Source organism: Pseudomonas sp. LBUM1666, from assembly GCF_059695775.1.
In genome coordinates, this window is sequence record NZ_CP166789.1 from 1,392,192 (window position 1) to 1,448,333 (window position 56,142).

The following is a 56,142-nucleotide window of genomic DNA, read 5'->3' on the forward strand; positions in this document are numbered from 1 at the left end:
CATCGATGACGACCAGAGTGCGTTCATCCTGCATGTGGACGATGAGGGGCCAGGGGTGCCGGAACAGCGGATGGAACAGGTGTTCGAACCGCACTTCCGCCTGGCCGGGCAGCAGCAGGGTTATGGGTTGGGGTTGGGGATTGCGCGAAATATTGCGCATAGCCATGGGGGGGAGGTCAGCCTGCAAAACCTGCGTGAAGGCGGGTTGCGGGTGACGTTGCAGCTTCCTCGTTCGGTGGATTGAGATTCTGCCTTTAGATCCACCCCTCACCCTAACCCTCTCCCCAGAGGGGCGAGGGGACTGACCGAGTTGGTTTTTAGTTATTCTGCGACCGAGGAAATAGAGTCGAACTCAGGCTTAGAAGCCGATGGAGATCGGCTCCCTTTCCCCCTCTCCCCTGTGGGGAGAGGGCTGGGGTGAGGGGTGGCTTTTGAGCCCGACACAGACCCTAAATCATTTGTCACAACCCAGTGACAAAACCTGCCCCCTTCGTTACAAGCCCGCCACCGCCCGTTGTTTAGACTGCCCCCAGTCATAACAACAAAAAAGGCACCCCATGGACACCTTCCAACCCGCGTTCAGCAGTTGGCTGAACGCACCCGCCCATCAGCACTGGCTCGCCGCCGAAGGCCTGCGCCTGCTGGCGTTTGCCAAGGCATCAAAGCTTCCTGAAGGTTTCGGCAATCTTGATGAAAAGGGCTGCCTCCCGGCCAACGCTCAAGCCGAAACCATGAACACCGCGCGCATGACCCACAGCTTCGCCATGGCCCACATTCAGGGCTTGCCGGGTTTCGCCGAGCTGGTGGATCACGGTGTCAAAGCCCTCAGCGGCCCTTTGCGTGACGCCGAACACGGCGGCTGGTTCGCTGCCCCCGAGCATCGTGACGGCAACACCGGCAAGGCGGCTTACCTGCACGCCTTCGTCGCTCTGGCCGCCAGTTCTGCGGTTGTCGCTCAGCGTCCCGGCGCGCAGGCCTTGCTCGACGATGCCATCGACATCATCGACACGCACTTCTGGAGCGAGGAGGAGGGCGCGATGCGCGAGTCCTTCAACCGCGACTGGAGCGAAGAGGAAGCCTATCGCGGCGCAAACAGCAACATGCACGCCACCGAAGCTTTCCTCGCGTTGGCCGATGTCACCGACGACAACCGCTGGCTGGTCCGCGCGCAACGGATCGTCGAGCGAGTGATCCACGGTCACGCCGCCGCCAACGATTACCTGGTGGTCGAGCATTTCGACCGCGACTGGCAGCCCTTGCGCGACTACAACCACGACAACCCGGCCGACGGTTTCCGTCCCTACGGCACCACGCCGGGCCACGGCTTTGAATGGGCGCGGTTGATGCTGCACCTCGAAGCGGCGCGGGTGCAGGCCGGGATGCTCACGCCCGGCTGGCTGGCCACCGACGCGCAAAAACTCTTCGATCACAATTGCCGTCACGGCTGGGATGTCGACGGGGCGCAGGGGATTGTTTACACCCTCGATTGGGACAACCGCGCGGTCGTTCGCCATCGCTTGCACTGGACCCATTGCGAAGCCAGCGCTGCCGCCAGTGTCTTGTTAAAACGCACAGGCGATGAGCAATACGAAACCTGGTACCGGCTGTTCTGGGAATTTTGTGACAGTCATTTCATCGACCGCTGTGATGGCAGTTGGCACCATGAACTCGACCCGCAAAACCGCCCGAGCGCCGATATCTGGGCCGGCAAACCGGACCTGTATCACGCCTGGCAAGCCGTTCTGATTCCGCGACTACCGCTGGCACCGAGCATGGCGACTGCCTTGGGGCAGTTGTCCCAGAGCGCTCCTGTGTAACCATGTGGTGACATTCAAGCGTCCCTTCGTTACCTGCGAAGGGACAACTCCTGTTTAAAATCCTATGCAGCGCAAGCACCAGACTTGCATGCATAACAACAAGAAAGGTAATTCTAGATGAATGCGATTTCTCGCCTCGCTACTGTCATTTCTCTTGCCTCATTGCTTCCTATCTCTGCATTCCCCCTCAGTGCGCTTGCCGCCGATTCCAAAGGTTCGGTAGAAGTCGTTCACTGGTGGACGTCCGGTGGCGAAAAAGCGGCTGTTGATGTGCTCAAGGCCCAAGTCGAAAAAGACGGCTTTACCTGGAAGGACGGCGCAGTCGCCGGTGGTGGCGGTGCTACGGCCATGACCGTACTCAAAAGCCGCGCCGTTGCCGGTAACCCGCCGGGCGTAGCGCAGATCAAAGGCCCGGACATCCAGGAATGGGCGTCCACCGGTCTGCTCGACACCGACGTCTTGAAAGACGCTGCCAAAACAGAGAAGTGGGACAGCCTGCTCGACAAGAAAGTCTCCGATACCGTGAAGTACGAGGGTGACTACGTGGCCGTGCCGGTGAACATTCACCGCGTTAACTGGCTGTGGATCAACCCGGAAGTCTTCAAGAAAGCCGGCATCGAAAAAGCCCCAACCACCCTTCAGGAATTCTATGCGGCCGGCGACAAGCTCAAGGCTGCGGGCTTCATTGCACTTGCCCACGGCGGCCAGCCTTGGCAGGACAGCACCGTGTTCGAAGCGGTGGTCCTTTCGGTCATGGGCGTCGACGGCTACAAGAAAGCCCTGGTCGACCTGGACAACGGTGCACTGACCGGCCCTGAAATGGTCAAGGCGCTGACCGAGCTGAAGAAGGTCGCGACCTACATGGACGCCGACGGCAAAGGCCAGGACTGGAACCTTGAAGCGGCCAAGGTCATCAACGGCAAGGCCGGCATGCAGATCATGGGTGACTGGGCCAAGAGCGAGTGGACAGCGGCCAAGAAAGTCGCCGGCAAGGACTACGAGTGCGTAGCCTTCCCGGGCACCGACAAGGCCTTCACCTACAACATCGACTCCCTTGCCGTGTTCAAGCAGAAAGACAAAGGCACTGCTGCTGCTCAGCAGGACATTGCCAAGATCGTGCTGGGTGAGAACTTCCAGAAAGTCTTCAGCATCAACAAGGGCTCGATCCCGGTTCGAATCGACATGCTGAGCGACATGGGCAAGTACGGTTTCGACTCTTGCGCCCAGACCGCTGCCAAGGACTTCCTGGCAGACGCCAAGTCCGGCGGCCTGCAACCGAGCATGGCGCACAACATGGCGACCACGTTGGCGGTACAGGGTGCATTCTTTGATGTCGTGACCAACTTCATCAACGACCCGAAAGCCGATCCGGCCACAGCCGCCAAGCAACTCGGCACCGCCGTCAAAGCTGCCAAGTAATGCTTGGCCCCTGTAGGAGTGAGCCTGCTCGCGATAGCGGTGTATCAGTTGATACATCCAGTGTCTGACACTCAGCTATCGCGAGCAGGCTCACTCCTACAAGGGGTGCATTTCCAAAGTAATTTTTCCTCACGTACGGGATCTTCCCATGAGTTCTGTTGCTGTGTTCAGCAAGGCCTCACCGTTCGATGCACTGCAGCGCTGGCTCCCGAAACTGGTGCTGGCGCCCAGCATGTTCATCGTCCTGGTGGGCTTCTATGGCTATATCCTGTGGACCTTAGTCCTGTCGTTCACCACGTCGACTTTCCTGCCGACTTACAAATGGGCGGGCCTGGCGCAGTACCAGCGGCTGTTCGACAACGACCGTTGGTGGGTAGCGAGCAAGAACCTGGCGGTTTTCGGCGGCATGTTCATCGGCATCACCCTGGTGATCGGTGTGCTGCTGGCGGTGTTTCTTGATCAGCGCATTCGTCGCGAGGGTTTCATTCGCACCATTTACCTGTACCCGATGGCGCTCTCGATGATCGTCACCGGTACTGCCTGGAAGTGGCTGCTCAACCCGGGCATGGGCCTGGACAAATTGCTGCGTGACTGGGGCTGGGAAGGCTTTCGCCTGGACTGGCTGATCGACCCGGACCGCGTGGTGTATTGCCTGGTGATCGCTGCGGTATGGCAAGCCTCGGGCTTTATCATGGCGATGTTCCTCGCCGGCCTGCGTGGCGTTGATCAATCGATCATCCGTGCCGCCCAGATCGATGGCGCGAGCATGCCGCGCATTTACCTGAAAGTGGTGTTGCCGAGCCTGCGCCCGGTGTTCTTCAGCGCCGTGATGATCCTCGCTCACATCGCGATCAAGAGTTTTGACCTGGTAGCGGCAATGACTGCCGGTGGCCCGGGTTACTCCTCCGACCTGCCTGCGATGTTCATGTATTCCTTCACCTTCAGTCGCGGCCAGATGGGCATGGGCTCGGCCAGTGCGATTCTGATGCTCGGTGCGATTCTCGCAATCATCGTGCCTTACCTGTACTCCGAGCTGAGGACCAAGCGTCATGACTAGTTTCGCTGCCAAACCTTCCATCAGCCTGAGTCGCATCGCGATCTACGGCGTGCTGATCCTGGCCGTATTCCTTTACCTGATACCGCTGGTGGTCATGCTGTTGACCAGTTTCAAGACACCGGAAGACATCAACACCGGCAACCTGCTGAGCTGGCCAACCGTGGTCAGCGGCATTGGCTGGGTCAAGGCCTGGGCCACGGTCGACGGGTATTTCTGGAACTCGATCAAGATCACCGTCCCGGCGGTAATGATCTCCACCGCCATCGGTGCGCTGAACGGCTATGTGCTGTCGATGTGGCGCTTTCGGGGGTCGCAGTTGTTCTTCGGTCTGCTGCTGTTCGGGTGCTTCCTGCCGTTCCAGACCGTTCTGCTGCCAGCCTCGTTCACCCTCGGCAAGATGGGCCTGGCCAGTACCACCACGGGCCTGGTGTTCGTGCACGTGGTCTACGGCCTGGCGTTCACCACGCTGTTTTTCCGCAACTACTACGTCAGCGTTCCCGATGCGCTGGTGAAGGCGGCGCGGCTCGATGGCGCGGGTTTCTTCACCATCTTCCGCTTGATCATCCTGCCGATGTCCACCCCGATCATCATGGTCTGCCTGATCTGGCAGTTCACCCAGATCTGGAACGACTTCCTGTTCGGCGTGGTGTTCTCCAGCGGTGATTCGCAACCCATTACGGTGGCGTTGAACAACTTGGTCAACACCAGTACCGGGGCCAAGGAATACAACGTTGATATGGCGGCGGCGATGATCGCCGGGCTGCCGACCCTGCTGGTCTATGTGGTCGCAGGCAAGTATTTCGTGCGCGGGCTGACGGCCGGCGCAGTCAAGGGGTAATCATGGCTACGCTCGAACTTCGCAATGTAAACAAGACCTATGGCCCCGGCCTGCCGGACACCCTCAAGGACATCGATCTGTCGATCAAGGACGGTGAGTTCCTGATTCTTGTCGGACCTTCGGGCTGCGGCAAGTCGACCCTGATGAATTGCATCGCTGGCCTTGAGACCATCACCGGCGGCGCGATCATGATCGATGACCAGGACGTCAGCGGCATGAGCCCCAAAGACCGCGACATCGCGATGGTGTTCCAGTCCTACGCGCTGTACCCGACCATGAGCGTGCGCGAGAACATCGCCTTTGGCTTGAAGATCCGCAAAATGCCCGCCGCCGACATCGAAGCGGAAGTGGCGCGGGTGTCCAAGCTGCTGCAGATCGAACACTTGCTCAACCGCAAACCCGGCCAGCTCTCCGGTGGTCAGCAACAGCGCGTGGCGATGGGCCGTGCTCTGGCGCGGCGGCCGAAGATTTACCTGTTCGACGAACCGCTGTCCAACCTCGACGCCAAGCTGCGCGTCGAGATGCGCACCGAAATGAAACTGATGCACCAGCGCCTGAAAACCACCACGGTCTACGTGACCCACGACCAGATCGAAGCGATGACCCTGGGCGACAAAGTGGCGGTGATGAAGGACGGAATCATCCAGCAGTTCGGTACGCCGAAAGACATCTACAACAACCCGGCCAACCTGTTCGTGGCGAGCTTCATCGGTTCGCCACCGATGAACTTCATCCCGCTGCGTTTGCAGCGCAAGGAAGGCCGTTTGGTTGCACTGCTCGACAGTGGCCAGGCGCGCTGTGAATTGCCGCTGGGCATGCAGGACGCCGGTCTTGAAGACCGCGAAGTGATCCTCGGCTTGCGTCCGGAGCAGATCGTTTTGGCGGGCAGCGAGCCGAATGGTTTGCCGATCATTCGCGCCGAAGTCCAGGTCACCGAGCCCACCGGTCCCGACACCCTGGTGTTCGTCAATCTCAACGAAACCAAAGTCTGCTGCCGTCTGGCGCCGGACGTTGCACCGGCCGTGGGCGAGACCCTGACCCTGCAATTCGATCCATCGAAAGTGCTGTTGTTCGATGCCAAGACCGGGGAGCGCCTGGGGGTGGCCGGTCAGTCTAAAACCGAGACTCACAGTGCCAACGTCGCCCAATTCAAGGGCCGCTGAAGAACAAAATGTGGGAGCGAGCTTGCTCGCGATAGCGGTGTGACAGTCAGCAGTGATTTTGGATGTGCTGGCCTCATCGTCGGAACGCCGCCCGGAGCAAGCTCGCTCCCACAGGGGGTCTAGATGTCACCGCGTTAAATAAAAACAGTTAATAACAATAAAACGAGGATGTAGGGATGAAGAAGAAGAACAACGCTCAGCTTATCTGCCAGTTGTCAGCCATTGCGGCAATGATGCTGGCCGGTAGCGTGCACGCGGCTGACGCGTTCAGCGCCGATTCCGAGTGGATGACCGGTGATTGGGGTGGCGAGCGGACCAGGCTGATCGAGCAGGGTATCGACATCAAGATGGACTACGTCGGTGAAGTGGGCGGCAACCTCCACGGCGGCTACAACAACGACAAGACTGCGCGTTACGCCGACCAGTTTGGTCTCGGCGTGGCGCTGGACCTGCAAAAACTGTGGGGCTGGGATAATACCCAGGCCAAGATCCAGTTCACCAACCGTAACGGTGAGAACATCTCCAATGACCGTGTCGGCGACCCGCGTGCCGGCACCTTGAGTTCGTCACAGGAAGTCTACGGCCGTGGCCATATGGTCCGTCTGACCCAATTGTGGATCAAGCACCAGTTCCTCGACGGTAAACTGGACGTCAAAGCCGGTTACTTCGGTGAAGGCGAGGACTTCAACACCTTCCCTTGCGAGTTCCAGAACCTGGCGTTCTGCGGTTCCCAAGCGGGTAACTGGGCCACCAACATCTGGTACAACTGGCCGGTCATGCAGGCTGCGGTTCGCGTGAAGTACAACATCTCGCCTGAGTTCTATGCGCAGATCGGCGCGTACAACCAGAACCCGTCGCAACTGGAGCACGGTAACGGCTTCAAGCTCAGCGGCAGTGGTACCGAGGGCACCGTCTTGCCGGTCGAACTGGTCTGGTTGCCGAACCCTGGCAACCTGCCGGGCGAATACCGTGTTGGTTACTACAAAAGCACGGCCAACGCCGATGACGTCCGCAAGGATGCCGACGGCAATGATGCAGCAACCAGCGGTAATGCCTATCGCAGCCACGATAGCAAACACGGCTACTGGTTCGTTGCACAGCAACAACTCACCAGCCACGACGGTGACGCGTCCCGCGGTCTGAACATCGCAGCCAACGCCACTTTTCACGACAAGGACACCAACTTCGTCGACAACTACCAGTCGCTGATGTTTGTGTACAAGGGCCCGTTCGATGCGCGTCCAAAAGATGACATGGGTATCGGTTTTGCCCGTATCCATGTCAACGATGACGTGAAGAAAAACGCCGAGCTGGTCAACGCCTCCAATGGTGTTACCGAGTACGAGGATCCACTGTTCTCGCCGCTGCGTAGCACCGAGTACAACTACGAGATCAACTACGGCTTCCACGTTACCAACTGGCTGACCGTGCGTCCTAACCTGCAATACATCACTCACCCGGGTGGTGTTGATGAAGTCGACAACGCGCTGGTCGCCGGTCTGAAAATTCAGTCGGTGTTCTAACGTTGTTGCGATAAGCTCCTCTCTATGTGCGCATTTTTGCGGACAGCCCAGGCTGTCCGCTTTTTTTTGTGTGGCGAGGGGGCTTGCCCCCGTTGGGTCGCGAAGCGGCCCCAGAATGTGCAACCGCGGCTTATCAGGTAAACCGCATACCATGGTTTTACGACTGCTTCGCAGCCGAACGGGGGCAAGCCCCCTCGCCACAGTGGTTCACTGGGCACAAAAGAATGAGTACACCCATGATTTTCAGGACCGTGGCACATGCATGAGCATCCGCTACAACGCTTCTTCAAATCCTTGCGCGAACGTCCGGTGTTTGCGTGGGAGCGCTATCAGAAGCGCGACGTGCTGGTGATCGACCATCCGCTGTGTCAGGCGGTGTTCAGTCGGCAGGGTGCGCAGTTGCTGCACTTCCAGCCAAAGGGCCAGAAACCCTGGCTCTGGTGCGCGGCGAAGTGGCCGCAGGTCGGCGCGATTCGTGGTGGCGTTCCGGTGTGCTGGCCGTGGTATGGCCGTCATCCGAGCGAAAACGCCTGGCCTTCACATGGCTGGGCACGGTTGATCGACTGGAAGCTGCTGGACAGCAGCACTGATGACGATGGCGTGCGCTTGCACTGGCAACTTCAGTTGTGCGACTGGCAAGTGGACCTGCACGCGCACTTGGGCGAACGCATGGATTTACGCCTGAGTACCGAGCATCAGGACAGCCTGCCGTGCCAATTGAGTCAGGCGTTGCATGCGTATTGGCGTATTGGCGACGTCGGCGAGATAGCGCTGTCTGGGCTCGACGGGGCGCAGGGTTACGACCAGTTGAACCGTCAGATTTGTCATCAGGAAGGCGAATTGCGGGTAGAGGGTGGCTGTCAGCGGGTGTTCCAGCATGACGGCGAATTACAGCTCAAGGACCGCGCCTGGCAGCGCGAGTTGTGCATCGATACCGGTGACCATGCGGACACGGTGGTCTGGCATCCGGGCTCACGACCGTTGCTGGGAGTGAGCTGGAATGAGATTTCGGAGTTTGTCTGTGTGGAAGCCGCGAGTGGTGGGACCGATAGCCTGAGCCTGGCGCCGGGGGATAGGGCGCATTTGAGTTTGCAGGCAAGGGTTGGGGTTTGACTCAAGAGCTGTGGTGTTGCGGCTGGCGCTATCGCGAGCAAGCTCGCTCCCACAGTGGATCTCCTTTGAACAGGAATGCTGTGTCCACTGAAAATCAAATGTGGGAGCGAGCTTGCTCGCGAAGAGGCCGGAACAGGCAATGCAGCTATTGGCTCAGTTAAACTCATCCCCAATCGGATACCGACTGGCATTCAGGCTTTCCTTGATCTTGCGCAAATGCGGCTGGAAGTCCACGCCTCGGCGCAAGGTCATGCCGGTGGCGAGCACATCCAGCACGGTCAGCTGAATGATCCGCGACGTCATCGGCATATAGATGTCGGTGTCTTCCGGCAGCGGAATGTTCAGGCTCAACGTGCTGGCCTTGGCCAGTGGCGAACCCTCGGCCGTCAGGCCCAGTACCGAAGCACCGTTTTCCCGGGCAATACGCGCCACTTCCACCAGTTCGCGGGTACGGCCGGTGTAGGAAATGATCACGAACAACTCGCCGGTGTGCGCCACCGACGCAATCATGCGCTGCATCAGCACGTCCGCGTGGGCGGTGACCGCCAGGTTGAAGCGGAAGAACTTGTGCTGTGCATCCAGAGCCACCGGGGCCGAGGCGCCGAGGCCGAAGAAGTGGATCTGCCGGGCCTGGATCAACAGGTCGACGGCGCGGCTGATCAGGTTCGGGTCAAGCGCCTGCAAGGCACTGTCCAGCGAGGCGATGGCGCTGCCGAAAATCTTCTTGGTGTACGCCTCGGGATTGTCGTCGGCCTCGACCGCACGGCTGACATACGCCGCGCCACTGGCCAGGCTCTGGGCCAATTGAAGCTTGAGTTCCGGGTAGCCGCTGACGCCGAACGAACGGCAGAAACGGTTGACCGTCGGCTCGCTGACCTTCGAGGCCTGGGCGAGGGCGGCGATGCTGAACCGGGTGGCCTGCTCTGGGTTGAGCAGGATCACTTCGGCGACTTTGCGTTCTGCCTTGTTCAGGTCTTCAAGGCGATTCTGGATCTGTTCCAGTAAATTTCGCACGCGGTCCATATATGTTCCTTAGCTCCGCAAACAAGAGAGCAATGCAAATAAGGGCCCCGGCTATGCAAATTGGGACTTTGATCGGGCCCATAACGGTGGCCTATCCTACTGATGGCTCCGACCGTCCACCACTCGGAATCTGTATTTTGCGAAAATGTTGTGGTTATTACTACATTTTCCCTTGAGTGATGCCTTGAAAAAAGGTATTTGTAGCTTAACTTGATAAAAGAACCAACATCATGCCTTCGATTACGGTTGAACCGTGCACCTTTGCCTTGTTCGGCGCCCTCGGCGATCTGGCCCTGCGCAAGCTGTTTCCTGCCCTTTATCAGCTCGATGGTGCAGGCCTCTTGCACGAGGACACGCGAATTATCGCGCTGGCCCGTGAGCCTGGCAGCGAGCAGCAGCATTTGGCGTTCATCGCCTCCGAGCTGAGCCGCTACGTCGTCGCCAAAGAGCTGGACGAAGCCGTGGTCGAACGCTTCCTGGCCCGCCTGAGTTACCTGCACGTCGACTTCCTCAAGGCTGACGATTACGTCGCCCTGGCCGAAATGGCGGGCAGCGCCCAGCGGGTGATTGCCTACTTCGCGACACCGGCCGCCGTTTACGGCGCGATCTGCGAGAACCTGTCGAAGGTCGGTTTGACCGAAAACACCCGTGTGGTGCTGGAAAAACCTATCGGTTCGGACCTGGAATCCTCGCGCAAGGTTAACGACGCCGTGGCGCAGTTCTTCCCGGAGAACCGCACCTACCGCATCGACCACTACCTGGGCAAAGAAACCGTCCAGAACCTGATCGCCCTGCGTTTCGCCAACAGCCTGTTCGAAACCCAGTGGAACCAGAATTACATCTCCCACGTGGAAATCACCGTGGCCGAGAAGGTCGGGATCGAAGGTCGCTGGGGTTACTTCGACAAGGCCGGCCAGCTGCGGGACATGATCCAGAATCACCTGCTGCAACTGCTCTGCCTGATCGCCATGGACCCGCCGGCCGACCTGTCCGCTGACAGCATCCGTGACGAGAAAGTCAAAGTGCTCAAGGCCCTGGCGCCGATCAGCCCGGAAGGCCTGACCACTCAGGTCGTGCGCGGTCAGTACATCGCCGGTTACAGCGAAGGCAAATCGGTTCCCGGTTACCTGGAAGAGCCGAATTCCAACACCCAGAGCGACACCGAAACCTTCGTTGCGCTGCGTGCCGATATCCGCAACTGGCGTTGGGCCGGTGTGCCGTTTTACCTGCGTACCGGCAAGCGCATGCCGCAGAAGCTGTCGCAGATCGTCATCCACTTCAAGGAACCGTCCCACTACATCTTCGCTCCCGAGCAGCGCCTGCAGATCAGCAACAAACTGATTATCCGCCTGCAACCGGACGAAGGCATTTCCTTGCGCGTGATGACCAAAGAACAAGGCCTGGACAAGGGCATGCAGCTGCGCAGCGGTCCGTTGCAGCTGAATTTTTCCGACACTTATCGCAGCGCACGGATTCCCGATGCCTACGAGCGGTTGTTGCTGGAAGTGATGCGCGGCAATCAGAACCTGTTTGTCCGTAAAGATGAAATCGAAGCCGCGTGGAAGTGGTGTGACCAGTTGATCGCCGGGTGGAAAAAATCCGGTGATGCGCCCAAGCCGTACGCGGCCGGGTCCTGGGGGCCGATGAGCTCCATTGCATTGATCACGCGGGATGGGAGGTCGTGGTATGGCGATATCTGAATTGAAACTGCCTCAGGGCGTCAGCGCCCATGAGTTCAAAAGCCCGGTGTTGCTGGCCGATGGTTTGGCGCTGAATGTGGCCAAGCAACTGAGTGACGCCATCGACGCTCGCGGCACCGCGACGCTGGTAGTGTCCGGTGGCCGCAGCCCGGTGGCGTTTTTCCAGAACCTGGCCAAGCAGAAACTGGACTGGTCCAAGGTTGTCGTCACCCTGGCCGACGAGCGCTGGGTGCCGGTAGAGCATGTCGACAGCAATGCCGGTCTGCTCAAGCGCTACCTGTTGCAAGGACCGGCGGCCAAGGCTCAGTTCCTGAGTCTGTACAGCGCCACTGCCAACCTTGAACTGGCGGCCGAGCAGGCGGATCGCTTGCTCGCGGAATTGCCGCCGATCGACGTGCTGATCCTCGGCATGGGCGACGACGGTCACACCGCCTCGCTGTTCCCCAACAGCCCGAACCTGAGCGATGCCTTGAAAGCCGACGGCACACGTCGCTGCTGGCCGATGCTGGCGCCGACCGTGCCGCATCAGCGCCTGACCATGAGCCGCGCGCTTCTGGCCTCGGCCAAGACCACCGTTCTATCGATTTCCGGTCAGTCCAAGCTGACCACCTTGAGTGCCGCATTGGCCGGTGACGATGTCGCCGCCATGCCGATTCGCGCGTTTCTGCAACCTACGTTAGAGATTTACTGGTGCCCATGAACCAAGGATCAGCCGCTATGAAAAACACATCCCCGACCGTTTCCATGGCGGACAAAGTTGCCCTGATCGACAGCCTCTGCGCCAAGGCGCGGATCCTGCCGGTGATTACCATCGCTCGCGAGCAGGACATCCTGCCGCTGGCCGACGCCCTCGCGGCCGGTGGCCTGACAGCCTTGGAAGTGACCCTGCGTTCGCAGTTCGGCCTCAAGGCTATCCAGATTCTGCGCGAGCAACGCCCGGAGTTGGTGACCGGTGCCGGCACTGTGCTGGATCGCAACATGCTGGCGGCTGCCGAAGCGGCCGGTTCACAGTTCATCGTCACGCCGGGCATCACCCGTGACCTGCTGGAAGCCAGCGTCAACAGCCCGATTCCGCTGTTGCCAGGCATCAGCAACGCCTCCGGCATCATGGAAGGCTATGGCCTGGGATATCGCCGCTTCAAGCTGTTTCCGGCGGAAGTCAGCGGCGGCGTCGCGGCTATCAAAGCCCTCGGCGGCCCGTTCGGCGAAGTGAAATTCTGCCCGACTGGCGGCGTCAGCCCGGCCAACATCAAGAGCTACATGGCGTTGAAAAACGTGATGTGCGTGGGCGGTAGCTGGATGCTTGATCCCGAGTGGATCAAGAACGGCGACTGGGCCCGCATTCAGGAATGCACCGCCGAGGCACTGGCGCTGCTGGACTGATCGGCTTTACCAAACACTTCGTTGTGTGTTCTACGGCTTTACGGTGCGCTTGGTCGGTGCACCGTTTTTTTTTGCCCGGTGAAAACCGTGCGGTGCGATAAATAATTACCGCACATCAGGTTTCGTCCCGCCCTAACCTGCGTTCATCTTATGGAAGAGAGAACGTCATGGACGACAACACTCCAGTTTCACCTGCACCAGCGGTTTACCTGCTTTCCCCCGAACAGATCGCCGGTCCTTATTTCCGAAATCCGAAATTGATCAGAAGAAACATCAGCGAAGGCATGGACGGTATTCCCTTGGTGCTGAGGCTGACGATCGTCGATGCCATGACCGGTCAACCGGTGACTGACGCGTTAGTGGATATCTGGCACTGCAACGCGCGCGGGGCGTATTCGGGCTGGAGCAAAGTCAATCCGGACAAGGAAGTCGACGTCGACGACATAGGCTCGATCCCGCGCACCGACGACGACACTTACTTGCGTGGCGGGCAATTCACGGACAAGAACGGCATCGTGCGCTTTACCACGATCTATCCGGGGTTCTACGCCGGCCGTGCCCTACACATTCACGTCGTGGTACGCATTATGGAAGGCAACAACTACCTGGAAGAACGGCATGTCGCCTGGGTCGGTCAGCTCTACTTTCCCGAGGTGGCGTCGCGCTCGGTACTCAACGCCAGGGAGTACCGCGGCCGAGCCGTTTCGCCGCTGAACAACGAGCAAGACTTTTTCTATGGAAACATGGGTGGCGAAAGTTCGACCTTGAACGTTCACACCCTGAGTCGAGACTCGAATAAAGACGGCTACTTCGGGCACACGACCATCGGCATCGACACATTCGCGGTATCGACGCAGATCAAGCCTGAGGACTTCGACAAACACACCGTTTGACGTCAGCGCAGTTCGGTCAACGCCCGGGCCAGTAGATCCATGTCTGCACCCGTGGTGGTAAGCCCCGGGGTTATGCGAATGCACGGACCACTCGCGGCACCACTGCGCGCCACGGTAAACAGGTTGTAGTCCTTGAGCAGCCGCTCGACCATCGCCTGTTGATCGGCATGCCGGGTAAAGCGCATCGAAGTGATGCCGCAATACAGTCGCGGGTCGTCCGGGGTCATGACTTCGATCCCCGGCAACTCGCGTACCGCGCTTACCCAGCGGTTGCGCAGGTAATTGAGTCGAGCGCCCTTGGCGGCGGAACCGCCCATGGCCCGATGTTCCTCGAACACCAGCGGCAGGGTCAGCAGCGCCGGAATGTTGGGCGTGCTGTACGGCGTGCGGGCGCGTATGTCGGTGACCGGGAAATGCATCTCGCCCATGTCCGGGTCGATGTCGGCCAGGCGCTCGGGGGCGATGTAAATGAAGCCCAGCGTCAGCGGTGCACCGATCCATTTGTGCAGGTTGTAGCCAGCGAAGGCGATGCCCAGTTCATCGAGGTTGAACTCGATCTGGCCGAGTGCATGGGCACCGTCGAGGATCACGTCGACGCCGTGCTCTTTGGCGGCCGCAGCGATCGCCCGTACTGGCATGACCAACCCGGTGCGATGGGTGACGTGAGTCAGGGCCATCAATTTGAGTCGCGGATAACGCACGAAAGCTTCGCGGTAAGTGGCCAGCAAACTGTCGAAACTGGCGGGGTGCGAGTGTTCGATCTCGATCACTTCGACACCGCGATTACGTGCCAGCCAGCGCATGGCACCTTTGACCGTGTCGTACTCCAGATCACATATCAGCACCTGATCGCCCGGCATCAGACGGTTATAGTTGCGAATCAGCGATTGCAGACCGTCGGAAGCGTTGCGGGTGAGGGCGACGGTGTCGGCGGTTACGCCCATCAGCTCGGCGAGCTGTTTGTGAATCTCCAGGCTTTCGCCCTGTTCGAAGCGTTGCCGCACGTGCACCGAGTTGCTGCGGTTGATCAGTTCGATGTTGCGCTGATACTCCTCGACCACCGTGCGCGACATGCGCCCGAAGTAACCGTTTTCGAGGTTGACCGGTCCGGGTTCAACCGCGTATCGGTCGGCAAAGGTTCGCCAGAAGGCTTCATCACGGGCACGGCGGGTGTTATCGGGCATGGGCTACTCGGTCAGGATCAATGGCGGGGGGCAGGTTTGCCATGTTTGGCGCGTAGCGGTTCGAGCAGCTCCGACAGGCCGTTGTGATCGATTTCCTGCATCAAGGCCAACAAGCCACCGAGTTCGCCGTGGGGGAAACCTTCCCGGGCGAACCAGTTCAGGTATTGGCCGGGGAGGTCGGCAATGATCCGGCCCTTGTATTTACCGAAGGGCATTTCACGGGTAATCAACAGTTCGAGCTTTTCAGGGTTCATCAATCAGTCGTCTTGATTCAAACAGTCTGGAAAATACAGGCATTCTGCATGCAGGCCAAATGACAGATCATGCAAATAAAGCGGATACAGTTTTCGCATTAATCGATAAGCAATTGAAATATAAGAAATAACTGATCAATTCAAAGCTGGCATGCAGGATGCAACACCTATTGCATCTTTCATCAACCCGTGAGGAATTGAAAATGACCGATATTAATAAAGAAGCCATCTCCGTACTCAACGACCTGATTGAAACCAGCAAAGACGGTCAGGAAGGGTTCAAGACTTGCGCTGAAGACATCAAACATCCAGAACTGAAATCGCTGTTCATGCAGCGTTCCGCCGACTGCGCCACCGCGGCTGCTGAACTTCAGAGCGCCGTACGTTCGATGGGAGGCGATCCGGAAACGTCCACCAGTGTCAGCGGTGACCTGCACCGCCGTTGGGTCGACGTGAAAGCGATGTTCACCGGCAAGGATGAAGAAGCCGTGCTGAACGAAGCCGAACGTGGTGAAGACCATGCACTGAAGGCTTACAAAGAAGCCATCGAAAAAATCAACAAACACAACCTGGTGGGCATTCGTGACCTGGTTGAGCGTCAGTACCACGGCGTGCAACGCAATCACGATCAGGTAAAAGCCCTGCGTAATCAGGCACGCGCACGCTCGTAAGCATTCGTTGTCTGTCAAAAACGCCAGCCAGTCTGGCGTTTTTTTGTGTCCGGGAATTAGCACTGGACGGATGTTAGTTAGCTAGCTAATAATTTGTTTATCAAGTGACTGAACCGAACCCGACTATCGTTAAATCGCCTTTCCAAGAGTCCTTTACGTGCCTATCACCTTGCAGGCTTTGTTTGCGCCTGACCGCCGCGCCTTACAGTTCGCGATCAAAACCTTGATCGGCGGCGGCCTGGCGCTGTGGCTGGCATTACGCTGGGGTCTGGAACAACCGGCATGGGCATTGATGACGGCGTTCATCGTCGCCCAGCCCTTGTCGGGGATGGTGGTGCAGAAGGGCCTGGCGCGGTTGCTGGGGACTCTGGTCGGGACGATCATGTCAGTGGTGTTCATGGGGTTGTTTGCCCAGACGCCTTGGCTGTTCTTGTTGGCCTTGGCGTTATGGCTGGGTCTGTGTACGGCGAGTTCGACCTTGCTGCGCAGCGCCTGGTCCTATTCGTTCGTGCTGGCCGGTTATACGGTGGCGATCATCGCGCTGCCGGCCATTACCCATCCGCTGACGGTGTTCGATCAAGCCGTGGCTCGCTGCACGGAAATCTGCCTGGGCATTCTTTGCGCCACCGCCGCCAGTGCGCTGCTCTGGCCGATGCGGGTCGAACGGCAACTGGCGGATCAGGCGCGAGCAGCGTGGCAAAGCGGTATGAACGCCGCACGTGCAACCCTGGCCGGAGATGGTCAGGCGCGTAAAGGCTTGCTGGAAATCCTCGGGAAAATCGTCGCCGTCGATGCCCAGCGCGAGCATGCCTGGTTTGAAGGAAGCCTGGGGCGCCAACGAGCACGCGCCATCAGCGGCTTGAGCCAGAAGCTGTTGATGCTGCTGCGCATCGCCCGTTCGGCGCGTCGTCAGTGGAAGCAATTGGAGCCCCTGGAAGCCGAGCAACTGTTGCCCTGGATGACGGAGGTTCAAGAGGCGCTCAACAGCCCGGATACCGCGACCCGGCAAGCGCTGCGTCCAAGGTTGCTCGACGCTTCCCACGACCCGTACATCAGCTCCGCACAGAGTTACTGCCTGGCCCGTTTCACCTTGTTGCTCGATACCGCCATGGCGGCCAGCGCCGCGTTGAACGCCGTTGAGGAGGGCAAGGAAACGGTCGACCCGCCACGAACCCTGACACCGCACCGCGACCTGTCATTGGCGCTGATTTTCGGTACCCGCAGTGCCCTGGCGTTTCTGGTGGTCTCGTGCTTCTGGTTGGCGACCGCCTGGCCCGCTGCCTCCGGCGCGCTGCTGTTGACGTGCGTGGTGTGTAGTCTGTTCGCCAGCCGCGAGAACGGCGCTCAGATCGGCATGAGTTTTCTGCGCGGGATCTTCCTGGCAATTCCGGCCGCGTTTATCGTCGGGCAGATTCTGCTGCCGCAATGGAGTGGTTTTGCCTTGCTGTGCATGGGCATGGGCGTGCCATTGTTTCTCGGTGCGCTGGGCATGGCCAAACCGCAGATAGGCGCCACCGCCACCTCATTTTGTCTGCACTTCATCGTGCTGGTCTCGCCGCTCAATGCGATGAAATTCGATGTCGCGACGTTCCTCAACAGCGCTCAATCCATTGTGATTGGTGTAGGCGCCGCCGTGCTGGCGTTCCATCTGTTGATCCTGCGCAACCCGACGTGGCATGGCCGACGTTTGCTGGCGGCGACCCTCGACGATCTGGTGCGTCTGACCCGGCGCAATCTGCGCGGTGCCGAAAGCTGGTTTGGCGGGCGCATGGCCGACCGCTTGCTGCAATTGGCGCGACACTATCCCGAGTTGCCGGAACCGGCGCGCAGTCGCTGGGACGATGGCTTGCTCGGCCTGGACATCGGCGACGAATTGCTGCATTTGCGTTTGAGTCTGGCGGTGGCGCAGGTGCCGGTCAGTGCGCCTCAGCGGCGTTATCTCGAACAGCTGGAAAAAATCCTCGAGCAAGGCCCGGCCGGCAGTCGCGCCGAGGCGTTGGCGCAGCCGAGTGAAGAATTCTTGAAGACCTTGTACGCATTGCCCCCCAGCGATGCGGTGAAACTGGCCCAAGGCGCGGTGCTGCAATTGCAAAGCAGCTGGCGCGCTTGGTGCCGTCAACAGGAGCAAAGCCATGGGCTTGCGTGAGTGGTCGGTGGGTGGCGTGCTGCTCAGTCCGTTTCTGATTTATGTGCTGCTGGCGCTGCTCGTCACTGGAGCCTTGCGCATGCTCTTGCGCCTGACACCGGTGGGCCGCTGGATTTGGCACGAAGCGTTGTTTGATTGCGCCTTGTACGTCTGTGTATTGACCTTGATCACCGTCGTCCTCGGACCTTTATAAGGAGTTGAAAATGCGTACACCGATACGTGTCGCGGTGACCTTATGCCTGGTGGCGGCGGCGATTTTTGCCGGCTTCCATTTGTGGCAGTACTACATGCTCACGCCTTGGACTCGGGATGCGCGGATCCGCGCCGACGTGGTGGTGATCGCGCCGGACGTCTCGGGTTGGGTGCGTGAACTCAAGGCTTTTGATAACCAGCAGGTCAAGGCCGGCGATTTATTGCTGAGCATCGACCGCGACCGTTTCGAAGCGGCGCTGGAGAAAGCCCAGGCGGTGGTGCAGACCCGCCAGCAGCAACTCAATCTGCGTGAACGCGAAGCCAGCCGCCGCGCTGCCCTCGGGCCGCAGGCAATCAGTGCCGAGCTGCGTGAAAACGCACAGATCAACGCCGGCATCGCCCGTGGCGAACTGCGTGAAGCCCAGGCCGAAGCCAAGGTGGCGGAACTCAATCTCGCCCGCAGTCAGGTCCATGCGCCCCGCAGCGGTCACATCACCAACCTGCGTCTGGCCGAAGGCAACTACGTAAATGCCGGGCAATCGGTAATGGCGTTGATCGACGATTCGACTTTTTATGTGCAGGCGTATTTCGAAGAAACCAAGCTGCCACGGATTCGTGTTGGTGATCCGGTGAAGGTCTGGTTGATGAGCCAGGGGGAGGCATTGCAGGGGCATGTGGAAAGCATCAGTCGAGGGATTACTGATCGCAATACCACGCCGGATGGGCAGTTGCTGGCAGAGGTCGAGCCGACGTTTAACTGGGTGAGGTTGGCGCAGCGGATTCCGGTACGGATCAAGATTGATAAGTTACCGGAAGGGATGAATTTGAGTTCGGGGATGACGGCGAGTGTGCAGGTTGGGGAGGGTGAGCGGTCGCGGTGAGTTTCAGATCTTTATCTGACTTTAGAACCACCCCTCACCCCAGCCCTCTCCCCAGGGGGGAGAGGGGGAGAGGGGGAAAGGGAGCTGATCTCGGTTGTTTTCAGAGCCTGAGTTCGACTCGGAATTGCAGGTCGCAGTAGCTCGTCCAAACACCTCGGTCAGTCCCCTCGCCCCTTTGGGGCGGTCCGACGTTTCGGGAGGGTTAGGGTGAGGGGTGGATTCAGCTGACACCCCTCCCCGAATCAGCCGATGCTGATTGCGGGCAGCTTAGGCAACGTCACCGTCTGTTGCTTACGCGGCGCCAGAATCTCCGCCTCGCCATCCACTACCAACTCATCACGCTGGTTAAACACGCGAGTGGCAATCCGCACACGAAACTTCGGCAGCTTCTCGAGAATCTCCAGACGCACGGTCAGCGTGTCGCCAATTTTCACCGGCTTCTGAAAGCTCATTTGCTGACCGATATAAATAGTCCCCGGCCCAGGCAACTCGCAGGCAACGGCAGCGCTGATCAGCGCACCGCTGAACATACCGTGAGCGATGCGCTCCTTGAACATGGTGCCGGCGGCGAATTCAGCGTCCAGGTGCACCGGGTTGTGATCGCCGGACATCGCGGCGAACAACTGAATGTCGCGCTCTTCGACCGTCTTGCTGTAGCTAGCGGTCTGGCCGACTTCAAGGGCTTCGTAAGGGGTGTTGGTAACCTGGGTCATCTGTTTCAATTCCTGTCACGAATAAATAAATTCAAAAAAAACTATTCCGATCTGGGTGGCCGGCGGTGGCTCAGCGCCTGGGCGATCCAGTTCAACACGTCATTGATCACTTCATCGCGGTTGCTCTCGTTGAACAGTTCATGCCGTGCCTGCGGGTAAATAGTCAGTTGCAGGCTCTGGCTGCCGGCAGCGCGCAGCGCATGGGCCAGATCTTTCAGACGCTTGCCTTCGCTCACCGGATCACATTCACCGCCAATCACCAGCAACGGCAGGCCCGGATCAATCTGAGCGAGATTGGACGCTTTGCTGATTTGCTGCAACCCACCGAGCAAATCGATCCACAGCTGATTGGTGCAGCGAAAGCCGCAGAGCGGGTCGTTGGCGTACAGGTCGACTTCCGCCGGGTCACGGCTGAGCCAGTCGAATTGGGTGCGTACCGGTTTGAATTTCTTGTTGAACGAACCGAACGACAGCCATTCGATCAGCGCGCTGCGCCCCTTCGGTCCCTGGCGCAAACGTTCTAACCGCGCAATCTGCCGCGCCGCGCGATAGAGCGCCACCGGTTGGAAGTTAGACCCGCTGAGAACGGCCCCGTGCAGGCTGGCGCTGTGGTGCAGCAGATAAGCCTGGGCGATGTAGCTGCCCATGCTGTGACCGAGCAGCACGATCGGCGCGCCGGGATGTTGTTGGCCGATGTGCTGGTTGAGGCTCGCCAGGTCGCCGACCACCTTGCACCAACCATCATCGTCGGCGAAATGGCCGAGTGTCCCGTTTTCGGCAGTTTTGCCATGTCCACGCAGGTCCGGCGCATACACACCGTAGCCCTGATCACAGAGTTTTTCCGCCAGACGCGCGTAGCGGTCACTGTGTTCCGCCATGCCGTGGGCCAGCAGGATCACTGCTTTTAAAGGCGCGGCGGGCAGCCACTGGTTGACGAAGAGGCGGCTGCGGTCACTCGCGGTCAGCCAGAAAGTGTCGTGGATCATGGCGGTTCCTTTGCATAGGGCTGCATGTGGCATGGGCGTCGTTGCATTGTATAGCGCATCCATAGCGTGCCGTCTGATCAGGCCATGCCACGGCAGCAAGATTCACACGATCAATGTCGACCGTGCGCATATTTGCCTGATTCGCCATAGCTGCTAGTGTCCGTGAAGCTCCGCTTTTCGCTTTTGCTTTACAGGAAGGACAGAAAAGCGGCCCCGGATAGGTTCAGGTAAAGAGGACAAGAACAATGCAACCTGATTTCTGGAATGACAAACGCCCGGCCGGCGTGCCCCTGGACATCGATCAAGGGGCCTACAAGTCGGTGATCGAGGTGTTCGAGCGTTCCTGCAAGAAATTTGCTGACCGCCCGGCATTCAGCAACATGGGCGTAACCCTGACCTACGCCGAACTGGAACGCTACAGCGCAGCGTTCGCCGGTTACCTGCAAGCCCACACCGACCTGGTGCCCGGGGATCGCATTGCGGTGCAGATGCCCAACGTCCTGCATTACCCGATTGCCGTGTTCGGAGCCCTGCGAGCCGGGCTGATCGTGGTCAACACCAACCCGCTGTACACCGCGCGGGAGATGCGTCATCAGTTCAAGGACTCCGGTGCCCGGGCGCTGGTCTACCTGAACATGTTCGGGCAAAAAGTCCAGGAAGTGCTGCCAGACACCGACATCCAGTACCTGATCGAAGCGAAGATGGGCGACCTGATGCCCGCCGCCAAGGGCTGGCTGGTCAATACGATGGTGAGCAAGGTCAAGAAGATGGTGCCGGCGTACTCCTTGCCGCAGGCCACTTCCTTCAAGAGCGCGCTGCGTCTGGGCCGGGGCCTGGGCATCAAGCCGCTGAAGATCGGGCTCGACGACATCGCCGTGCTGCAATACACCGGCGGTACCACCGGCCTGGCCAAGGGCGCGATGCTGACCCACGGCAACCTGGTGGCCAACATGCAGCAAGTGCGGGCGTGCCTGGAGCAGTTCGGCAATGACGGTCAGCCGCTGTTGCGCGAAGGGCAAGAGGTCATGGTCGCGCCGCTGCCGCTGTACCACATCTATGCGTTCACCGCGAATTGCATGTGCATGATGGTGTCGGGCAACCACAACGTGCTGATCACCAATCCGCGGGACATCAAGGGCTTCATCAAGGAGCTGAAGAACTGGCGATTCTCGGCCCTTTTGGGACTCAACACGCTGTTCGTCGCGCTGATGGATCACCCGGATTTCAAGACCCTGGATTTCTCCAGCCTCAAACTCACCAACTCCGGCGGCACCGCACTGGTCAAGGCCACCGCCGAGCGCTGGGAACAGCTCACCGGTTGCCGCATCACCGAAGGTTACGGCCTTACCGAAACCTCGCCGGTGGCCTGCACCAACCCGTACGGCGACAAGTCGCGCCTCGGCACGGTCGGCCTGCCGGTGCCGGGCACGACGCTGAAAGTCATCAACGATGAAGGCGTCGAGCAGGCGCTGGGCGAGCGCGGGGAACTGTGCATCAAGGGTCCGCAGATCATGAAGGGCTACTGGCAGAAACCCGAAGCCACCGCCGAAGTGCTGGATGCCGAAGGCTGGTTCAAGTCCGGTGACATCGCGGTGATCGACCCGGACGGTTTTGTGCGCATCGTCGATCGCAAGAAAGACATGATCATCGTCTCGGGTTTCAACGTGTACCCGAACGAGATCGAAGACGTGGTGATGGCTCACCCGAAAGTCGCCAACTGTGCGGTGATCGGTGTGCCGGACGAGCGTTCGGGGGAGGCGGTGAAGCTGTTTGTGGTGGCCCGTGAAACGGGTGTCAGCCTTGAAGAGCTGAAGGCCTACTGCAAGGAAAACTTCACGGCGTACAAAGTGCCCAAGCACATCGTCTTGCGTGAGTCGTTGCCGATGACGCCGGTGGGCAAGATATTGCGGCGGGAGTTGCGGGATATTGCCTGATCATTGAATGGCCGCGCTTCGCGCGTTCGCGAGCAGGCTCGCTCCCACAAGGTTATCGTTGATCCTGTGGGAGCGAGCCTGCTCGCGATTTTTTTTGATAAGCCCCCGGATTCAGGGGCTTTCAAGGTTATATAGAATTTTTGCTCTAAAATGACTGCTAGCTATTCTTGAGTCATTAAAGTGACCGTAGAGGCCGCTTTTGGCTCTGGTCGACCCTTGGCAAAGCTGCTACTCTCGGCGCGCTTTGTGACTTCTCGGCCTATATAAAAAGCCAGACTCACCCACAAAGACACCAATAAAAAACACACACCAATAATAATCGCATCAAATGCGGTGATGAATTCGCGTTGCTGAGGAGTGGGCTTCCATGATCGAAGACTTTTGGAAGGATAAGTACCCTGCCGGGATTGCTGCCGACATCAATCCAGACGAGTATCCGAATATTCAGGCGGTGTTGAAGCAATCCTGCCAACGCTTTGCCGACAAACCGGCATTCAGCAACCTGGGCAAGACAATCACCTACGGTGAACTGTACGAATTGTCCGGTGCCTTTGCCGCTTACCTGCAACAGCATACCGACTTGCAGCCGGGCGATCGAATCGCCGTGCAGCTGCCCAACGTGTTGCAGTACCCGGTCGCCGTCTTCGGTGCCATCCGCGCCGGGCTGATCGTGGTCAACACCAACCCGCTGTACACCGCGCGGGAAATGGAACACCAATTCAACGACTCCGGTGCCAAAGCCCTGGTCTGCCTGGCCAACATGGCGCACCTGGCCCAGCTCGTCGTGCCGAAAACCGGCGTCAAGCACGTGATCGTCACCGAAGTGGCCGACCTGCTGCCGCCGCTCAAGCGTCTGCTGGTCAACAGCGTCATCAAGTACGTGAAGAAGATGGTCCCGGCGTATCACTTGCCCAAGGCCATCAAGTTCAACGACGTATTGAGCAAGGGCCACGGCCAGCCAGTCGCTGAAGCCAACCCGGCCAGCAGCGACGTTGCCGTGCTGCAATACACCGGTGGCACCACCGGCGTGGCCAAGGGCGCGATGCTGACTCACCGCAACCTGGTGGCGAACATGCTGCAGTGCAAGGCGCTGATGGGTTCCAACCTCAATGAAGGTTGCGAGGTCCTGATCACGCCGCTGCCGCTGTACCACATCTATGCCTTCACCTTTCATTGCATGGCGATGATGCTGATCGGCAACCACAACATCCTGATCAGCAACCCGCGCGATTTGACGGCGATGGTCAAGGAACTGTCGAAGTGGAAGTTCAGCGGTTTCGTCGGGCTCAATACGCTGTTTGTCGCCCTGTGCAACAACGAAGGTTTCCGCAAGCTGGATTTCTCGGCACTGAAAGTCACCCTGTCCGGTGGCATGGCCCTGCAACTGGCCGCGGCCGAGCGCTGGAAAGCGGTCACCGGTTGCGCCATCTGCGAAGGTTACGGCATGACCGAAACCAGCCCGGTGGCCACCGTCAACCCGATTCAGCACATCCAGATCGGCACCATCGGTATTCCGGTTCCGTCGACCCTGTGCAAAATCATCGACGATGCCGGCGTTGAACAGCCAATGGGAGCAATCGGCGAGCTGTGTGTGAAAGGCCCGCAAGTGATGAAGGGCTACTGGCAGCGTCAGGACGCCACCGATGAAATCCTCGACAGCGAAGGCTGGTTGAAGACCGGTGACATCGCGCTGATCCAGCCTGACGGTTATATGCGCATCGTCGATCGCAAGAAAGACATGATCCTGGTCTCCGGTTTCAACGTGTACCCGAATGAACTGGAAGACGTGCTCGCGACCCTGCCGGGCGTGCTGCAATGCGCAGCCATCGGCGTGCCGGACGAGAAGTCGGGCGAGGCGATCAAGATCTTCATCGTCGCCAAACCGGGAGTGACGCTGACCAAGGAAACGGTGATGGAACACATGCGCGCCAACGTCACCGGCTACAAGGTTCCGCGCTCCGTGGAGTTCCGCGATGCGCTGCCGACCACCAACGTCGGCAAGATCCTGCGCCGCGAGTTGCGCGACGAAGAGCTGAAGAAGCTCGGCGTCAAGAAGGTAAGCGCGTAACAAACAAAAGCCCCGCAGATGCGGGGCTTTTTGTTGGCACTGATATGAGTGGGCTTCTGTGGTGAGGGGATTTATCTGTGGCGAGGGGATTTATCCCCGTCGGGTCGCGCAGCGGCCCCAAAAACCTGTAACCGCATTTCAGCAGGAACACCGCGTTCGCCGGGTTTACGACTGCTGCGCAGCCGAACGGGGATAAATCCCCTCGCCACAGGGTCTCTATATTGCTTGAGGGCGTGTTACAGACGGAACTGCGCGAAATTGACGTTGGTACCCGCCGGGCGCATGTCCTGGAGGTACGAATCCTTGTCGGCGCTCAGTTCCAGGCTCAAGGCCGCTTTGCGTTTACCTTCGTTGCGCACCACCAGACCTTCGAGCTTCTCGCGCAGGAACACCGTCGGCACTTTCAGGTGCAGCAGTTCGTCGGTATCGGGGGTGTGCATCAGCAGGTGAACCCATTCGTACTGACCAATGGCCAGACGCGCGACCGGAATATCAAACCACCAGATGTTGCGGTTGCGGTTCAATTCGGTGAAATGGCAGTTGTTGACGCCAAGCACAGCACCGCCAAGTTCCTGGTTTCTGCGGGCAATGGCCTGCTTTTTATCGAGTTTCATAACATTCCTACGGGATTGGATCTTCAGCGCCATGGCCTGAATACGTTGCGCATTCTCGGGGGTTGGTCGGCAAACATAAAGCCCAACCTGCACTGAACGATGAAATGTGCTGCTGAAAATAAATGAAACTCCGCGCAAACGCCCCCGGTCAACCTTGTGTAACGACTTTTCTCGTTCAATTGTTCACAGGAGAAACACCATGAGCAGCACTGGCGATAAAGCAAAAGGCTTGGCCAACGAAGCAGTCGGCAACGTCAAACAAGGCGTCGGCAAGGCAACCGGCAACGACAAAATGCGCACCGAAGGCGTGGTGCAGGAAAGGAAAGGCGAAGCCCAGCAAGCGGTTGGCAAAGCCAAAGACGCGATCAAGAAAGGCATCGACAAGGCGTGATCCGGCCTTTGATGAGCAACAGAAACGGCCATCCGCGGATGGCCGTTTTTGTGTCAGCCTGAACTTGCACAAGGAAATTGTTTCAAACTCGCCAAGTAGGCTACTTTGATGTAGAAAACGGCCCCTGAGTCGCCACGACTTCAACCTTTTTTGCGGCGAAAGGAGACGCTAATGTTTTTCCCTCACATGAAAGGTCAGCGCCTGCACCGTGTCATGGTGCGCACGATCACCGAGTTCGTCGACGACGAAATGTCGACCTATGCCTCGGCGTTGGCCTATCAGATGCTGTTTTCGCTGTTCCCCTTCATTCTGTTCCTGATCGCCCTGATCGGTTTCCTGCACCTCCCGGACTTCTTCTCCTGGCTGCGCCTGCAATCGGAACTGGTGCTGCCGCCCCAGGCGCTGGAACAGGTGAACCCGGTCATCGACCAGCTCCAGCAATCCAAGGGTGGCTTGCTGTCGGTCGGTATCGTGATTGCCCTGTGGACCGCGTCCGCCGGTGTGCGGCTGATGATGAGCGCGATGAACGCCGCCTACGACGTGGTCGAAGGCCGGCCGGCGTGGAAGCGTTTCCCTCTGTCGATTTTCTACACCATCGGCATCGCCGGCATGCTGCTGGTGGCCGCCGCGTTGATGGTGCTCGGGCCGCAGGTGATGGGCTGGATCGCCTCGCAAGTCGGCCTCGAAGACTTCATCGTGACCCTCTGGACCATCGTGCGCTGGCCGGTGGTCGTGATTCTGTTGATGATGGCGGTGGCGCTGATTTATTACGTCATGCCCGACGTCAAACAAGAGTTTCGCTTCATCACCCCTGGCTCGGTGCTGGCCGTGGTGGTGTGGATCCTTGCATCGCTGGGCTTCGGTCTGTACGTCAAAACATTCGCCGACTACAACGCCATGTATGGCAGTATCGGCGCGATCATCGTGCTGCTGCTGTACTTCTACATTTCCGCCGCAGTGCTGTTGCTCGGCGCGGAGATGAATGCCGTGATCGAACATATGTCGACCGAGGGCAAGGATGATGGCGAAAAATTCCCCGGCGAGCACGACCACGAACACAAACAACACGTGTCGGGACTGGGTCGGGATCACTCGATCAAGCCGACCACTGACGAAGTCATCAAATGATCCGTGAAATCCTGAAAATGGGCGACGAACGCCTGCTGCGCATTGCCCCACCGGTGCCCGCCGAAATGTTCGACAGCCCGGAGCTGTGGCAACTGATCGACGACATGTTCCAGACCATGGAAAGCGTCGGTGGCGTTGGCTTGGCCGCACCGCAAATCGGCGTCGACCTGCAACTGGTGATCTTCGGTTTCGAGCACAGCGAACGCTATCCGGACGCCGAAGCCGTGCCGCAGACGATTCTGATCAACCCGCTGATCACACCGTTGAGCCCGACGCTGGAAGAGGGTTTCGAAGGCTGCCTGTCGGTGCCCGGCCTGCGTGGCGCGGTGGATCGCTATCAGCACATTCGGTACGAAGGTTTCGATCCCAAGGGCAATCCGATCGTGCGCGTTGCCGAGGGCTTTCATGCGCGGGTTGTGCAGCATGAGTGCGATCACCTGATCGGCCGGCTGTACCCCTCGCGCATCAGTGACTTCAGCAAATTCGGGTTTACCGAAGTGATGTTCCCCGAACTCGATCCCAACGCCGACGACTGATTCGAAAACACCAAAAACCCCTGTGGGAGCGAGCTTGCTCGCGATGAGGCCCTCACAGTCAAATATTTGGTGACTGACACGCCGCCATCGTCGGAACGCCGCCCGGAGCAAGCTCGCTCCCACATTTGATCTTCATAAGGCTTTAGAACTCTATCTGGCCGGTTCCAAACCCATGGCAATCATCGGTTTGCTCCGCGCATAACGGCTCAAGCGTTCGGCCATGGAGTAGGGCAGCGGCGGGTCGAAGGTAAAACCGCGACGTTCATAAAACCCGCGCAAGTCCGGATGACAAAACAGCCACACCGGACCTTCTAGATCCTTGAGCGCCTCGGCGATCAACGCCGCAGCGATTCCCTGTTCACGGCAGGCCGGATCGACAAACAAACCCGTCAGCCAATGCCCGTCCGCCACCGGTCGCAAACACAGAGCACCAATGATCTCCTCGCGCCTGGCCACCCACAGTTGAGCGTCGCGGACCGCTTTCATCGACGATTGGTGAGCGCGATAAAACTTGTTCATCAAGGGCCACAAAGGCTCGGCGAGCAAGGTGTATTGGGTGTTGGGCATGGTCTTCGACTGTCAGTGCGCAAAGCGGGCGATTATAAAAGAACGCGCGCGCAGCGATAGGTGTATACCTGATCTCACATCCCGTATGAGTGGAGTACGTATCATGGCCAAAGGCATGGATTCAAAAAAAGCGGCAAAGAAGAAACCGGCGAAAACTGCCGATGAAAAGCGCGCGGACAAGAAGGCCAAGAAGGTGGATGTGTTCGGTCATTGATCCCGCGTACTGGTGAAATGAGTAGATCATTCCGGATGAGTCCGGAATGATCGGGTCAACGGTTTTATGACTTTGCGGTTATGGAACGTATCTCAGACGAATCTCGTCTATTTTTGAACTGCCATTCGAATGCCCCTGTGCATAACCCAATTGGAAATACAGTGCCATAGGCGAGGCGGGGGAAGTGTTTTTTGAAGGGAAGGTTATGGAATGAGTTCTCCATGTGCTTGACGCTGGGATAGTTGCGTTGTGAATGACAACGCCATCTCGGGTGACGTACAGCGAAGTGGCAACAGGGTATTGGTATTTGAAGCTCAACTCGTAAACTTCACCAATTTCGATGTCGTCGTAGCTTTTAGTGAATATCAAATAGTTATAACCATTGGTCGATTGAACAAAGTACTCACCCTGCTCCAGTACGATTTGAGACGGATAGGAAGCGTTTGGAACCCAGCCATCCCAATTGAATCTGTCGAAAGTTGTTAGTTTGTCCAACCCCGTCCTGACTGTATAAACCCTGGCCTGACACTCCACCGCATCACTCACCGTAGCCTCTTTAAACAACCCCACCTTCAAAACAATCGACAGCTTCGAATCCGCCTTGCATTCACGCAGCCACTGCACCTCGGTCGTATAACTCAGTCCCGACGTCTGGTCATGTGCCGCCCCCACCAGTTGAACACGGGGGCGAGAAGTATTGTCTGCCCTGGCTTCCACATAACTCAGCCACACCGGCAAACCAAACCGCTGGAACGGCCACTTGTCACACAACACTTTTGTAGCGTCCTGAAGTCTGCCTATGTCGAGGAAGCCCTCACTGAAACCCTCGAACAATGGCGTCGGCATGCTCTGTTGCTGCAGCGTGCCAATGTTCAACGCCAATGTTTTTGATGGAGACTCCTGACCCAGGCGAATGACTTTGTAACTCAGGTTCACCACTTGACCCAGGTTGGCACCGGTAATAAGGGCGGCAACTTTGAAATCAACAAACTTCTGTGTACCCACAAATTGCCGGTCGGGAATCGATGAACCTTCCCCCGGCCGGCCGTCGACTGTTAGTTCAATCGCATCGCCTGCCTGAAGTTCCGGTGTCTGCACACGGACGGTAAACCCATCCTGATAACGATTCGGATCAAGTACAGCATTCGGTGCCTCAAGTACGCTCGGCTCCAAAAGCGTTGGCAGTGGGCTGCCAATGCGAACCTCACGCTCCTGTGAGTACACGAGTTTCCCGTTACGCATCAGGTTGTAGAGCATCCGCACGGTATGCCCCTGGTTCAAATCAATGAACCTGCGCTCCAGCGGAATACGGATTGGGCGTGCAGCCGAGCCGGTACTCAGCGTGAATTTGCCCTCGGTACTGCCCGCCTTGCTGAACCCGAAAAAGTGCCAAGTGCCTTCATCCCTGTTGGTGGTCAGAATCAGCGGGATTTGATAAATCGCTTCACGCTCCGGCGGGTCCGGATCGAACACATCCTCCTCGGTAGCACCCTCCAGAATGGGGGCCGGCAACTCTTTTTTCGGTTCTCCAACAGTCAACAGCAAGTGCTCGGACTCTTGAACCGAGTCGGTATGCACTTCATACAACACGGTGATCTGCAATCCATCGAAACGCGCGAGGGTATCCGTCAGAAGATCCCGAGTAATGGGCTGGCCTTCGGGAACATTGCCCACCAGCCGGGCATCTTCATACAATTCGGTCCCACCCCCTGGACGAACACCAATGATGTAAAGGATGAGCAAGTCGTTGGGGGAACGCCCCGGATAATCAGGGATGCTGGCGGTCGCTTTAGGCAAGTTGGGCGGCAGATAGGTGCCGTTGGCTTTGTCGATGCTCGGTGCCAGCAGCGGATTAAGTTCGCCAAATACTCGTACATAGGCATTCTTCGAGAACAGAAGCTTGCCGTCGGTAGTGACCTGATATGAAACAACCGCTTGGCCTCGGGCAATGGCTTTGACGTTGGCATGCAACACCGAGAACGAATAGGTGCGACCCGGTTCATCGACGGTAAAGTTGAAGGGCTGCTCGATTGGACGATTATCGACAGTCTTTCCCGCCCATTTCAGGGCGACCTTACTTCCTCGTTTGTAATTCGTCCGGTTGGTTTGCACCTCGACGGTCACAGGTTTTCCATTCAGTTTTTTGAGATCGATTTCGCCAGTCTCGAAATCGGCCTCAACGACATAGGGCTCAACCAGTTTGGAGTCGTCCAGATCGACGTCGACAAACGAGGGCGTGGACCAGCGGCCATTGTCGTCGGGGAAGTTGCCCGCTTCATCTACCGGCTGGAACATGACCGGCAATTGAATGTAGCTGCCCGCCGTTTCAATTACAGTCCGGCTGATGAAGATTTTGATGGGATTGCTATCAGGGGCTTCTGCCTCCGCTTTCGAGACCTTATGCAGAACAATTTCACCGCCCCATTTAAGCGTAATGGCATCGTTCACCCGCATATACGGATAGGCCGGAATAGTCACCCAAGTGCCTGATTTGGCACGCTCGGCATCAATTCCTCGTTCCAGCACATCCGCCTCGAGGATCTGATGGAGCTCTGAATGGCCGATGGTCCCAGGGTCTTTGTCTGTGCCACCGGGCTGGGTAAGCAGTACCAGAATGCGCAGTTTCGGCGAGTCATCAGTACCGCCGCTGACTCGGGTAATACGGTAGTAAACGTTGTCATACCAGCGTGTGACGAGCTGCGATCGAGGAATGGTGAAGTAAAGCCTTTTGTCCTTGTCGGCCGGCTTGATCAGTCTGTACGCATCGGCACGGTCTGCGGAAGTGAAAAAAACTTCGATGAAATCCCCTTCTTCCATTTGCAGATAAGGATCGACTGCACAGAGCACATCGTTTTCAACTTGCCTGCGGCCCAACGCACCATTGCCGTCGACGATGGGCGTTTTCCAATCAGGAAGTACCAACGGTGACAGCGCTAAAGTGCTTATTTCAAGTGGGGTAGCGATGTAATGGGTCATGGTAACGCTCCATGTCGAAGTACGGCGATTTAGAAAGGGGAGTGTTGAAGCTCCGAACTTAAATAAAGCGCTCAGACAGGTTGTGTTAGCTACTGTCAGAAATTACAGTGACGACGAACGGTCGCCGCGATGGCTTAAGCTGATAACTCAATAATCTGCAAGATTTCCCTGCGCCATTGCACAGAAGGGGATTGGTTCCCGATCTGAGCAACGCCATGCCCCATTACTTCGATACCGCCCACCGAGAAGAAATCGAAACCCTGCGCCAGCGCCTGACCGCTCGCACCGAGTGGCCGACCTGGTTGTTGCTGGTCGGCGTGTACGCGGGTTGGTTCAGTATTGTTTTGGGGAGCCATCGGCTGGGGCTCTGGTGGAGCACGGTGTTGCTGATTCCGCTGGTGGTGCTCTGGTTGTCGGTGCAGCACGAATTGCTTCACGGTCATCCCACCCGCTGGACATTCCTGAACAAGATCCTCGGCTACGCGCCGTTCGCCGTCTGGTATCCCTACACCCTCTATCGCGACAGCCATTTGCTGCATCACCGCGACGAAGACCTGACCCTCCCGGGTCGCGATCCGGAAAGCCGTTACCTGAGCGCCGAGCAGTGGCAGGGCAGTTCACTGTTCGAACAGAGTCTGCACTGGCTGAACAAAACTGTGCTCGGACGCTTCGCCCTCGGTGCACCGCTGGCCTTGCTGGCGCTGGCCCGGGAAGAACTGCAGCGTCTAAAAGCAGGTGAGCGGCAGGCCTGGTTGATGTGGTTGACCCACGGCACGTTGACCCTGCTGATGTTGCTGTTTATCGCCCGCTATAGCGTGTTGCCGGTGTGGCATTACCTGTTGCTGATCAGCGTTCCGGCGCTATCGATTGCCATGATTCGCTCCTACTATGAACACCGTCCCCACGCCGAGCCCGAGCAAAGGACAGTCATCAATGAAGCCGCCTGGCCGTGGCGCTGGCTGTTCCTCAACCTCAATCTGCATTTGGTACATCACGACTTGCCCGGGCTGCCCTGGTACGACTTGCCCCGCGCCTACCACGCGCGTCGCGAGCAATGGCTGACGCGTAGCGGCGGGTTTCTGGTGCAGGGTTATGGCCAGTTGTGGCGGGAGAATGGAGTGAAAGCCATCGACAGCCCTCGGCATCCGTTTCACTGATTTTTTATGATCGACACCTAACCCCTGTGGGAGCGAGCTTGCTCGCGATAGCGGTGTGTCAGGCAACTTCAATGTTGAAGGTAATGGCCCCATCGCGAGCAAGCTCGCTCCTACAGGGGAACTTCGTTGTATTGGAAGATTTCGATGACACAACACCTCACTGAATTACTGATGTACGTCGCCCCCGAACCCATCCGCCAGGCCAACGAGCGCTGGCTGGCGCAGATTCTTGAGCGACTGGGCACCACTCGACTCAACGCCGAAGGCCTGTCGTTGCCCGAACTCTGGCTCTCGCCGGATCTGCTGCTGACCCAAACCTGCGGCTACCCGCTGATGACCGCGTTGCGCGGTCGGGTCCGGGTCATCGGTCGTCCTCGTTATGAACTGCCGGACGCCAACGGTGGCAACCATTGCAGCCTGTTGCTGAGTCGCGCCGATGATCCACGGCGCAGCCTGCCGGCCTTTCGCGACAGTCGCGGGGTGATCAATGGCGAAGATTCCAACAGCGGCATGAACCTGTTGCGTCACCGACTGGCGCCGTTGCATCGAGACGGGCAGTTCTTCGCCAGTGTCGGTATCAGCGGCAGCCACCGCGAAAGCCTGCGCGGGTTGCGTGAAGGGACAGCGGACCTGGCGGCCATCGACAGCGTCACCTTCGCCTATCTGGCGCGGCACGCCGAAGAAGAAGTGGCCGGCCTGCGGGTCATTGCGCGAAGTGCGTTCAGTCCGACCTTGCCGTATATCACCGCCGCGACTGTTACCGATGAGCAGGCCGAGGAGTTGCGGCAGGTGATGAACAAGACGTTGCAGGCGTTGCCCGACGTCGCTGAAGTCCTCGGCCTGCACGAGGTTCTGCCGGCCAGCGAAAGCGACTATCAAATCGTTCTCGACTATCAGCAAGAGGCCGAAGCTTTAGGGTTCGGACGATTACGCTGAAATTCCTTAATGGAATATAAAAATGCTTTTTAAGTATTATTAATGAATAAGGCTCCTTGCTAGGATCGCGTCACCGGATCACCGGACATTCAGCGACCCCTAACCCTTGGAGCCTCTATGTCCGGCACCGACCTTTCCCATCGCAACGACGTGGGCGGCTTGTTCCGCGCGCATTACCCCTGGCTGTGCACACGGTTGCGTCGGCATCTGGGTTCCAGTTCCAGCGTCGAAGACATCGCTGCCGAAACCTTTTTACAGGTACTCGAATCGCCGGGGCTGACCCCGATCCGCGAGCCTCGCGCCTTGCTCACCACCATTGCCCAGCGGTTGATCTATCAGCTCTGGCGCCGCCGTGACCTGGAACGCCAACACCTCGATCAGTTGCAACGCCTCGATCAGCAGCAAGCGATCTCGCCCGAAGAACGGGTGCAATTGACCCAGGTGTTGCATGGCCTGGCTCGCACGCTCGAACGCTTGCCGGGCAAGGTTCGGGCAACCTTTTTGTTGTCACGAATCGACGGTCTGACCTACCCGCAAATCGCCGCCGAGCTGGGCATTTCCCAACGTTCGGTCAGCGTTTACATGACCCGCACCCAAGCCCTGTGCGCCCGGCACAGCGCCAACCAACCCTTGAATTCCCTGACCCAGAGGTCCGCATGAGATCGATCAAAACCCTGCTCGGCAGTTCGCTGCTGGCTCTGAGCCTTGTGGCAACCCACGTTCCCGCGACAGAAAAAAACGCGCCGATTCACTTCGGTGACATCACCTGGGAAAGTGGCAGCCTCATCACCGAAATCCTGCGCTTGATTGTCGAGAAAGGTTACGGCTACCCGACTGATACCCTCCCGGGCAGCACCGTCAGCCTCGAAGCGGCGTTGGCCAAAAACGATATTCAAGTGATCGGCGAAGAGTGGGCCGGGCGCAGTCCAGCGTGGGTCAAAGCCGCCTCGGAAGGCAAAGTGTTTGGGCTGGGTGACACGGTCAAAGGCGCCACCGAAGGCTGGTGGGTGCCGGAATACGTGATCAAGGGCGACCCCGAACGGGGCATCAAACCCCTGGCCCCGGAGCTGAAATCCGTCGCCGACCTGGCACGCTACAAGGACGTGTTCCGCGACCCGGAAGACCCGAGCCGTGGACGCTTCCTCAACAGCCCGACCGGCTGGACCTCGGAGATCGTCAACAGTCAAAAACTCAAGGCCTATGACCTGACCGACAGCTTCGTCAACTTCCGCACGGGGTCTGGCGCCGCGCTGGATGCCGAGGTGGCTTCGTCGATCCGTCGTGGCAAACCGGTGTTGTTCTACTACTGGTCGCCGACGCCGCTGTTGGGGCGTTTCAAACTGGTGAAACTCGACGAGCCGGCCTTCGATGCCGAAGCCTGGAAGACCCTGGCCGACGCCAACAACCCGAATCCAAAAGGCACGCGTTCGATGCCGGCAAACCTGGCGATCGGCGTGTCCGCGCCGTTCAAGGCGCAGTACCCGGACCTGGTGGCGTTCTTCGAAAAGGTCGACCTGCCGATCGATCTGCTGAACCAGACGCTCGGCCAGATGAGCGAAAAGCGCCTGCAACCGCGTCAGGTGGCCGAAGCGTTTTTGCGTGATCAGCCGCAGATCTGGAAGGGCTGGGTGCCCGGTGAAGTGGCCACTAAGGTGAGTGCGAGTTTGTAAATTTGTAGTGCCTGTCTTGAGACTTACACCAACTCCGCGGCCAACGCAGTTTTCACCGCCGGCCGCTGACCAACCCGCGAGAAATGACTCATACCGAAGCTGAACCGATTTTGTCCTCAATACTGGCCGACTAGTGGCCTTGCTTACTTCCCTCGCCTGTCTATGCTGACTCCTGACTAACTATGTCGACCGCCATGTGAAGGCCGTCATACACGTTAAAAGTGTGCGCAACCCAAGGCACCGACTCTGAACAACACGGAGCTGTCCGGTCAATGGAATGTCTTATCAGATCGTTAGGGCTGGCCCGATTCCGGGCTATCAAGAGAAGGATGTCTTGATAAGAGCGTTGCTGCATGGACTCTCCGATTAAACATCATTGATCACCTGACCAAGTCCTTCCTGTGGAGGGATGCGTGTGCCTGTTCCTTGGAACGTAGTGGTGGAGCTGTTGAAAGACCAAAGAACTTTCATCAAACAAAAGACCGCGCTGAAGGTGATACGACCATGTTTAACCGACGTCACAAGACTGACCTGCTGGAAATCGAACGATTCAGTTGCGCGCTGACCGAGGCTAACGCGAAGTTGGCCGCAGTCAGCCGCTCGATGGCAATGATTGAGTTCACCCCTGAGGGGATCGTGCTTGATGCCAACGACAACTTTTGCAGTGCCATGGGATACAGCGCCGAAGAAGTGCGCGGTAAGCATCACCGGATCTTTTGCGAAGAAGCGTTTTATCGAAGCGAAGCCTACGCCAAGTTGTGGCGTGACCTGGCCCGTGGCGAACCGGTGAGCGGGACCTTTTTACGCTTGAACAGGAGCGGCAAGGAGATCTGGCTCGAAGCCAGCTATATGCCGGTGTTCGGCGCTGATCGTCAGGTCCGGAGTGTGATCAAAGTCGCCACTGACATCTCAGCCAGGACCTACAAGGAGCACGAAAACGAAAGCATGCTCGCGGCGATCGGTCGTTCCATGGCTGTGATCGAATTCACCCCGGATGGCAAGGTCATCACGGCCAACGACAACTTCTTGAAGACGATGCATTACTCGCTCAACGAAGTGGTTGGCCAGCACCACAGCCTGTTTTGTCATCGTGCCGAAGCCGAATCGCAGGCCTACAAAGCGTTCTGGGCCTCGCTCAATCGCGGCGAATATCACTCGCACCGTTTCGAGCGCAAAGATAAGCACGGTCATACGGTTTTCCTGGAGGCCTCCTACAACCCGCTGTTCGACACCAAGGGTCGATTGTACAAAGTGGTCAAGTTCGCCAGCGATATCACCGATCAGGTGACCACCCTGCAAACCGCTGCGGAGTCGGCCCACAGCACCTCGGTTCAAAACGACGTCTGTGCGCAGAAAGGCTCTCAGGTGGTGCAGCAAACGGTGCAGACCATCCAGGACATTTCCAAAGACTTGAACGAAGCGGCGCTGAGCATTGATGCCGTCAGCAAACAGTCCGACATCATCGGCACCATCGTTCAGACCATTCGCGGCATTGCCGATCAGACCAACCTGTTGGCGCTCAACGCCGCGATCGAAGCGGCCCGGGCCGGGGAGCACGGGCGCGGGTTCGCGGTAGTCGCCGATGAAGTTCGCAGCCTTGCGGCACGAACGAGCCAGGCAACGGTGGAGATCGTTGAAGTGGTGCGCAAGAACCACGATTTGTCATTGAGTGCGGTGTCGAGCATGCAGTCCAGTTTGAGTCGAACCGGGCTTGGGGTGGAACTGGCGAATGAGGCGGGAGCGGTGATTCTGGAGATTCAACAAGGGTCGCGGCATGTGATGGATGCGATCAGTCAGTTCAACTCGACCTTGCAGATAAGTTGATAGCGGCACATTGAAAAGGGTCCCCCGAAGGGTCATGCCGATCAGTTAAGGATTTGAGCACCGCTATCCTTGTGGGAGCGAGCTTGCTCGCGATGGCGGTCTGACATTCAACACATACGTTGTCTGCCAGTCCGCTATCGCGAGCAAGCTCGCTCCCACAGGTTCTGCGCCTTAACTGACTGGCATTACCCTCGAAGGGACCCTTTTTTATTGATTCCCGCGCCGTTAAAGCGAAGCGAGAAACGTGTCGACCACCTGGCTGCTGCCTGTTTCGCTGCTGCTGTTTTCTTTCTCGGCTTGCGCCAGTTTGATTTTGTCTTGCATGCGCTCGGCAATCTCTTTACCGATCGCCAGTTGTTTTTCCGGCGGCATGGCTTTTACTTCTTCTTCCGTCATCCCCATCTCTTCCAGGATGCTGTCGCGCAACCGCTGTTCCGGCGTTTTGCTCATGTACTCCTTGAAGGCGTCCGTGGCGGTTTCAACATCGGCCGGTAGTTGGGCGGATGAGGCTTGCAGTCCCACGCGGGTTTTGGCGAACGCCTCATCGACGTTATCGCTGATCCGGGTCGCTTCGCTGACCTGTTGCGTGGCGATTTGGGTGGCGGAGTCCTGGACCTGCTTTGTGACCTGCGCGGTCTGCGCCTGCACATTGTTTTGCAGGGCTTGGGTCATGGCGGCTTGCAGGCCGCCCTGAAGTCCGGCGGCGGCGTCCGTGATCGGTTCGTCGCCGGGCCGCTTGGGGAGGGGGGCCACCAGGTTTTGTTTTGCACTGACCAACATGATGAATAGACCTTGTAGGTATTTGCGGTGCAGTGCTTTCAGCAAATAGTGTGCCTAATGAAAAATACCAACAAAATCAATTGGTTGTGGTTATTCAGCCCGGCGGGTAACCGAAAGGTTGCGGTCAACCTTTGCCGCCGGACGGCAGAGGTCGACCGCAGGGGCATCAGCGATGGGCGATGTTTTCCAGTGCCAGGTTTCGGGTTTTCGGGCCGAACCAGCCGATGGTGATCATCACGATCAACATGCTGCTGACAATGAACGCCAGCACACCCGGCGTGCCGAAGTGTTCGAGGAAAATCCCGATCAGCAAACTGCTGAACACCGTCGACAATCGACTGAACGAATAACAGAATCCCACCGCGCTCGCCAACACCACCCAACGCCAGCCGGACACACCGAATGGCGCTTGCGGCACTAGCCACCACGACATCAACGCCACCGACAGAAACTGTACGAAAAACGCGAAGGCAAATGCCGAGCTGCGCATTCGCTTTGGCACCAGTTCCGAGAGGTCGGCGTCGATGGTCACCAGTTCGATACGCAGTCCGATACCCACCAGAAGGCGCATGCAGATGATGCCGATGGCTGAACTCTGAACGCCCATCGCCACCGTCGCGACGGTGTACCAGATCAATGCGAAGGTGAAGATCGCGCGTCGACCGAAGCGGTCGGCCAACGGGCTCAACAGACTCGCGCCAAGGAACAACCCGAGAAACGTCGCCGAGGCGAAGGCGGCCTGATCGGAAAAGCCGAACACGCCTTGGTTGCCGGTGGCGAAGATGCCGTCGCGAATCAGGCCGGGGCTGATGTTTACATTTTAGCGATTTGTAGCGCGGGAGCCGCTCAAGGCAGCCCGTTACAGCCGTGTTTGAGGAATCCCGGGCGTTGTGCCAACCGTTGGAAATACTCGTCGATGGCCGGGTAGTCGGGACGCTCCATCGGTGTCATCAGCCAGCGGTTAATCGACAGTCCGATGACGATGTCCGCCAGCGTGAAGTGTGGCCCGGCGACATACGCTTTGGTGGCCGCGAGCTGATGTTCGAGGATGCCCATTTTCTGATTCCAGCCGTGTACACCGGCGGCAATGTGATGCGGGTCCTGGAACTCCGGATCTTTGCGTACCAACGCCGTGAACGCATAGCTCCAGGAGGCATTGAGTTCAGTCGCTTGCCAATCCATCCACTGTTCCACCCTAGCGCGGGCAGCCGGTTCGTGGGGTAGCAGATCGGTGTTGTGGTGTTTGCCTGCCAGATAGCGGCAGATGGTGTTGGACTCCCACAGCACGCCGGCCTCATCGATGATCACCGGCACCAGTGCGTTGGGGTTGAGCCTGAGAAACTCCGGCGTGTGAGTCGACGCATAACCGCCGCCCCAGTCTTCACGTTCGTAGGCAACACCCAGTTCCTCACAGGTCCACAGGACTTTTCTGACGTTGATGGACGAGGCTTTTCCCAGAATCTTCAGTGCATGTTCCATTGAGCTACTCCGTTAGCGATTCGACGCTTCAGGAATCTAACAGACATTCAGCGTTTTCAGACCGGATCCGGCAGCGCCGAAGTTGGCAAACCAAACGTGCGATCAAACAACCAGTTGAAGGCGAAGGTGTAGCACGGGATGAAAATGATCAGCGCCAAGTCCAGCAAGAAAGCTTGCACCAGGCTGATCTTCATCCACCAAGCGATCAACGGGATGAGGAACACTATCAAGGTTAGTTGAAAACCCACGGCATGGGCGATGCGCCGTTTAACGGTGCGGGTTCGAGAAGGCTGGCGGCTCTCCCAGCGTTCGAACAGCGTGGTGTAGATGAAATTCCAGGTCACCGCGATGGTGGTAATGATCACTGCCAACGGGCCGGTGCTGCCGGGCGAGGTGCCGGACAACAACGCCAGGCCCAGGGCCGAGAAGGTCATGCCGATGACCTCGTAAAGCGACACGTAGATCAGTTTTCGTTTAACGCCTTGCATGGGGATTTGCCTCTTTCTTGCCAACTTGAAGCCAGGAGCACTGGCGAAGGCGGCGAAAGATAGCTTCAATAGGGCTGACAGAAAAAGTCAGTAGCTTTCAGTTTTATTGATAGGACGACGGATGAATTTCAACAGCGACAGCATCGAGTTGTTCCTCGCGGTGATCGAGCGCGGCTCGTTTTCCGCTGCCGCTCGGGCGCTGGGTAAAGTGCCGTCGGCGGTGAGTATGGGCATCGCCAACCTGGAAGCCGAGCTCGGTTATCCACTGTTCGACCGCAGCCATCGCGAGCCGGTGCCGACGGCGATGGCCAGCGCATTGGTGCCGCATGCGCGACTGATTGCCGAGCAGCTCAAACAGCTGCAAGTGCATGCAATCGAGTTGTCGCTGGGGCTGGAAAGCAAGTTGTCGATCGGGGTCGTGGCGGACATCGACAAGGGCCGTGTGATGGCGGCGATCAAGGTCATCGCCGAGCGTCATCCGCTACTGGAAATCGAAATGCTCAGCGCACCGCAGGATGATGTGCTGGCGATGCTCCACAGCGGCCGGGTCAGCGTTTGCCTGGCGTTCGCCGGGCTGAGCGTGAACGTGCTGGAGCGGTTTCAGTTCGTTGGCACCGAACGGATGATCGCCACGTTGGCGGCGAATAATCCGCTGTTTCAGGGCAAGGATTTGTATCTCGAAGATTTGGTCCACGTACGGCAAATCATCGTTGCCAGCCGCGACCTGCCGATCAGCGAAACCCGGCCGCTGGTGGCCGAGTCTTATTGGCGTACCGACACCTTGGCCATGGCGCTGGAAATGGTCGAGGCCGGATTGGGCTGGGGCAATTTTCCGCTGTCGGTAGTCCAGCCGTTGCTGGAGGCCGGAAGGCTCAAGCGTTTGAGCTTTCGCAACATCGAGAACGGGTTGGTGCTGCCGGTGCATGCGGTCTGGCTCAAGAGCCAGCCGTTGCAGAAAGGGGCGTTGGCGTTTGTGGAGTTGATGGGGCGCTGAGCGGTGATCCTCTGTGGGAGCGAGCCTGCTCGCGAAAGCGGAGGGTCATTCACCTATGATGTCGAATGACACACCGCTTTCGCGAGCAGGCTCGCTCCCACACGGGTCAGGTACTCTCGCGCACCTTCAACTCAAACCCCATGTCCTGCACCGGTTTGGCCACCGTGTTGCCAGCCATCAACGTCAACATCTGCTCCGCTGCGCGCCGGCCGATGGCTTCTCGCGGGGTGCTGATACTGCTCAGGCGCGGGACCATGTGGGCCGAGGCCGGCAGGTCGTTGAAGCCTAGGATCGCCACTTGTTCGGGGATTTTGATCCCGCAGCGCATGGCTTCGAGCAGTGCGCCCTGGGCCAGGTCGTCGTTGCCGAAGAAGATCGCATCGACATCGGGATGACTGGCGAGCAGTTGCAGGAACAGTTCGCCACCGAGACCGACGGAGGAAGAGCGAGGTGTCAGCACTTCCAGGTCCGGGTCATACAAACCGGCCTTTTGCAGGGCTTTGCGGAAGCCTTCGCCGCGCAGCAACGTGCGTTGATCCAGTTGCGCGCCGATGTAGGCCAGACGCTTACGACCGCGTGACAGCAAATGCCCGGCCGCTGTCTCGCCGGCAGCGAGTTGCGAAAAGCCCACGCAATTGAGCCCGGCGGCGCTGTCCAGTTCCATCATGTACACGCACGGAATGTTGCTCGCCTCGATCATCCGGCGCGAACTTTCGGTGCGGTCGAAACCGGTCAGCAGCAAACCGCGAGGCTGATACGCCATGTAGTTGCGCAGCAGGTTTTCTTCTTCATCACGTGAGTAATGAAAGTTCCCGATCAGCACTTCGAAGCCTTTTGGGCGCAAAACCTGATGAATGGCTTCCAGCGTGTCGATGAACAATAAGTTGGACAGCGACGGCACCAAAACCACCACCGAATGGCTCTGGGCCGAGGCTAGCGCGCGGGCGGCAGGGTTGACCACGTAGTTGAGTTCAAGCGCCGCTTTCTGCACCTTTTCCACCAGCTCGGTGGCCACCGTGCTGACCCCGCGCAGGGCGCGAGAGGCGGTGATCGGGCTGACACCGGCCAGGCGTGCGACTTCGTTCAAAGTGGGGCGGCCAGTGGTGCGCGTATTTTTATCGTTTTTAGGGGAGATCATCGGACGGCTTGCCAAACAAAATTCGAGGCACTAAGGTAGCGCTGTCTCGATGCAGCTGCAAATGCGTGAGCAGGGTTTGCCTGAACCTCGCTTTTTGGCCTTGGGTCCGAACATGCTGCAACCCACAAAAATGACAAGAAGGCGTCGGCAACTTCTGCTTTTGTTCTAGTGTCATAACTGGCAAAGGTAGCGCTGTCTGCGCGCTGAGGTGTTACATGAATCATCCCATCACCGCCCTGGTCATCATGGGCGTTGCCGGTTGCGGCAAGACTTGCGTCAGCGAGGCCTTGTGCCAACTAAGCGGCGCGACCGCCATTGAAGGCGACACTTTCCACCCTGCCGCCAATATCGAAAAGATGAGCGCAGGTATCCCCCTGAACGACGACGACCGTGCCGGCTGGCTCGATAGCCTGTGCGATGAATTGCGCCGCATCGACGCCAAGGGCGAACGCCCGGTGCTGACCTGCTCGGCCCTCAAACACATTTACCGCGAACGTCTGCGCAGCGCCTTGCCGGGCCTGGGCTTCGTGTTCCTTGAGCTGACCCCTGAAGTCGCCGCTGATCGTGTTTCCCATCGGCCGGGCCACTTTATGCCGTCGACGTTGATCGACAGCCAGTTCGCCACCCTTGAATCGCCCGTTGGTGAGCCCCTGACCCTGGCTCTGGACGCTTCGAACCACAGCGTCGACCAATTGGCGAAGCAAGCTCATGACTGGTGGCAGGCTCATGGCCTGAAACACGCCGTATGAGTTTTGCCAGAAGAGATAGCGCTGTCCTGTTGGCTTGCGAATTACCCGCTTTAATAACAACAACAACCAGGAGACACCCCTAATGTTTGGCATGTCCCACGAGACGTTCCTGCTGCTCGATGCAGTGGTCACGGTGATCGGGCTTATCGTCCTGATCACCAAGTTCAAGTTCCACCCGTTCATTGCCCTGATCATTGCAGCAGCCTTTCTCGGGCTGACCTCCGGCATGCCGATCGGCACCGTCATCAAGGCGTTCCAGGATGGCTTCGGCGGGGTGCTCGGTTTCGTCGGGATCATCCTCGCGCTGGGCACGATGCTCGGCAAAATGATGGCCGAATCGGGCGGGGCGGATCAGATTGCCCAGACCCTGATTCGCGCGTTCGGCAAGGACAAGGTGCAGTGGGCGATGATGTTCGCGGCCTTCCTGGTCGGCATTCCGCTGTTCTTCGAAATCGGCTTCGTGCTGTTGATCCCGCTGGTGTTTATCGTCGCCCGGCGCACCGGTGTGTCGATCATCAAGATCGGTATCCCGCTGCTGGCTGGTTTGTCCGCGGTCCACGGTCTGGTGCCACCGCACCCGGGCCCGTTGCTGGCCATCGGCGTGTTCGGTGCCGACATCGGAAAAACCATTCTGTACGGCCTGATCGTTGCGCTGCCGACCGCCATTATTGCCGGTCCGATCTTCGGTACGTTCATTGCCAAGTACATTCCGGGCCATGCCAATCAGGAACTGGTGGATCAACTGGCTCGCGAGCCTCAGGCCGCCACGTTGCCGAGCTTCGGCATCACCCTGGTCACCGTGTTGCTGCCGGTGTTCCTGATGTTGCTCAAGACGTTTGCCGACGTGGTACTGCCGGAAGGCAATTTCGCGCGCTCGTTCATGGACCTGATCGGTCACCCGATCTCCGCGCTGCTGCTGGCGTTGCTGCTGTCGCTGTACACCTTTGGCTACAAGCAGGGCATGGGCTCGAACACGATTCTGAAATTGCTCGACGCCAGCCTGGCGCCGACCGCCGCGATCATTCTGATCATCGGTGCCGGTGGTGGCTTCAAGCAGATGCTGGTGACCAGCGGTGTGGGTGACGTGATCGGCCACATGGCGGTGAACGCGCAGATTTCGCCGATCCTGCTGGCCTGGCTGGTCGCAGCGGTAATTCGCGTGGCCACCGGTTCGGCCACCGTGGCGACCATTACCGGCGCGGGCATCGTAGTACCGGTGGTGGGGATGATTCCAGGTGTGAACCGTGAGCTGCTGGTGCTGGCCACCGGCGCCGGTTCGCTGGTGCTGTCGCACGTCAACGACGCCGGTTTCTGGCTGGTGAAGCAATACTTCAACATGACCGTGGCAGAAACCTTCAAGACCTGGACGGCGATGGAAACCATCCTGTCCGTGGTGGCGCTGATCTTTATCTTGCTGCTGTCGCTGGTCGTCTAAGTAACACCGCAAAACAAATGTGGGAGCGAGCTTGCTCGCGATGGCGGACTAACATTCAACATCTTCGCTGAATGTCAGGTCCTCATCGCGAGCAAGCTCGCTCCCACAGTGTTATGTGTCAGGCGTTGGTTTTCTGAACCAACCCATCCGCCCGGAACATCCCGCGAATCCCGCGTATGGCCTGACGAATCCGGTCCTGGTTTTCGATCAGCGCGAAGCGCACGTGATCATCCCCATACTCACCAAACCCCACGCCCGGCGAGACGCAAACCTTGGCCTCGGCCAGCAGTTTTTTAGCGAACTCCAGCGAGCCCAAATGCGCATACGCCTCGGGAATCTTCGCCCAGACATACATCGACGCTTTCGGATTCTCGACCATCCAGCCCAGTTCATGCAGGCCTTTGACCAGCACGTTGCGACGCTGACGATACTGCTCGGCGATGTCTTTGACGCACTGCTGATCACCTTCCAGCGCCGCAATGGCCGCGACTTGCAGCGGGGTGAACGTGCCGTAGTCGTGATAACTCTTGATTCGCGCCAGGGCATTGACCAGTTCAGCGTTGCCGACCATGAAACCGATGCGCCAGCCCGCCATGTTGTAGCTCTTGGACAGGGTGAAAAACTCCACCGCAATGTCCTTGGCGCCCGGCACTTGCATGATCGACGGGGCTTTCCAGCCGTCGTAGACGATGTCGGCGTAGGCCAGGTCGTGCACCACCAACACATCGTATTGCTTGGCGAGGGCGATCACTCGCTCGAAGAAATCCAGCTCCACGCATTGAGCAGTGGGATTCGACGGGAAGCCGAGGATCATCATTTTCGGTTTCGGAATCGAACCACGAATGGCGCTTTCCAGTTCGGCGAAGAAGTCCACGCCCGGAATCAACGGCACCGAACGCACCTGAGCGCCGGCAATCACCGCGCCGTAGATGTGAATCGGGTAGCTCGGGTTCGGCACCAGAACGGTGTCGCCCTGGTCGAGGGTGGCCAGCATCAAATGCGCCAGGCCTTCCTTGGAACCGATGGTGACAATGGCTTCGCTTTCCGGGTCGATGTCGACCTCGTAGCGATCCTTGTACCAATTGGAAATCGCCCGACGCAGACGCGGAATGCCCTTGGACGTCGAATAACCGTGGGTGTCTTCGCGCTGGGCGACGGTGACGAGTTTTTCGACGATGTGCGGCGGTGTCGGGCCGTCGGGGTTGCCCATGCTGAAGTCGATGATGTCTTCGCCACGACGACGGGCGGCCATCTTCAGCTCGGCAGTGATGTTGAATACGTAAGGGGGGAGTCGATCTATGCGCGCAAAGCGGCGCGGCGAACCTGGGTTAGCCATTGTTGCCTCGGATAACGTGAGCGCCCGGAACCGTCCGAGCGACGCTGGTCACTGCGGTGACCTGTGGCGGAATGTAAGGGCTGATGTGGCAAACTGTCCAGCGACTATGTAAACAAATTTGTCCGAAGGAAATCGGTTGATGGAATTTACCAGTGGCTTCTTGCTGAGCCTTTCGCTGTGCCTGGACATCGGCGTGGCCAACATCGCGATGATCACATTGGCGATGCAACGTGGCTATTTTCAAGGCTTCGCGCTGGGTTTGGGGACCTGTGTCGGCGACCTGATCTACGCCGTACTGGCCTTGGCCGGGATGACCGTTTTGCTGCAATACGAATCCGTGCGCTGGGTGCTGTGGATCGGCGGTTCGGCGCTGTTGTTGTACTTCGCAGCGAAGATGATCTACTCGGCGATCCACCATGAAGCGGTGCTGGCGCAGACCGCAGAGGTGGGGCAGAACTCTCACCGGAAGGAGTTTTTCCGCGGGATCTTCCTCGCCATGTCGTCTCCCAGCGCCATTCTCTGGTTCGCAGCGGTGGGTGGCACATTAATCGCTCGTTCCGGCGGCGGTGACGCCCTCAGCTCGGCGCTGTTTCTCGGCGGGTTTCTCTGCGCCGGGGTGCTCTGGTGCGTCGCTTTGTGCTTCGCAGCGAGTCACGGCGGCAAGTTGCTGGGCGACAAACTGCTGCGTTACTCCTACATGGCATCGGCGGCGATCTTCTGCTATTTCGCGGTCTACGTGATCCTATCGGGGTATAACGAGTTCGTCGGCGCAGGTGCCGTCGAGCAGTTGCACACACTGTAACTGGGCGAATCGGGTTTGGCTTCTATACTCCCAGCCGAACCCACTTTTTTGTTCCAGGAGTTGAGTCATGGATGAGCAAACAGGCGTCGAAATCGCCAAGCCACGCTTCGAGCACGGGCACTTCCTGCTCATTGCAGGACTTGGCGGACGATTTACCACGGATACGACCAGCGGCATCCCCGCACTCTGGGAGAAATTCATTCCCGAGATTGGCAAAATTCCTGGTCAAAAAAACGAAGTGACCTACGGCATCTGTTGCAATCCGGATGGCAAGGGCGGCTTCGAGTACATCGCCGGCGTTGAAATCGACAAACTCGACGACCTGCCGGATAAATACCGTTGGGTCGAGGTCCAGCCTCAGCACTACGCCGTGTTCGAGCACAAGGGCTCTCTCGATCAGTTGCCGCAGACGTTTCAGTACATCTGGAAAACCTGGCTGCCGCAGTCCGGGTATCAGGCGGCGGACGCGCCGGAATTCGAACGCTACAGCGAAGATTTCAACCCGAAGCTCAACACCGGCGTGCTGGAAATCTGGCTGCCGCTCAAGCCTTGATTACCGCGGGAGGCGGACGAGTCGTCCGCCTCCATCTCGTTACTTGCCGTGCTTCATCCGTCGCGCCCGCAACAGGTCAATCGTCAGCGTGATAAAGCCAAACGAGCTGATGCCCAACAACATAAGAAGTCCGATCTGAACGCTGCTCATGGTGAGTTCCCCCTATTGATGGCCAGAGACAGGACACATCAATAATCCGCACCGACGAGCAATGACAGCGCCTATACGAAGGCTTTACGGCGCCTGCGGTGATCGATATGAACACCTTATTAATTTATGATCCCCCACCTTTCCATCGCTGAATTCGAGCTGCCATGACCACCGTCATCCGCCACGTCACACCTGCTGATCTGGACCGCTGCTACGCCATCGAAACCGTTGCCTACGAAGGCGACGAAGCCGCCACCCGCGAAAAAATCGCCACGCGCATTGCCACCTGGCCCGAAGGTTTCATCGTGGCCGAAGTCGATGGCGTTGTAGCCGGTTTCATCAATTCCGGTGCGGCGTTTCAGGTAGAAATGTCGGACGAGGCGTTCAAGGAACTCATCGGCCACGACCCGGCCGGCCCGCACGTGGTCATCATGTCGGTGGTGGTGCACCCGAATTTTCAGGGGCAGGGGCTGGCGAAACGGTTGATGGGCGAATTCATCGAGCGGATGCGCGCGCTGGGCAAGACCAGCATCCATCTGATGTGCAAGGAGCGGCACATTCCGCTGTATGCCGGGTTTGGGTTTGCCTACATCAAGCCTTCAGCGTCTGATCATGGCGGGATGGCGTGGCATGAGATGGTGTTGGAGTTGTAACAAATCTACCGAACACCAAAGATCCCTGTGGGAGCGAGCTTGCTCGCGATTGCAATCTGACAGTCACATCAATGTTGTGTGTGCCATCGTCATCGCGAGCAAGCTCGGTCCCACATTGGTTAGTCGTCGTGTCAGTAGAGGCTTTCGCGCAGCCTGGCCGGCGCTTCCCGGTCATACGTCTCGGCATCGAACTGCCCCTCGTTCAAACGCTTGTGAAAGGCGCCCGCCGTCGGCAGCGCCGAGCGCTCCAGATGTTTCTCAGGGTTCCACAAGTCTGAGCGCACAATCGCTTTTGAACAGTGAAAAAAAGCTGCTTCGACCGTCACCAGCATCACCGTGCGCGCCGGTTTGCCATTCACCGCGAAGCTCTCCAGCAACCCAGGTTCGGCGCTGATCTTTGCCGTGCCGTTAACCCGCAACGTTTCGCCAATCCCGGGAATGATGAACAACAGCGACACCCGCGAATCGAGCACGACGTTACGCAGGGTGTCGATGCGGTTGTTGCCCGGCCGATCCGGGATCGCCAGGGTGCGTTCATCAATGATCCGCACGAAACCCGGCGTGTCGCCCCGCGGCGAACCGTCCAGCCCGTCAGGCCCCACCGAGCTGACGATCACCAGCGGCGAGGCGCGGACCATCGCCTGATAATCCTCGTTCAGAAAGGCGATTTGCTTGCGCACGGCGCGGTCGTGGGGCTGGCCGTAGAGGGCTTCCAGTTCTTCGATGCTGTTGAGCATGACCACCTCAGAAAATCAGACCCATGCGCCGTTCGTAACCGATCCGGCCTCTGTAGGCTTCGCCGCTGTCGACCCAGCCGAATTTTGCGTAAAGCGCGATGGCCGATGCGTTGTCCGCATCCACCGACAACTCCAGCCCCTTTATTTCCGGAAACGCCTGACGCGCCACGTCGGGCAGGGCTTGCAGACAGGCCTTGCCGTAACCTTTGCCCTGAGCCCGATGATCGACTTGCAGTGCGTGAAGGGTGGCGCTGTGTTCATCGGCCCACGCCGGCAGCACGGGCGGGCGCTTGAGCAGCAGAAAGGCCACGGGAACCTCCTCGACCAGTAGCGTAAATCCTTTGACGCCGGGGCCGGGTTTGGACAGCAAGGTGTGCAACGCACCGTGAATGTCGCCGGAGAATTTGATTTGTTCTTTGTGAACTTCAATGGCCTCGACCTGCTGGCGCTGGAGCGCGTTCAGGCTGTCGTAAGGCACGAGTCGGGCTGTCACTGGAGTGTCCTTTTTCCAACAAAATGTGTTTCGGATTCTAACGAGTTTGCGTCCATGGATTATTTTTATTTCGGCTGTCGATTTGGCTTTTCGCCAGACGACTAAGGGTGTCTTCACAACAAAAACCACGGAGAACCACCATGAACGCTACCCACGAAATCCAGACCCTGATCGACACCTATCGTCAGGCGGTCATCGCCAAGGATGTCGAGAAACTCATGCCCCTGTATGCCGAGGACATCGTCTCCTACGACGCGGTCAAGGCCCTGCAATTTCGGGGCAAGGCCGCCTACCGCGCGCATTGGCAGGAATGCATGGAAATGTGCCAGGGCGCGCACAAGTTTGATTTCGACCATATGAACATCGTGGCGGACGAGCACATCGCCTTCGCCCATTGGCTGGCCCATTGCGGCGGCACTAACGAGAAGGGCGAAACCCAGGCCTGCTGGATGCGCGTGACCGCCTGCTATCGGCGCGACGATGGGCAATGGCGCATCGTCCACGAACACTGGTCGGCCCCGTTCGACATGATGAGCGGCACGGTGCTGTTCAACCTGGAACCCTGAGTGTCAGGCCGATTCGTCGGGAATGTCGCGAAAGCGTCAATCTGCAGCCATAGTTGATCCGTTCGATTCAGGAGAGCCCCATGAAGTATTTATGCCTGGTCTACAGCAACGAGCACGAGTTGCACTCGCTGCCCGAAAGCCCGAATGACGCTGAATGCATGGCCTATGCCGAGGCGATCCAGGGCAGCGGCCGAATGGTCGCCGCCGAGGCGCTGGAATCGGTGCAGACCGCGACCACGGTGCGGATGCGCAACGGGAAAATGTCGATCACCGACGGCCCGTTCGCCGAAACCAAAGAGCAATTGGCCGGCTTTTACCTGATCGATGCCAAGGACCTCAATGAAGCCATCCAGGTCGCCGGCAACATCCCGGCGGCCCGGGTCGGTTGTGTCGAGGTGCGTCCCGTTCGCCAGTTGAATCCCGGCGCCTGATGTCGGCCGAGTCGGTACGGGCGCAGGTCGAGCAGGTTTACCGCGAAGAGTCACGGCGGATTCTGGCGACCCTGATCCGTTTGCTCGGCGATTTCGATCTTGCCGAAGAAGCCTTGCACGAGGCGTTTTTCGTCGCGGTCGAGCGCTGGCAGCGTGACGGTGTACCGGACAATCCGCGTACCTGGCTTGTGTCCACCGGGCGTTTCAAGGCCATTGATGTATTGCGTCGGCGCGCACGCTTCATCGCGTCGCAACCGATGTTGATCGCTCAACTGGAGGCGCTGGAGCAGGCCGACTGGAGTGACGAAGACGTGGAAGACGATCGCCTGCGCCTGATCTTCACCTGTTGCCACCCGGCACTCGCGGCGGACGCCCAGGTGCCGTTGACGCTGCGGGAAGTCTGCGACCTGACCACGGAAGAAATCGCCCGAGCCTTTCTGTCGGCACCAGCGACCATCGCCCAGCGCATCGTGCGTGCCAAGGCCAAAATCCGTGACGCGAAAATTCCTTATCAAGTGCCGACCCTGGCGGAATTGCCCGAGCGCCTGGACAGCGTGCTGCGGGTGATTTACCTGGTGTTCAACGAAGGCTATTCCGCGTCCATGGGCGCGGAACTGACCCGTGAGGATTTGACCCGCGAGGCGATTCGGCTCGGTCGTTTGTTGATGGAACTGCTGCCCGAACCCGAAGTGATGGGGCTGCTGGCGCTGATGCTGCTGCACGAATCCCGACGCCCGGCCAGGACGTCGGCGAGCGGAGAGTTGATCGTGCTGGATGAGCAGGACCGTTCGTTGTGGGACGCCGAGATGATTGCTGAAGGTTGCGCACTGGTGGAGCGTGCACTGACAACCCGGCGCTTCGGGCCTTACTGCCTGCAAGCGGCGATAGCGGCGTCGCATGCCGAAGCGCCCACGGCGGCGGAAACGGACTGGCTGGAGATTGTGGGTCTGTATGACGTGCTGTTGCGGGCGGCGCCTTCGCCAGTGATCGAATTGAACCGTGCGGCGGCGATCTCCAAACGGGATGGGCCGTTGGCGGGGCTGACATTGGTTGAAGGGATTCTGAATCGGGGGGATTTGCAGGATTACCACTTGGCGCACGCGGCGCGGGCGGAGTTTTGTCGGCAGCTGGGAAGGGTTGAGGAGGCGCGGGCGGCTTATGAGCGGGCGTTGGAGTTGACGCAGCAGGTGCCGGAGCGGCGGTTTATTGAGGCTCGGATTAAGGCGTTAGATCGACCCCTCACCCTAACCCTCTCCCCAGGGGGTAGAGGGGACTGAACGAGGTGTTCTTGGAGCTACATCGACCTGAAATACCAAGTTGAACTCAGGTTTTGAAAAGCATGAAGATCTGCTCCCTTTCCCCCTCTCCCCTCTGGGGAGAGGGCTGGGGTGAGGGGTGGCCCTTACAATCGCCACCACTATTCCAGCATCTTGCCTAACAACCAACTCCCCGCCGGCCCTGGCGGATGCAGCCGCGACCACAGTGCATCGACGAACACCGGTTTTGGCCAGCCGCGCACGTCCAGCTCCTGCAACGTCCCTGGCCCAAACCGCTCCACCAGCCATCGGGGCAACGGCGCCCAGCCGAACCCGCCCTGGGCCATTTCCAGCAGCATCAGATAACTCGGCGCCGACCAGACGCGCCCCTTTGCCCGGCTTTCATACGGATTGACGATCGTCGCCAGACGCAGCTCCCGGTGTTGTTGCAGCATGTCCTGATCGATGTGGCTCAGCGCAGCCAACGGATGCTCGCGGGATACGAACAGGGCAATCTCGGTCCGTTCTTCCACGGTCGAACTGACCAGGTCCGGCGGGTAACTGTCTTGTTTTTCGGCGAAGGCCACATGCGCCCGACCCCGTTGCACCAAGGCCACCAGGTCATCGCACTCGGCGATCAGGCATTCAAGTTCCAGATCCGGATAACGCTGCTCGAAGGCGCTGAGCGCCGCTTCGAATCGGTCCGACTGATACGTGTCGGAAATCGCCACGGTCAGCTTCGGCTCGACCCCTTGGGACAGTTGGCTGGCGGTCATTTCCAGTCGGCTGGTGGCGGCCAGAATGTCCTCGGCCCGTTGCAGCATCACGTGCCCGGCCGGGGTCAGGCTCGGTTTGCGGCTGCTGCGGTCGAACAGAGTCAGGTTCAAGTCGATTTCAAGGCTGGCCACGGCGGCGCTGATGGTCGACTGACTGCGGCCCAGTTTGCGCGCCGCGGCGGAAAACGAGCCTTGAGTCGCGGCCTGAACGAAGGCCTGCAACACTTCTTGAGAGGCCATGAACTATCGCCTTGATCGATGGTTATTGGTTATGAAGTATCGGTGTGAAGAAGGATCATGGCAACCACAGTCACTCAGAGGAGTCTGGCCATGAGCGCCAACAAATCCATTACTGAACGTATTTTCCAGGCCATTGGTTTCGAATTGCTGGCGATCCTGATCTGTACCCCGTTGCTGGCGTGGATCATGGACAAACCGATGCTCGACATGGGCGTCGTGACCATGGCTATCGCGGCACTTGCCCTGGCCTGGAACGTGGTCTTCAACGGATTGTTCGACCGTGCGCTCAAACACTACGACATCGTGCACAACGCGTGGGTACGTGTTGTCCATGCGCTGTTGTTCGAAGGCGGTCTGGTCGCAGTGGGTGTGCCGTTGATTGCCTGGTGGCTGAAGGTCAGCCTGTGGCAAGCGTTCGTGCTGGATATCGGCGTGCTGCTGTTTTTCCTGCCGTACACCTATGTCTACCACTGGACGTATGACGTGGTACGGGAGCGGGTCCTGATGCCTCGCGCAGTTCGTTGAACGTGGTCATTTTTGTGGCGAGGGGGCTTGCCTCCTCGCCACAGGTTTCAGGTTACAAAAACATCCCGCCCGACGCCTCGATGCGCTGCCCATTGATCCACTGACTTCCCGGCGCCAGCAGCAGCGCAATCGCAGCACCGATATCGTCCGGCTGACCAACGCGCCCCAACGCGGTATTGCCGGCGACATAGCTGTTCACGTCGCTGTTATCTCGCACCGTGCCGCCGCCAAAATCGGTTTCGATCGCGCCAGGCGCCAGGGTGTTCACGGAAATGCCGCGCGCACCGAGTTCTTTCGCCTGATAACGCGTCAGCACTTCCATTGCGCCTTTCATCGCCGCGTAAGCGCCGTAACCCGGCAAGCTGAAGCGGGTCAGACCGCTGGAAACGTTGAGGATGCGGCCACCGTCAGTCATCAGCGGCAGCAGGTTCTGGGTGAGGAAGAACGGCCCCTTCAGATGGATGCTCATCAGTAAATCGAACTGGGCGACGGTGGTGTCAACGAAGTTTGCATTCAGGCCGATGCCGGCGTTGTTGAGCAAAAAGTCGAAGTGATCGCGATCAAAACGACTGCGCAATACATCAGCGACTTGCGTGGCGAAATCTGCGAAGCCTTCACTCTGGCCAACGTCCAGTTGCAGCATGACGGCACGAGCGCCGAGGCTTTCTATTTCTGTGACCAGTGCTTGTGCCTCATCGGCGCGGCTGTTGTAAGTGCCGATGATGTCGATGCCTTGGGCTGCCAAATGCAGGGCTGCGTTTTTGCCAAGGCCGCGGCTGGCGCCGGTGATCAGTGCGATTTTACGGTTCATGGGACTTCCTCAAGGAGCAGTGGGTGATGACGTGGAGGAAGTTTATTTATCCGTCCTGAAGTGATAAACAGGCTTAAATCGGAATCACTGGTCGGTTAATCCGAACAATAAAGGTCGGCCCATGAACAAGCTGGAACTGCTGCGTACCTTCGTTCGCGTCACCGAGATGTCGAGTTTTACCCTCGCCGGTGAAAGCCTGGGTTTGCCCAGGTCCACCGTGTCCGAGCACGTCCAGGCCCTCGAAATGCTGGTCGGCACGCGGTTACTGCAACGCACCACGCGCAAGGTTCAGGCGACTCAGGACGGCTTGGTGTTGTACGAGCGCAGCAAGGATTTGCTGTCGCACATGGATGAAATCGAAGGGCTGTTTCGCCAGGACGAGGCGTCGCTCGTTGGGCGGATTCGCATCGACATGCCAAATATTCTGGCCCGTCGGGTGGTGATGCCGCGTTTGCCCGAGTTCATGGCGCAGCACCCCAATCTCGAGCTGGAAATCAGCAGCACCGACCGCCGGGTCGATTTGCTCAGCGAAGGGTTTGATTGCGTGGTGCGAGTCGGCGCGCAGCCGGATCTATCGGTGGTCGCTCGCCACCTCTGCGATTTTTCGATGGTCAACTGCGCCAGCCCCGAGTATCTGCGGCGTTATGGCGTGCCTGAACGGCTCGAAGACCTGACGCAGCATCGGCTGGTCCATTACGTCGGCGTACTCGGTTCGCGGTCGGAGGGTTTTTTGTACGAGCAAGAGGGCAAGCTGCATCGAGTGCCGATGGCGGGCAGCGTCACGGTCAACAGCACCGATTGCTACGAGTCGGCGTGTCTGGGCGGTTTCGGTTTGATCCAGGCGCCGTTGATGGGCATGCAGCCCCACCTGCTCAGTGGCGAGTTGGTGGCGGTGCTGCCGCAATTCAATGCGCCATCCATGGAGGTTTCGCTGCTCTACGCCCGGCAACGGCATTTGCCGTTGCGGGTGAGAGCGTTCATGGACTGGCTCGGGCAAGTGATCCAGTCCACCATTTGAAAAATAATACATAACCTGTGGGAGCGAGCTTGCTCGCGATGGGGGCTTAACATTCAACGCAGATGTCGACTGTCTGTCCGCTATCGTCGGAACGCCGCCCGGAGCAAGCTCGCTCCCACAGGTACTACTGCGTATCAGAAGAGTTTGGTGAACAACCAATACAAACTACCCGACAACAGAATCGCCGCCGGCAAGGTCAACACCCAGGCCATCAGCAGGTTGCGGACGGTCTTCATCTGCAAGCCGCCGCCGTTGGCGACCATGGTCCCGGCTACGCCCGATGACAGTACATGAGTGGTTGAGACCGGCAGGCCGAACATGTCCGCCGCGCCGATGGTCAGCATCGCGACGGTTTCCGCCGAGGCGCCTTGCGCGTAAGTCAGGTGGGTCTTGCCGATTTTCTCGCCGACCGTCACCACGATGCGTTTCCAGCCGACCATGGTGCCCAGCCCCAGAGCGATGGCCACCGCGATTTTCACCCACAGCGGAATGAACCGTGTGGCGTTGTCGATCTGCTGCTTGAACAGTTGCAGTTTGCCGCTGGTGTCGGCGTCGAAGTTGCCGACCTTGTTTTTGTCCATCAGGCGAATGGTTTCGCTGGTCAGGTACATGTCGTTACGCACGTTGCCCATGGCCTCGGCCGGGACCTTTGAGAGCGAGCCGTAGCCCTTCACTTCGTTCCCGATATTGCCGGTTAACGCGGCGAGGGCGGGGATCAGTTGTGGTGTGGCTTCCTTGCTGCGCATGTATTCGGACAACACCGCGCGAGGATCGGCGGGCGCTGGCAGCGGCGAACTTTTGACCAGCGCTTGCTGGGTGACTTCGGCCACGGCGGCAAACTGCAGCGCCTGGTCCGCCGGCATAGTGCGGTTCAGCGCGTAAGCCATCGGCAGCGTGCCGACCAGAATCAGCATGATCAGGCCCATGCCTTTCTGGCCGTCGTTGGAACCGTGGGCGAAGGACACGCCGGTGCAAGTCAGGATCAACATGCCGCGAATCCACCACGGTGGCGGAGTGTCGCCCTTCGGTGCCTTATACAGCGCACGATTCTTGACGAAAGCCCGCAAGGCCAGCAGCAATAGCGCGGCGAACACGAAGCCGATCAGCGGCGACAGCAACAGCGCGTAACCGACTTTGGTTGCCTGCGCCCAGTCCACACCGCTGGTGCCGTCGCGGCCGTGCATCAGGGCATTGGCCACGCCGACCCCGATGATCGAGCCGATCAGGGTGTGCGACGAAGACGCCGGCAAGCCCAGCCACCAGGTGCCGAGGTTCCACAGGATCGCGGCGATCAACAGGGCGAAGATCATGGCGAAACCGGCGGAGGAACCGACTTGCAGAATCAGCTCCACCGGCAGCAGAGCGATGATGCCGAACGCCACCGCGCCGCTGGACAACAGCACCCCGAGGAAGTTGAAGAACCCGGACCAGGCCACTGCGAAATTCGGCGGCAAAGAGTTGGTGTAAATCACCGTGGCCACGGCGTTGGCGGTGTCGTGAAAACCGTTGACGAACTCAAAGCCGAGGGCAATCAGCAGCGCCACGCCCAACAGCAGAAACGGCGTCCAGGTGGTCACCACGGTGCCGAGTTCGTTCATGTCGTGCATCAGGCTGTAGGCAGTGAACAACAGCCCGCTGCCCAGCACGGCGAAGAAAATCACGATGGTCAGCAGGCCGGGCTTTTTATCGAGTTGCGGTTTGGCGTTACTGGCGGGCGCCTGGGCGGCGGTGAAGGAAGGAGTAGCCATGACGGACATTCCT

The 56,142-nt window shown here is 58.7% G+C and carries 54 protein-coding genes and 3 pseudogenes (1 of these 57 cut by a window edge); 38 read left to right on the forward strand and 19 right to left on the reverse strand.

Annotated features, from left to right (window positions below; all coding sequences use genetic code 11):
- From ACA056_RS06225 to ACA056_RS06260, 8 genes are all read left to right on the forward strand, one after another.
- On the forward strand, positions 1–244 hold the 3' end of the coding sequence (locus tag ACA056_RS06225; RefSeq protein ID WP_497271269.1) for an ATP-binding protein. The gene continues 1,226 nt to the left of window position 1, outside the view; 244 of the gene's 1,470 nt are visible here — the last part of the coding sequence; its start codon lies off the left edge, out of view; its stop codon occupies positions 242–244.
- Positions 245–557: 313 nt separating this feature from the next.
- Positions 558–1,817: a D-mannose isomerase gene (locus ACA056_RS06230; RefSeq protein ID WP_497271271.1), complete on the forward strand. Its 1,260-nt coding sequence runs from the start codon at positions 558–560 to the stop codon at positions 1,815–1,817.
- 117 nt (positions 1,818–1,934) lie between these two features.
- On the forward strand, positions 1,935–3,236 hold the full coding sequence (locus ACA056_RS06235) for an ABC transporter substrate-binding protein (protein ID WP_497271273.1): 1,302 nt from the start codon (positions 1,935–1,937) through the stop codon (positions 3,234–3,236).
- 148 nt (positions 3,237–3,384) lie between these two features.
- Complete coding sequence (locus ACA056_RS06240; protein ID WP_497271275.1) at positions 3,385–4,293, forward strand: carbohydrate ABC transporter permease; 909 nt, start codon at positions 3,385–3,387, stop codon at positions 4,291–4,293.
- Positions 4,286–5,131, forward strand: a complete 846-nt coding sequence (locus ACA056_RS06245; RefSeq protein WP_123367208.1) for a carbohydrate ABC transporter permease — start codon at positions 4,286–4,288, stop codon at positions 5,129–5,131. The genes ACA056_RS06240 and ACA056_RS06245 overlap by 8 nt, the downstream gene beginning before the upstream one ends.
- Positions 5,132–5,133: 2 nt before the next feature.
- Positions 5,134–6,294, forward strand: a complete 1,161-nt coding sequence (locus ACA056_RS06250; protein WP_497271277.1) for an ABC transporter ATP-binding protein — start codon at positions 5,134–5,136, stop codon at positions 6,292–6,294.
- Between the two features lie 176 nt (positions 6,295–6,470).
- The gene (locus ACA056_RS06255; protein WP_497271279.1) at positions 6,471–7,817 is read left to right on the forward strand and encodes a carbohydrate porin; all 1,347 of its coding nucleotides are present in this window, start codon (positions 6,471–6,473) and stop codon (positions 7,815–7,817) included.
- 258 nt (positions 7,818–8,075) lie between these two features.
- Complete coding sequence (locus ACA056_RS06260; protein ID WP_497271281.1) at positions 8,076–8,930, forward strand: D-hexose-6-phosphate mutarotase; 855 nt, start codon at positions 8,076–8,078, stop codon at positions 8,928–8,930.
- A gap of 153 nt (positions 8,931–9,083) precedes the next feature.
- Here ACA056_RS06260 and ACA056_RS06265 read toward each other — a convergent pair whose 3' ends face one another.
- On the reverse strand, positions 9,084–9,944 hold the full coding sequence (locus ACA056_RS06265; RefSeq protein ID WP_173667542.1) for a MurR/RpiR family transcriptional regulator: 861 nt from the start codon (positions 9,942–9,944) through the stop codon (positions 9,084–9,086).
- Positions 9,945–10,183: 239 nt separating this feature from the next.
- Here ACA056_RS06265 and zwf point away from each other — a divergent pair, with 239 nt between their 5' ends.
- The 4 genes from zwf to ACA056_RS06285 all read left to right on the forward strand — a co-directional run bounded on the left by zwf (position 10,184) and on the right by ACA056_RS06285 (position 13,929).
- On the forward strand, positions 10,184–11,653 hold the full coding sequence (gene zwf / locus ACA056_RS06270; RefSeq protein ID WP_497271283.1) for a glucose-6-phosphate dehydrogenase: 1,470 nt from the start codon (positions 10,184–10,186) through the stop codon (positions 11,651–11,653).
- Complete coding sequence (pgl, locus tag ACA056_RS06275) at positions 11,640–12,353, forward strand: 6-phosphogluconolactonase (RefSeq protein WP_497271285.1); 714 nt, start codon at positions 11,640–11,642, stop codon at positions 12,351–12,353. The genes zwf and pgl overlap by 14 nt, the downstream gene beginning before the upstream one ends.
- 17 nt (positions 12,354–12,370) lie before the next feature.
- A complete protein-coding gene (locus ACA056_RS06280; RefSeq protein WP_497271287.1) occupies positions 12,371–13,036 on the forward strand; it encodes a bifunctional 4-hydroxy-2-oxoglutarate aldolase/2-dehydro-3-deoxy-phosphogluconate aldolase in 666 nt (221 codons plus the stop codon).
- Between the two features lie 167 nt (positions 13,037–13,203).
- Positions 13,204–13,929, forward strand: coding sequence for an intradiol ring-cleavage dioxygenase (locus ACA056_RS06285; RefSeq protein ID WP_497271289.1), 726 nt, complete (start codon positions 13,204–13,206; stop codon positions 13,927–13,929).
- Positions 13,930–13,931: 2 nt separating this feature from the next.
- On the opposite strand, the gene ACA056_RS06290 is transcribed toward ACA056_RS06285, so the two are convergent.
- The gene (locus ACA056_RS06290; protein WP_497271291.1) at positions 13,932–15,113 is read right to left on the reverse strand and encodes an aminotransferase class V-fold PLP-dependent enzyme; all 1,182 of its coding nucleotides are present in this window, start codon (positions 15,111–15,113) and stop codon (positions 13,932–13,934) included.
- Between the two features lie 17 nt (positions 15,114–15,130).
- Positions 15,131–15,367 carry a DUF3820 family protein gene (locus tag ACA056_RS06295; protein ID WP_007949456.1) on the reverse strand — a complete coding sequence of 79 codons (237 nt, stop codon included), beginning with the start codon at positions 15,365–15,367 and terminating at the stop codon, positions 15,131–15,133.
- 203 nt (positions 15,368–15,570) lie between these two features.
- Here ACA056_RS06295 and ACA056_RS06300 point away from each other — a divergent pair, with 203 nt between their 5' ends.
- The 4 genes from ACA056_RS06300 (at position 15,571) to ACA056_RS06315 (ending at position 19,257) form a co-directional block, all read left to right on the forward strand.
- Entirely contained in the window at positions 15,571–16,038 is a 468-nt protein-coding gene (locus ACA056_RS06300) for a ferritin-like domain-containing protein (protein ID WP_497271293.1), read from the forward strand.
- Positions 16,039–16,195: 157 nt separating this feature from the next.
- Positions 16,196–18,184, forward strand: a complete 1,989-nt coding sequence (locus ACA056_RS06305) for an FUSC family protein (protein WP_497271295.1) — start codon at positions 16,196–16,198, stop codon at positions 18,182–18,184.
- The gene (locus tag ACA056_RS06310; RefSeq protein ID WP_008151119.1) at positions 18,171–18,377 is read left to right on the forward strand and encodes a DUF1656 domain-containing protein; all 207 of its coding nucleotides are present in this window, start codon (positions 18,171–18,173) and stop codon (positions 18,375–18,377) included. The genes ACA056_RS06305 and ACA056_RS06310 overlap by 14 nt, the downstream gene beginning before the upstream one ends.
- A 10-nt stretch (positions 18,378–18,387) precedes the next feature.
- Positions 18,388–19,257: an efflux RND transporter periplasmic adaptor subunit gene (locus tag ACA056_RS06315; protein ID WP_497271297.1), complete on the forward strand. Its 870-nt coding sequence runs from the start codon at positions 18,388–18,390 to the stop codon at positions 19,255–19,257.
- Positions 19,258–19,499: 242 nt separating this feature from the next.
- Here the strand turns inward: ACA056_RS06315 and ACA056_RS06320 are convergent, their stop codons facing one another.
- Together ACA056_RS06320 and ACA056_RS06325 are read right to left on the reverse strand one after the other, a co-directional pair.
- Positions 19,500–19,970, reverse strand: a complete 471-nt coding sequence (locus ACA056_RS06320) for a MaoC family dehydratase (RefSeq protein WP_046049496.1) — start codon at positions 19,968–19,970, stop codon at positions 19,500–19,502.
- Positions 19,971–20,011: 41 nt separating this feature from the next.
- Entirely contained in the window at positions 20,012–20,956 is a 945-nt protein-coding gene (locus tag ACA056_RS06325; RefSeq protein WP_497271299.1) for an alpha/beta hydrolase, read from the reverse strand.
- A 245-nt stretch (positions 20,957–21,201) separates the two neighbouring features.
- Here ACA056_RS06325 and fadD2 point away from each other — a divergent pair, with 245 nt between their 5' ends.
- On the forward strand, positions 21,202–22,890 hold the full coding sequence (gene fadD2, locus ACA056_RS06330) for a long-chain-fatty-acid--CoA ligase FadD2 (protein ID WP_497271301.1): 1,689 nt from the start codon (positions 21,202–21,204) through the stop codon (positions 22,888–22,890).
- A gap of 367 nt (positions 22,891–23,257) precedes the next feature.
- Positions 23,258–24,958, forward strand: a complete 1,701-nt coding sequence (gene fadD1 / locus ACA056_RS06335) for a long-chain-fatty-acid--CoA ligase FadD1 (protein WP_497271303.1) — start codon at positions 23,258–23,260, stop codon at positions 24,956–24,958.
- 236 nt (positions 24,959–25,194) lie between these two features.
- On the opposite strand, the gene ACA056_RS06340 is transcribed toward fadD1, so the two are convergent.
- Positions 25,195–25,572: a hypothetical protein gene (locus ACA056_RS06340; protein ID WP_033056806.1), complete on the reverse strand. Its 378-nt coding sequence runs from the start codon at positions 25,570–25,572 to the stop codon at positions 25,195–25,197.
- A 199-nt stretch (positions 25,573–25,771) separates the two neighbouring features.
- On the opposite strand from ACA056_RS06340, the gene ACA056_RS06345 reads away from it, so the two are divergent.
- From ACA056_RS06345 to def, 3 genes are all read left to right on the forward strand, one after another.
- Positions 25,772–25,963 carry a CsbD family protein gene (locus ACA056_RS06345; RefSeq protein ID WP_129437765.1) on the forward strand — a complete coding sequence of 64 codons (192 nt, stop codon included), beginning with the start codon at positions 25,772–25,774 and terminating at the stop codon, positions 25,961–25,963.
- Positions 25,964–26,134: 171 nt separating this feature from the next.
- Entirely contained in the window at positions 26,135–27,091 is a 957-nt protein-coding gene (locus tag ACA056_RS06350; protein ID WP_497271306.1) for a YihY/virulence factor BrkB family protein, read from the forward strand.
- A complete protein-coding gene (gene def, locus ACA056_RS06355; RefSeq protein ID WP_497271308.1) occupies positions 27,088–27,627 on the forward strand; it encodes a peptide deformylase in 540 nt (179 codons plus the stop codon). The genes ACA056_RS06350 and def overlap by 4 nt, the downstream gene beginning before the upstream one ends.
- Before the next feature lie 150 nt (positions 27,628–27,777).
- Here the strand turns inward: def and ACA056_RS06360 are convergent, their stop codons facing one another.
- Both ACA056_RS06360 and ACA056_RS06365 read right to left on the reverse strand, forming a co-directional pair.
- Positions 27,778–28,194, reverse strand: coding sequence for a GNAT family N-acetyltransferase (locus ACA056_RS06360; RefSeq protein WP_497271310.1), 417 nt, complete (start codon positions 28,192–28,194; stop codon positions 27,778–27,780).
- A 292-nt stretch (positions 28,195–28,486) separates the two neighbouring features.
- Positions 28,487–31,384, reverse strand: coding sequence for a hypothetical protein (locus ACA056_RS06365; RefSeq protein WP_497271312.1), 2,898 nt, complete (start codon positions 31,382–31,384; stop codon positions 28,487–28,489).
- Positions 31,385–31,599: 215 nt separating this feature from the next.
- Between ACA056_RS06365 and ACA056_RS06370 the strand changes: the two genes are divergently transcribed.
- The 6 genes and pseudogenes from ACA056_RS06370 to ACA056_RS06395 all read left to right on the forward strand — a co-directional run.
- Positions 31,600–32,541 carry a fatty acid desaturase gene (locus ACA056_RS06370; RefSeq protein WP_497271314.1) on the forward strand — a complete coding sequence of 314 codons (942 nt, stop codon included), beginning with the start codon at positions 31,600–31,602 and terminating at the stop codon, positions 32,539–32,541.
- A 144-nt stretch (positions 32,542–32,685) separates the two neighbouring features.
- Positions 32,686–33,477 carry a phosphate/phosphite/phosphonate ABC transporter substrate-binding protein gene (locus tag ACA056_RS06375; protein WP_497271316.1) on the forward strand — a complete coding sequence of 264 codons (792 nt, stop codon included), beginning with the start codon at positions 32,686–32,688 and terminating at the stop codon, positions 33,475–33,477.
- A 117-nt stretch (positions 33,478–33,594) separates the two neighbouring features.
- Positions 33,595–34,137 carry a sigma-70 family RNA polymerase sigma factor gene (locus tag ACA056_RS06380; RefSeq protein WP_497271318.1) on the forward strand — a complete coding sequence of 181 codons (543 nt, stop codon included), beginning with the start codon at positions 33,595–33,597 and terminating at the stop codon, positions 34,135–34,137.
- Entirely contained in the window at positions 34,134–35,147 is a 1,014-nt protein-coding gene (locus ACA056_RS06385; RefSeq protein WP_497271320.1) for an ABC transporter substrate-binding protein, read from the forward strand. The genes ACA056_RS06380 and ACA056_RS06385 overlap by 4 nt, the downstream gene beginning before the upstream one ends.
- 609 nt (positions 35,148–35,756) lie before the next feature.
- Positions 35,757–36,428: pseudogene (locus ACA056_RS06390) on the forward strand (PAS domain-containing protein); the annotation flags it as partial.
- 117 nt (positions 36,429–36,545) lie between these two features.
- Positions 36,546–36,971, forward strand: a pseudogene (locus tag ACA056_RS06395) (methyl-accepting chemotaxis protein); the annotation flags it as partial.
- Positions 36,972–37,196: 225 nt separating this feature from the next.
- Here ACA056_RS06395 and ACA056_RS06400 read toward each other — a convergent pair.
- The 4 genes and pseudogenes from ACA056_RS06400 to ACA056_RS06415 all read right to left on the reverse strand — a co-directional run bounded on the left by ACA056_RS06400 (position 37,197) and on the right by ACA056_RS06415 (position 39,718).
- A complete protein-coding gene (locus ACA056_RS06400; protein ID WP_497271322.1) occupies positions 37,197–37,751 on the reverse strand; it encodes a hypothetical protein in 555 nt (184 codons plus the stop codon).
- Positions 37,752–37,917: 166 nt separating this feature from the next.
- Positions 37,918–38,562: pseudogene (locus ACA056_RS06405) on the reverse strand (MFS transporter); the annotation flags it as partial.
- Between the two features lie 35 nt (positions 38,563–38,597).
- Positions 38,598–39,230, reverse strand: a complete 633-nt coding sequence (locus ACA056_RS06410; protein WP_056741468.1) for a glutathione S-transferase family protein — start codon at positions 39,228–39,230, stop codon at positions 38,598–38,600.
- A gap of 56 nt (positions 39,231–39,286) precedes the next feature.
- The gene (locus ACA056_RS06415; RefSeq protein WP_497271324.1) at positions 39,287–39,718 is read right to left on the reverse strand and encodes a PACE efflux transporter; all 432 of its coding nucleotides are present in this window, start codon (positions 39,716–39,718) and stop codon (positions 39,287–39,289) included.
- Between the two features lie 121 nt (positions 39,719–39,839).
- Here ACA056_RS06415 and ACA056_RS06420 point away from each other — a divergent pair, with 121 nt between their 5' ends.
- On the forward strand, positions 39,840–40,712 hold the full coding sequence (locus ACA056_RS06420; RefSeq protein ID WP_497271326.1) for a LysR family transcriptional regulator: 873 nt from the start codon (positions 39,840–39,842) through the stop codon (positions 40,710–40,712).
- A 106-nt stretch (positions 40,713–40,818) separates the two neighbouring features.
- On the opposite strand, the gene gntR is transcribed toward ACA056_RS06420, so the two are convergent.
- Positions 40,819–41,850, reverse strand: a complete 1,032-nt coding sequence (gene gntR, locus ACA056_RS06425; RefSeq protein WP_095130900.1) for an HTH-type transcriptional regulator GntR — start codon at positions 41,848–41,850, stop codon at positions 40,819–40,821.
- Positions 41,851–42,065: 215 nt separating this feature from the next.
- Between gntR and ACA056_RS06430 the strand changes: the two genes are divergently transcribed.
- Entirely contained in the window at positions 42,066–42,599 is a 534-nt protein-coding gene (locus ACA056_RS06430; protein ID WP_046049516.1) for a gluconokinase, read from the forward strand.
- A gap of 82 nt (positions 42,600–42,681) precedes the next feature.
- A complete protein-coding gene (locus tag ACA056_RS06435) occupies positions 42,682–44,034 on the forward strand; it encodes a GntP family permease (RefSeq protein ID WP_497271329.1) in 1,353 nt (450 codons plus the stop codon).
- Between the two features lie 118 nt (positions 44,035–44,152).
- Here the strand turns inward: ACA056_RS06435 and alaC are convergent, their stop codons facing one another.
- Complete coding sequence (gene alaC / locus ACA056_RS06440; protein WP_415773597.1) at positions 44,153–45,370, reverse strand: alanine transaminase; 1,218 nt, start codon at positions 45,368–45,370, stop codon at positions 44,153–44,155.
- A 139-nt stretch (positions 45,371–45,509) separates the two neighbouring features.
- On the opposite strand from alaC, the gene ACA056_RS06445 reads away from it, so the two are divergent.
- The 3 genes from ACA056_RS06445 (at position 45,510) to ACA056_RS06455 (ending at position 47,528) form a co-directional block, all read left to right on the forward strand.
- On the forward strand, positions 45,510–46,172 hold the full coding sequence (locus ACA056_RS06445) for a LysE family translocator (RefSeq protein WP_497271331.1): 663 nt from the start codon (positions 45,510–45,512) through the stop codon (positions 46,170–46,172).
- Positions 46,173–46,239: 67 nt separating this feature from the next.
- Positions 46,240–46,725 (forward strand): GyrI-like domain-containing protein, encoded by a 486-nt coding sequence (locus ACA056_RS06450; protein ID WP_497271333.1) that lies wholly within the window; start codon positions 46,240–46,242, stop codon positions 46,723–46,725.
- 314 nt (positions 46,726–47,039) lie between these two features.
- Positions 47,040–47,528, forward strand: a complete 489-nt coding sequence (locus tag ACA056_RS06455) for a GNAT family N-acetyltransferase (RefSeq protein WP_497271335.1) — start codon at positions 47,040–47,042, stop codon at positions 47,526–47,528.
- 131 nt (positions 47,529–47,659) lie between these two features.
- Here ACA056_RS06455 and ACA056_RS06460 read toward each other — a convergent pair whose 3' ends face one another.
- Positions 47,660–48,265, reverse strand: a complete 606-nt coding sequence (locus ACA056_RS06460; protein WP_497271336.1) for a pyridoxamine 5'-phosphate oxidase family protein — start codon at positions 48,263–48,265, stop codon at positions 47,660–47,662.
- A 7-nt stretch (positions 48,266–48,272) separates the two neighbouring features.
- Positions 48,273–48,758: a GNAT family N-acetyltransferase gene (locus tag ACA056_RS06465; RefSeq protein ID WP_497271338.1), complete on the reverse strand. Its 486-nt coding sequence runs from the start codon at positions 48,756–48,758 to the stop codon at positions 48,273–48,275.
- A 140-nt stretch (positions 48,759–48,898) separates the two neighbouring features.
- Here ACA056_RS06465 and ACA056_RS06470 point away from each other — a divergent pair, with 140 nt between their 5' ends.
- The 3 genes from ACA056_RS06470 to ACA056_RS06480 all read left to right on the forward strand — a co-directional run bounded on the left by ACA056_RS06470 (position 48,899) and on the right by ACA056_RS06480 (position 51,032).
- Positions 48,899–49,324 carry a YybH family protein gene (locus tag ACA056_RS06470; protein ID WP_008151160.1) on the forward strand — a complete coding sequence of 142 codons (426 nt, stop codon included), beginning with the start codon at positions 48,899–48,901 and terminating at the stop codon, positions 49,322–49,324.
- An 80-nt stretch (positions 49,325–49,404) separates the two neighbouring features.
- On the forward strand, positions 49,405–49,755 hold the full coding sequence (locus ACA056_RS06475; RefSeq protein ID WP_008151161.1) for a YciI family protein: 351 nt from the start codon (positions 49,405–49,407) through the stop codon (positions 49,753–49,755).
- On the forward strand, positions 49,755–51,032 hold the full coding sequence (locus ACA056_RS06480) for an RNA polymerase sigma factor (RefSeq protein WP_497271341.1): 1,278 nt from the start codon (positions 49,755–49,757) through the stop codon (positions 51,030–51,032). The genes ACA056_RS06475 and ACA056_RS06480 overlap by 1 nt, the downstream gene beginning before the upstream one ends.
- A 140-nt stretch (positions 51,033–51,172) precedes the next feature.
- On the opposite strand, the gene ACA056_RS06485 is transcribed toward ACA056_RS06480, so the two are convergent.
- Positions 51,173–52,027, reverse strand: a complete 855-nt coding sequence (locus ACA056_RS06485) for a LysR family transcriptional regulator (RefSeq protein ID WP_497271343.1) — start codon at positions 52,025–52,027, stop codon at positions 51,173–51,175.
- A 90-nt stretch (positions 52,028–52,117) separates the two neighbouring features.
- Here ACA056_RS06485 and ACA056_RS06490 point away from each other — a divergent pair, with 90 nt between their 5' ends.
- Positions 52,118–52,552 carry a multidrug/biocide efflux PACE transporter gene (locus ACA056_RS06490; protein ID WP_497271345.1) on the forward strand — a complete coding sequence of 145 codons (435 nt, stop codon included), beginning with the start codon at positions 52,118–52,120 and terminating at the stop codon, positions 52,550–52,552.
- Positions 52,553–52,604: 52 nt separating this feature from the next.
- Here the strand turns inward: ACA056_RS06490 and ACA056_RS06495 are convergent, their stop codons facing one another.
- Positions 52,605–53,363: an SDR family NAD(P)-dependent oxidoreductase gene (locus ACA056_RS06495; RefSeq protein WP_497271347.1), complete on the reverse strand. Its 759-nt coding sequence runs from the start codon at positions 53,361–53,363 to the stop codon at positions 52,605–52,607.
- 121 nt (positions 53,364–53,484) lie between these two features.
- Between ACA056_RS06495 and ACA056_RS06500 the strand changes: the two genes are divergently transcribed.
- Positions 53,485–54,381 carry a LysR family transcriptional regulator gene (locus ACA056_RS06500; protein ID WP_497271349.1) on the forward strand — a complete coding sequence of 299 codons (897 nt, stop codon included), beginning with the start codon at positions 53,485–53,487 and terminating at the stop codon, positions 54,379–54,381.
- Positions 54,382–54,515: 134 nt separating this feature from the next.
- On the opposite strand, the gene ACA056_RS06505 is transcribed toward ACA056_RS06500, so the two are convergent.
- Entirely contained in the window at positions 54,516–56,129 is a 1,614-nt protein-coding gene (locus ACA056_RS06505; protein ID WP_497271351.1) for an inorganic phosphate transporter, read from the reverse strand.
- Positions 56,130–56,142 lie beyond the last annotated feature (13 nt).

Coding starts and splice junctions, on each gene's coding strand:
- ACA056_RS06230 (WP_497271271.1), top strand. CDS start 558: ATGGACACCTTCCAACCCGCGTTCAGCAGTTGGCTGAACGCACCCGCC.
- ACA056_RS06235 (WP_497271273.1), top strand. CDS start 1,935: ATGAATGCGATTTCTCGCCTCGCTACTGTCATTTCTCTTGCCTCATTG.
- ACA056_RS06240 (WP_497271275.1), top strand. CDS start 3,385: ATGAGTTCTGTTGCTGTGTTCAGCAAGGCCTCACCGTTCGATGCACTG.
- ACA056_RS06245 (WP_123367208.1), top strand. CDS start 4,286: ATGACTAGTTTCGCTGCCAAACCTTCCATCAGCCTGAGTCGCATCGCG.
- ACA056_RS06250 (WP_497271277.1), top strand. CDS start 5,134: ATGGCTACGCTCGAACTTCGCAATGTAAACAAGACCTATGGCCCCGGC.
- ACA056_RS06255 (WP_497271279.1), top strand. CDS start 6,471: ATGAAGAAGAAGAACAACGCTCAGCTTATCTGCCAGTTGTCAGCCATT.
- ACA056_RS06260 (WP_497271281.1), top strand. CDS start 8,076: ATGCATGAGCATCCGCTACAACGCTTCTTCAAATCCTTGCGCGAACGT.
- zwf (WP_497271283.1), top strand. CDS start 10,184: ATGCCTTCGATTACGGTTGAACCGTGCACCTTTGCCTTGTTCGGCGCC.
- pgl (WP_497271285.1), top strand. CDS start 11,640: ATGGCGATATCTGAATTGAAACTGCCTCAGGGCGTCAGCGCCCATGAG.
- ACA056_RS06280 (WP_497271287.1), top strand. CDS start 12,371: ATGAAAAACACATCCCCGACCGTTTCCATGGCGGACAAAGTTGCCCTG.
- ACA056_RS06285 (WP_497271289.1), top strand. CDS start 13,204: ATGGACGACAACACTCCAGTTTCACCTGCACCAGCGGTTTACCTGCTT.
- ACA056_RS06290 (WP_497271291.1), bottom strand. CDS start 15,113: ATGCCCGATAACACCCGCCGTGCCCGTGATGAAGCCTTCTGGCGAACC.
- ACA056_RS06295 (WP_007949456.1), bottom strand. CDS start 15,367: ATGAACCCTGAAAAGCTCGAACTGTTGATTACCCGTGAAATGCCCTTC.
- ACA056_RS06300 (WP_497271293.1), top strand. CDS start 15,571: ATGACCGATATTAATAAAGAAGCCATCTCCGTACTCAACGACCTGATT.
- ACA056_RS06310 (WP_008151119.1), top strand. CDS start 18,171: ATGGGCTTGCGTGAGTGGTCGGTGGGTGGCGTGCTGCTCAGTCCGTTT.
- ACA056_RS06315 (WP_497271297.1), top strand. CDS start 18,388: ATGCGTACACCGATACGTGTCGCGGTGACCTTATGCCTGGTGGCGGCG.
- ACA056_RS06320 (WP_046049496.1), bottom strand. CDS start 19,970: ATGACCCAGGTTACCAACACCCCTTACGAAGCCCTTGAAGTCGGCCAG.
- ACA056_RS06325 (WP_497271299.1), bottom strand. CDS start 20,956: ATGATCCACGACACTTTCTGGCTGACCGCGAGTGACCGCAGCCGCCTC.
- fadD2 (WP_497271301.1), top strand. CDS start 21,202: ATGCAACCTGATTTCTGGAATGACAAACGCCCGGCCGGCGTGCCCCTG.
- fadD1 (WP_497271303.1), top strand. CDS start 23,258: ATGATCGAAGACTTTTGGAAGGATAAGTACCCTGCCGGGATTGCTGCC.
- ACA056_RS06340 (WP_033056806.1), bottom strand. CDS start 25,572: ATGAAACTCGATAAAAAGCAGGCCATTGCCCGCAGAAACCAGGAACTT.
- ACA056_RS06345 (WP_129437765.1), top strand. CDS start 25,772: ATGAGCAGCACTGGCGATAAAGCAAAAGGCTTGGCCAACGAAGCAGTC.
- ACA056_RS06350 (WP_497271306.1), top strand. CDS start 26,135: ATGTTTTTCCCTCACATGAAAGGTCAGCGCCTGCACCGTGTCATGGTG.
- def (WP_497271308.1), top strand. CDS start 27,088: ATGATCCGTGAAATCCTGAAAATGGGCGACGAACGCCTGCTGCGCATT.
- ACA056_RS06360 (WP_497271310.1), bottom strand. CDS start 28,194: ATGCCCAACACCCAATACACCTTGCTCGCCGAGCCTTTGTGGCCCTTG.
- ACA056_RS06365 (WP_497271312.1), bottom strand. CDS start 31,384: ATGACCCATTACATCGCTACCCCACTTGAAATAAGCACTTTAGCGCTG.
- ACA056_RS06370 (WP_497271314.1), top strand. CDS start 31,600: ATGCCCCATTACTTCGATACCGCCCACCGAGAAGAAATCGAAACCCTG.
- ACA056_RS06375 (WP_497271316.1), top strand. CDS start 32,686: ATGACACAACACCTCACTGAATTACTGATGTACGTCGCCCCCGAACCC.
- ACA056_RS06380 (WP_497271318.1), top strand. CDS start 33,595: ATGTCCGGCACCGACCTTTCCCATCGCAACGACGTGGGCGGCTTGTTC.
- ACA056_RS06385 (WP_497271320.1), top strand. CDS start 34,134: ATGAGATCGATCAAAACCCTGCTCGGCAGTTCGCTGCTGGCTCTGAGC.
- ACA056_RS06400 (WP_497271322.1), bottom strand. CDS start 37,751: ATGTTGGTCAGTGCAAAACAAAACCTGGTGGCCCCCCTCCCCAAGCGG.
- ACA056_RS06410 (WP_056741468.1), bottom strand. CDS start 39,230: ATGGAACATGCACTGAAGATTCTGGGAAAAGCCTCGTCCATCAACGTC.
- ACA056_RS06415 (WP_497271324.1), bottom strand. CDS start 39,718: ATGCAAGGCGTTAAACGAAAACTGATCTACGTGTCGCTTTACGAGGTC.
- ACA056_RS06420 (WP_497271326.1), top strand. CDS start 39,840: ATGAATTTCAACAGCGACAGCATCGAGTTGTTCCTCGCGGTGATCGAG.
- gntR (WP_095130900.1), bottom strand. CDS start 41,850: ATGATCTCCCCTAAAAACGATAAAAATACGCGCACCACTGGCCGCCCC.
- ACA056_RS06430 (WP_046049516.1), top strand. CDS start 42,066: ATGAATCATCCCATCACCGCCCTGGTCATCATGGGCGTTGCCGGTTGC.
- ACA056_RS06435 (WP_497271329.1), top strand. CDS start 42,682: ATGTTTGGCATGTCCCACGAGACGTTCCTGCTGCTCGATGCAGTGGTC.
- alaC (WP_415773597.1), bottom strand. CDS start 45,370: ATGGCTAACCCAGGTTCGCCGCGCCGCTTTGCGCGCATAGATCGACTC.
- ACA056_RS06445 (WP_497271331.1), top strand. CDS start 45,510: ATGGAATTTACCAGTGGCTTCTTGCTGAGCCTTTCGCTGTGCCTGGAC.
- ACA056_RS06450 (WP_497271333.1), top strand. CDS start 46,240: ATGGATGAGCAAACAGGCGTCGAAATCGCCAAGCCACGCTTCGAGCAC.
- ACA056_RS06455 (WP_497271335.1), top strand. CDS start 47,040: ATGACCACCGTCATCCGCCACGTCACACCTGCTGATCTGGACCGCTGC.
- ACA056_RS06460 (WP_497271336.1), bottom strand. CDS start 48,265: ATGCTCAACAGCATCGAAGAACTGGAAGCCCTCTACGGCCAGCCCCAC.
- ACA056_RS06470 (WP_008151160.1), top strand. CDS start 48,899: ATGAACGCTACCCACGAAATCCAGACCCTGATCGACACCTATCGTCAG.
- ACA056_RS06475 (WP_008151161.1), top strand. CDS start 49,405: ATGAAGTATTTATGCCTGGTCTACAGCAACGAGCACGAGTTGCACTCG.
- ACA056_RS06480 (WP_497271341.1), top strand. CDS start 49,755: ATGTCGGCCGAGTCGGTACGGGCGCAGGTCGAGCAGGTTTACCGCGAA.
- ACA056_RS06485 (WP_497271343.1), bottom strand. CDS start 52,027: ATGGCCTCTCAAGAAGTGTTGCAGGCCTTCGTTCAGGCCGCGACTCAA.
- ACA056_RS06490 (WP_497271345.1), top strand. CDS start 52,118: ATGAGCGCCAACAAATCCATTACTGAACGTATTTTCCAGGCCATTGGT.
- ACA056_RS06495 (WP_497271347.1), bottom strand. CDS start 53,363: ATGAACCGTAAAATCGCACTGATCACCGGCGCCAGCCGCGGCCTTGGC.
- ACA056_RS06500 (WP_497271349.1), top strand. CDS start 53,485: ATGAACAAGCTGGAACTGCTGCGTACCTTCGTTCGCGTCACCGAGATG.
- ACA056_RS06505 (WP_497271351.1), bottom strand. CDS start 56,129: ATGGCTACTCCTTCCTTCACCGCCGCCCAGGCGCCCGCCAGTAACGCC.